Raw genomic sequence first — 55,856 nt, forward strand, 5'->3', positions numbered from 1 at the left:
ACTTATCTGATTGGCTGCAGCGGCAAGAAAATCCGAGGTAGTCACTATCACTTTGACCAGATTCCAATCTGGAATGGGGCGGTAATAACCATCCAGTCGCACAAAGCGGCAAGCATCGACGTAATTACCGCTGACCGCCACCACCAGAGCGCTGTTATAACGCTTGCGGCTGGTGTTAAGCGGGGCATAGTAGTTGGTAAACCCCGTCCCCGTTCCGTCGAAGTGATTCATGCAGCAACTGCCACACAATGCCGGCTGATTATTGCCACTGACGGTGCCACTTGGCTTGCTCTGCAGGGCGCCAATGTTCCAATAAAGCTGACCCGTTCCCGTCTTGTAAACTTGCCCCGGCAGATAGGCGCTAGCAGTAGAGCCATAGGTACAAGCACAGCTGACCGAGGTAATATCCTGCTGGATCTGCTGGGTGTTCCCCTGCCCGACAGGCTGGTAGGTCATGGTTTCAAATTGAACCTCCTTGCCTACCGCACTGTTCTTGGCACTGACGGTAGGGGATGGCTTACTGGTCTCCTGCTTGCTGCCATTGCCAAGATCTATCGAGATGACATCGGGGGCCACTCCGGGGGTATAGCTGATCTTGGGGCCTGCCCGAGTGGTATCCAGACCGCCAGTGATTTGACTGAGGGTCAGAGACTGAGACGGGGAGGCGTAGCCCACCAATGTGATATTGGGGGTCGCCCCTTCGCTGTTCGTCCAGCTGACCACAGCCCTGATCTCTTTGCGTCCAGGGTAATTCAATAGATAACCCGCCGGAGCGGTCGCTTGCCACGCGGAGGTGGCGCTATTCCAGTACTCATTGGCCACAGTCCATGCCAGCACATAATTGTCTCCTGACAGGCTTTTGGTTGCGGTCCCGCTCGCGATGGCGCTATAAGCGGTGAGGGGGGCAGTGGCCGTTACCAGGCTATTGAAGTTGCGAAACTCGTCCAGCTTTGATTCGGCAAGTCGCATGGCGATCTCATAACGCCGCCCATCCTGAGATGCCGTCAAAGCCGACTTGGACAAGGAGATCAACCCCACAACCCCCACCCCAACACCACCAGGGTGACCAGGATCTTCCAGCAGGCCAAATCCTTTTTGCCTTTTCATCCGCATATCCTCTACCAGTCGCGCCAGCTACCGGGTATCTGTTTAAGGGTCTGAAAGGCGGCCCCCGTTTTTATGTTGCTCAAGGCGGCCTCATCATACTTGGCATCATAGGTGCCGTTGGCCTTGCCCAGTTTGAAGTTGGCGGCAAGGGCACCATTGACGATGGCCCCACCATTTAATTTGATGTCTGTGGTTGCCGTGGCAGGATGGGAGGAGTAGGCAAAGATCAGGCCATAGAGCTGGTTATTACCGTTGATACTCAAGCTGCCATCCTTGACTATCAGCACCACAGGCGCGGACTGAGTACCAATATTGGATCCAGGGCTGCAATCGCCCTTGACGATGATGAGTCCAGTGGAGGTTGGCCCCAGGCTGCTGCAATTGTTGACTATCTGACTGGCCCTTGACTCTATATTGGCCCAACCTGCGGCATCATCATTTTCATTGAACAAATACCACACCAGATCGGTTGGGAAAGTCGGATCGCTGTCCTTGATATCAGATTGCTTATCCCCTTTCTGGCTGATATTGGCACTGCAACCGCCAGCATAGTCCCCTTGATGGCAGGTCTGACCCGAGCCATTGTTGAGATCGACATAATCATCGGTCCAGATAGAGAGCGGGACACCAGGCCCACCACCATTGGGGTTGGCAACCACAGTAAAGTTGCCCCCGACCGCCATCCCACCCGCCACAGTGAGTGGCGCCGCCGGTGTACCGGCCAGCACATTGGTCTGCACGTATTGCGCTTCGACGACAGCTTGCGCCTGACTATTGGCAAGCGTTGCCTGGGCACGTAAACGTATCGGGGTCACTAATGTGCTGCTACCTGATGCCACGGAAAAAGGCGTCATGTCCTGTGCGACCAGGGTATAACTCCCCGCAGCACCTGACGGTGAAACCGTCATGCTGCCGCGCCAGGCAGGGACACTGCTGATCCGGCCAAACCCATAGGAAATTCCCTGTTCAGCCAATGTCATTACCTGACGATAAAGGGCCTCATTCAATGTCACCCGACGGTCGGCGACCAGCAGCTTGCCAACCAGCAGGGAAACAGCCAGCAAGATGAGCAGGAGGATGAGGGTCACTGTGAAGGTGGTAAAACCGGACTGAGTTCTCATATCAGTAACCATCATTGCGCAGCTTGATATCACGCTGCAGGTTCAAGGTCAGCGCCGTATTATCCTTGTAGCGGCCCGATATATTGAGCTGGATGGCTCTTGCACCGCTTGCCTGGCTACTGGATAGCAAGTTATACGTCAGCGAGGTGATTTCAATGGTGTCATCAGTCGAGACCAAGCTGCCGCCATTACAGGCAGCCGTGGCCCCGGTCGCCAATTTGATCCCCTTGCTCGCAGTGCTGTAGCTATAAATCAGGGTTTCGAAGCTGCTGGAGGCACTGTTGTTAAGCACGCCATTGCCATTGTCGTCATAACGGACCCTGATGCAGCGGTAAATCTTGGAGCCTGTCACCGTTTCGTCCAATAAGTCAGTTGCCGCATTAAAATAGAAAGGAGAAGGGAGAGCACCGGACACCAATCGTGTCGCCGTCGCGGCACTGGCATCGAATCCGGCCCGTTGAATATCACGTGCCATCATGTCGGTGATGGCCTGCACCTCCTGATTGAGGCGACTCACCTTCATGGCGGTACTGTTTGCCCTGAGCACAGTCGCAAAGAGAGCCGTCACAGCCGCAACCAGAATCAGGCCAGCAACCATGGCCACCATCAGCTCAACCAAACTAAACCCTGCAGACCTTCTCAACATGCCGTCACCCCGCTGACGCTGCTGACGGCACAGGTCCGCACTCTGCCAACATTATTGGTTTTCACCTGCATGGCGTACGACCCCAGCGTAATGGCTATATTACCAGCCGTCAGTGTGCCTCGCCGGGGAGAGATATTGAGGGGTCTGATATTGGTAGCGGACTCACTGTAGCTGCCAACCAGGCTGATACCGGGAAACTCGCCAGCATCGACCCCTTTGCGCCCCTCAATGGAAGAACACGCATCGGCGCAGCTGGTACAGGAACCATCGATATGAATGCGATAGCACCAGTTGCTGGTGCCGCTGTTGAAGATGAGAAGATTCAATGTCTGGTTGCGCTTGATAGCTTCTGACTTAAGCAGCATGACATCGGTATAGATGGCCTGGGTAACAGCCCTGACGAGCTGCTCCTGACGCAGTGATTGATAACTGGGGATGGCAACCACCAATAGCAACGCAACCACCAGAGTGGCCACCATCAACTCAATCAGGGTAAAACCCCGGGATCCCTTCCCTTGCATCACCATTTTTGTCCAGACTCCCTGTCTGTGTGCCTTCATCCATGTGGAGGAAACAGCCCATACTATTCTATAGTATCAACCCGCCTCCCAAACCATGCCGACTATGAGAAAACACGCCAGAGGAATGACATTGATTGAGCTTATGGTGGCGGTAGCCATAGTGGCCATCATCGCCGCCGTGGCCTATCCCAGCTTCACGGACGGCTTGCGCAAGTCCCGCCGCGCAGAAGGGTTCAAGGGCCTGCTGACCATGCAGCTCAAGCAGGAGGAATACAGGGTCAGTAACAACAGCTACAGTGCCACCCTCAGTGCCGTCGGCAATCCTGCAAGCGACTATTACAATTTCAGCATCTCGGGAGCCTCCGCAACCGGGTATACCCTGATTGCTACCGCCAAGGGCGCCCAGAGTGGAGATAATAGCGGGGCGACCAGCTGCAACACCTTGACCCTCACCAAGGCTGATGCCAAAACACCCGCAGCCTGCTGGAAATAGCCCTGCTGCACCATGAAAAAAGCCCATCACCAGGATGGGCTTTTTGTCAGATGATGCGCAGTTCAGGCGGCACTTCGAACACCACGTTCTCTTCGCGCCCCGGGTGTTCCGCAACGATCTTGCCCCCCAGCTCACGCAGGCGGGCTATGACGTTTTTCACCAACACCTCAGGAGCCGAGGCGCCAGCAGTGACGCCTATGGCCTTGACCCCCTCCAGCCAGCCAGGATCTATCATGGAAGCATCATCGATGAGGTAGGCACGGGCCCCCACTTTCTCGGCCAGCTCACGGAGGCGATTGGAGTTGGAGGAGTTGCGCGAACCGACCACCAGCATGGCTTCCACCAGCCCGGCCATCTCCCGCACCGCATCCTGGCGGTTCTGGGTGGCGTAGCAGATGTCGTCCTTGCGCGGCCCCTGGATCTTGGGGAACTGCTTGCGCAGGGCATCGATGACATCCGAGGTCTCATCCACACTCAAGGTGGTCTGGGTGACAAAGCAGAGATCATCCGGGTTCTTCACCTTGAGATTGGCCACGTCCTGTGGCGTCTCCACCAGATACATGCCCCCTGCCGGGTTTTCGTACTGCCCCATGGTGCCGATCACCTCGGGGTGGCCGGCGTGGCCGATGAGCACGGCCTCCGATCCCTTGCGGCTGGCACGGTGGACTTCCATATGCACCTTGGTCACCAGCGGGCAGGTGGCATCGAACACCTTGAGAGCACGGGACCTGGCCATCTCGCGCACCGTCTTGGCCACGCCATGGGCCGAGAAGATGACGATGCTGTCATCCGGCACCTCATCCAACTCCTCGACAAAGACAGCACCCGCGTCCTTGAGCTTGTTCACTACATAGCGGTTGTGTACCACCTCGTGGCGCACGTAGATGGGAGCACCGAATTTTTCCAACGCGCTCTCGACTATGCTGATTGCACGATCGACACCCGCGCAGAAACCACGGGGGTTAGCTAGCAGAATATCCACGATCAGAGCACCTCTTTCACATCATCAACGGCTAGGATTTCCACCTCGAAAGTGACGGTATGTCCCGCCAGTGGATGGTTGAAATCAACCGTCACCGACGCGCCTTCCGCCGCCCGCACTATGCCGGGCAGCTCGCCGCCATTGGGCTGGTCGAAGACGATGATGGCGCCAACCTTGGGCTCCACATCCGCGCCGAACTTGGCCCTGTCCAGATGATAGATGTTGTCCGGGTTGGACAGACCAAATGCCTGCTCCGGCGCCAAGGTGAAGCTCTTGGCCTCCCCTTGCCGCAGGCCCAGCAAGCACTGCTCAAAGGTATCGGTCAGACTGCCATCCCCCATCGTCAGACGGGCCGGTTTGCCGTGCAACTGAGTGCTGTCGGCGACGGAGCCATCTTCCATCTTGATGGTGAAGTGGAACAGCACAGTACTGTCATGGCTGATGAGCTTGCTCATAACGACTCCTTGCCTTGCTTGTTCGCCACCTTTTCGCCTCGAAAACCTTCCAGCACTATCATGGTCGCACCGATGAAGATGAAGCTGTCAGCCAAGTTGAACGCTGGCCAGTGGGAACGCTGCCAGTAGAAATCGAGGAAATCGACCACATGACCCAGTACCAGCCGATCAAAGACGTTGCCAAGGGCCCCGCCGATGATCAGGGAATAGGCGATACCGCTCCAGCGCATGGTCACCGACTGCTTTCGCAGCCAGTGTGTCAGCAGCCCACAGATGGCAAACGCCAAGACCGCGAAGAACCAGCGCTGCCAGCCCCCCTGATCGGCCAGGAAGCTAAATGCCGCCCCTTTGTTGTAGACATGCACCAGATTGAAGAAGGGGGCGATCTCCACCCCCGGGTAACCAAACGGCAGCATCTTGACCACGGCCAACTTAGTCGCCTGGTCAAGCATGAAGGCCACAACCGCCAGCCACAGCCAGCGCAGGCCACTCTTTTCATGAGTCATCTTCATCAGGCAAATTGACGAGCTTCGCCGTCACCCTCAACGTTGCTAACGCAGCGGCCACAGATCTCTTCGTGACCGGCTATGGTGCCCACGTCTTCCACATGGTGCCAGCAGCGATCGCACTTGGCGGCCGCAGACTGGGCCACATTCAGCCACAAATCGTCACGCTCGGTCGCAACGCTGCCTTCCGGCATGCGGTCTGCCAGGACCACGTTGGCCTTGGAGGTGAGCAGCACGAAACGCAGCTCGTCGCTCAGGGCATTGAGACGTTCGGCCAGAGCAGGCTTGGCGAACAGGGTCAGCTCGGCCTGCAAAGAACCACCGATACGCTTCTCACCACGGGCCGCTTCCAGGGCCTTGTTCACCTCACCGCGCACGGTCAGGATTTCGGCCCAGAACTCATCCCCCATCTGCTCACCGGCAGCCAGGCCATAGAGGCCGTCATACCACTCTTCGGTGAACACGAACTCAGTACGCTCACCCGGCAGCAGAGCCCAGATCTCATCGGCGGTGAAGCTCATGATGGGTGCCATCCAGCGAACCATGGCCTCGGCGATGTGGTAGAGGGCACTCTGGCAGGAGCGACGCGCCAGACCATCGGCCTTGGCGGTGTACTGGCGATCCTTGATCACATCCAGATAGAAGGAGCCCATCTCGATGGAGCAGAACTGCATCAACTTCTGAGTCACGCCATGGAAGTTGTAGGACTCATAAGCTTCGATGATCTCGGCTTGGACAGCCTGAGCTCGGCCCACGGCCCAGCGATCCACCACGACCATGTCGGTAGGCGCTACCATGTCGGTTGCCGGATTGAAACCGCTGAGGTTGGCCAGCAGGAAGCGGGCGGTATTGCGGATACGGCGATAGGCATCGGCGCTACGCTTGAGGATCTCGTCGGAGACCGTCATCTCGCCGGTGTAGTCGGTGCTGGCTACCCATAAACGCAGTATGTCGGCACCCAGCTTGTTCATCACATCCTGAGGACTGACCACGTTACCGATGGACTTGGACATCTTGCGACCCTGACCATCGACGGTGAAGCCGTGGGTCAGAACCTGGTTGTAGGGCGCCTTGTTATTCATGGCCACCCCTATCATCAGGGAAGACATAAACCAGCCACGGTGCTGATCCGAACCTTCCAGATAGAGATCGGCGGAGTGGCCGTTGAACTCGGGGCGTGCAGCGACCACAGAGGAGTGGGTCGAGCCCGAATCAAACCAGACGTCCAGGGTGTCAGGCACCTTGTCGTAGTTGTCGGCATCGCTGCCCAGCAGATCGGCCTTGTCCAGATCCCACCAGGCCTGGATACCTTCTTGCTCAACCCGTTTGGCAACTTCGTGCATCAGGCGCACGGATTCCGGGTGCAACTGCTGGGTCTCTTTGTGTACGAACAGGGAGATGGGCACACCCCAGGTACGCTGACGGGAGATACACCAGTCCGGGCGGTTCTCGACCATGGCCTGGATGCGGTTCTTGCCCCACGCCGGTACCCAGCCGCTTTGGCCCTGCTGAGCGATGCCATCTTGCTCGATGCGCTCGATCTCAGCCAGAGCCTGCTTGCGCAGCCCTTGCTGTTCCATGCTGATGAACCACTGGGGGGTGGCACGGAAGATGATCGGGGTCTTGTGACGCCAGCAATGCGGGTAGGAGTGGTTGAACACCTTGTGATGGAGCAAGGCGCCATGACTCTTGAGCACTTCTACCACTGCGGTATTGGCTTTGAAGACATGCTGACCGGCGAACAACGGGGTATCCGGCAGGTAAACACCATTGCTGCCAACGGGGTTAGCCACTTCCAGACCATACTTCTGGCCGACCACGAAGTCTTCCTGACCGTGACCAGGCGCAGTGTGCACCGCGCCGGTACCGGCATCGAGGGTAACGTGCTCACCCAGTACCACAGGGACATCGAAGCTGTAGAAGGGGTGCTTGAAGCGCAGCAGCTCAAGGGCCGCGCCCTTGGCATAACCCAGATTGTGGAAGTGATCGATACCGGCTCGGTCCATCACGTCCTTGACCAGGTCGGCGGCCAGGATCAGGCGCTCCGGGTGCTCACCTTCAACCTGGACCAGGGCATAGTCCAGATCCGCATGCAGCGCGACGGCGCGGTTGGCCGGCAGGGTCCAAGGGGTGGTAGTCCAGATAACGACGGAGAGCGCGCCACGGCCATAATGGCCCTCGGCGCAGTCAAACTTGGCTGCCACGTCAGCCTCGTCGACGGCCTTGAAGCGCACATCGATGGAGGGGGAATCCTTGTCATAGTACTCCACCTCGGCTTCGGCCAGGGCGGAGCCGCAATCGGTACACCAGTGCACCGGCTTGGAGCCTTTGTGCAGGTGGCCGTTGTCGACGATCTTGGCCAGGGAGCGGATGATGTTGGCTTCGGTGCCAAAGTCCATGGTCAGGTAGGGCTTCTCCCAATCCCCCAACACGCCCAGACGGACGAAATCGGTCTTCTGGGCCTCAATCTGAGTCTTGGCATACTTGCGGCACTCGGCACGGAACTCGGCAGCAGAAACCTTGACGCCAGGCTTGCCAACCTTGCCTTCCACTTTCAGCTCGATGGGCAGGCCATGGCAGTCCCAACCCGGCACATAGGGGGAGTCGAAACCGGACAGCCCCTTGGACTTGATGATGATGTCTTTTAGGATCTTGTTGACCGAGTGACCGATGTGAATGCTGCCGTTCGCATAGGGAGGGCCGTCATGCAGGATGAATGAAGGCTTGCCCGCTTTGGCGCGGCGAATTGCCCCGTAGAGATCCTGATCGTACCAACGCTTGAGCATACCGGGTTCGCGCTTGGCCAGATCGCCACGCATCGGGAACTCGGTTTCCGGAAGATTCAGGGTGTGTTTATAGTCGCTCATCAGTCCTGGGTTCCCTTCTTTTCTAAAAGAGTGCTGGGTAAATTGAATAACGGCAGCCCAAACCAGGCTCGGGCTGCCTGGGCATCTCGTTCGATCTGCTCTTTCAAGGCGGAGAAAGAGGCAAATTTTTGCTCTTCGCGCAGTTTGTGGCGAAGCAGCACCTTGACCTGTTGACCGTAGAGATCGCCAGAAAAATCAAATAAATGTACTTCCAATCTGGCCTGCGAGCCGCTCAACGTCGGCCTCACACCCACATTGGCAACGCCGGGGAATAGATTGTCGGAACATACCACTTCCACCGCAAACACGCCACCGACCGGGCTGACCCGGCGTTTGAGGGCAAGGTTGGCCGTCGGAAAACCTATGGTGCGTCCCAGCTTGTCACCATGGGCTACCCGCCCAGTGATGGCATAGGGGCGGCCGAGCATGAGTTCCACTTCGGCCATGCGCCCCGCGCCGAGAGCCTCGCGAACTAGCGTGCTGCTGACCCGCTGGCGGGCAAGTTGGAAACTCTGGGTGCTGACCACCTCGAAGCCGTGACGGCGCCCGGCTTGTTGCAGCAGTTGAAAATCCCCCTCCCGGCCTTGGCCGAAACGAAAATCATCTCCCACCACCAGGTAGCGAACCCCAAGCTTCTCGACCAGCAGCTGCTTGATAAAGATGTCGGCGGACTGGGCGGCAAACTCGCGGCTAAAACGCACGCAAAGCAGGCGGTCTATGTGCAGCGCTGCCAGCGCCTCTACCTTCTCTCGCAGGCGGGAGAGGCGAGCGGGCGCGTCATCCCCTGCAAACAACTCCAGGGGCTGGGGCTCAAACAGCATGACGCAGGCTGGCAGCCCAAGAGCGGCAGCCTTCTCCTGCAGGCGCGTCAGCACCGCCTGGTGGCCCTGATGGACCCCATCAAAGTTGCCAATGGTCAACACACAGCCCTGGTGACGGGGCTTGAGATTGTGAATACCGCGGATAAGCTCCATCAGTGCCTTGTGTTCTGCTGCTGTCGAAATCGCCGGATTATATATCAGGCAGCGGTCTGGATCAGCCCTCGCGGCTGGATTTCAGGTGTCGTGGTCGGATTCCGAGCATCAGCAGGCAGATCCCGTAGACGCCGCCTCCCATCAGCAGCAACAGCGTCAGCTCCCAACTGGCCTTGGCCATGCTCCAAGCCCCCCATTGGGCAAGATCCGGTGACAGGTAGCCAAGTAGGCCCCCCATCATCAAGGTCGAAGCCAATAACTTGAGGCAGAAGACCCCGGTTTGACGGGATGGACGATAGACACTCTGCTGATAGAGGCCTTTAAACAGCAGGGCTGCGTTCAGAGTGCCGGCACAGGCGGTCGCCAGCGCCAACCCCACATAACCGAGGGGGTAGATGAAGATGAGGTTGCACACCATATTGGTCACCATGGCCATGATGCCGATCCGCACCGGCGTCCTGGTGTCCTGACGTGCATAGTAGCCGGGGGCCAGCACCTTGATCAGCATCAGGGAGAGCAGGCCAGTGGTCGACGCCAGCAGACTGGCGCTGGACATGGCAACCTCGTGCAGACCGAACTCACCGCGCATGAAGAGCACCCGCAGTATGGGTTCACGCAAGATGGCAATCCCTATCATGGCCGGCAGGCCGAGCAGCATCACCATGCGCACCCCCCAATCCATGGTGCGGGAAAAATCGGCGGGATCTGAATCCACATGCTTCTTGGCCAGAGCAGGCAGGATGACGGTGCTGATGGCCACTGCAAACAGGCCTAAGGGGAATTCCAGCAGGCGATCCGAGTAGTAGAGATAGCTGATGGCCCCGGTCGCGAGGAAGGAGGCCAGCATGGTGTTGACCAGCAAGTTGATCTGGCTGACCGATACCCCGAACAGTGCCGGGATCATCAGGGTGCGGATCTTGACCACCCCAGGATGGTGCCAGCCCCACTTGGGCCATACCAACATATTGATTTGGCGCAGGAAAGGATACTGGAATAGAAACTGCACCAGGCCGCCCAAAAAGACCCCGATCGCCAGGGAGAGCTCCGGCCTGTCCATCAGCGGCGCTATCCACCAGGCCGACGCTATCATGGTGATGTTGAGAAAGACGGGTGTGAAAGAGGAGACGGCGAAGCGGCCGAAGGTATTGAGGATGGCCCCCGCCATGGCGGTGAAGGTGATAAACCAGAGATAAGGAAAAGTTATTTTGAGCATCAAACTGGCCAGCTCGAACTTCTCGGCCGCCGGACCATCATGCAACCAATCCCAGAACCAGCCCCAGCCAAACAGGGCAGTCAACACGCCAGAGCCCAGCACCCCAAACAGAGTCACTATGGTCACTATGCCACCAAGGGTACCTGCCACCGCCGCCAGCAACTCGCGCACCTCCCGCTCATCGCCATTTTTCTTGTACTCGGTCATGACCGGGACGAAGGCTTGGTTGAAGGCACCTTCGGCAAAGAGCCGCCGCAGGAAGTTGGGAATGCGATTGGCAAAGAAGAAGACATCGGCAGCCGCTCCTGCGCCGAGCAGATTGGCGATAACCACATCGCGAACCAAGCCCATCACGCGGGATACCAGTGTCATTGAGGACACTATCATACCGGATTTGATCAATTTCTTACTCAAGACGAGGCCTCTGGAACTGTCAGAATGAAAAGAATGCTGCTAGAATCGGCCGACAGTTTAACCGCCTCCCAACTGACACACCACCGGGGGGCGGTGTTTATTTGCACAAATCATTTGACAATATGTGGTTGAGAAGGCATATTTCCGGGCCTTTTCAATACACTCGCTAAGACAGTTTTAGGAGTTTTACCTTGGCTAATATCAAATCTGCTAAGAAGCGCGCGATTCAGTCAGAGAAACGTCGTCAACACAACGCTAGCCGTCGTTCTATGACCCGTACCTATCTGAAGAAAGTAATTGCTGCAATCGCTTCTGGCGACAAAGCTGCTGCCGTTGCTGCTTTCGCTACCGCTCAGCCGATCATGGATCGCATGGCTACCAAAGGCCTGATCCACAAGAACAAAGCTGCTCGTCACAAGAGCCGCCTGTCTGCCCAGATCAAAGCTATGGCTTAATCAGCTTCGGCTGAATAAAGCAAAAAAAACCGGCCTCAGTGCCGGTTTTTTATTTATCTGTCGTGCAGTAAAGTTTGTGCAACAAACCTATCATCTCGCGCACCTCATGGCTGCGTAGCGAATAATAGACCGTCTGGGCCTCTTTTCGCGTCTCTACTAGCTCATCTCGCCGTAGTACCGCCAGATGTTGTGACAATGCTGACTGGCTCAAGCCAAGGACTTCGTTCAATTCGCCGACCGACAACTCCTTGTCCAGCAGCTGACAGAGAATGAACAGCCTTCTCTCGTTGGCCAGCGCCTTGAGCAAGGCCACCGCCCTCCCCGCATTCGCTTCCATCGCTTCCAGATCCATGCCGTACTCCTCTTGACGCAAGTCGGGATAATACCTTGACTGGCCTCAATTTAAAACGACAGGCTGGCCGGCTGTATGGTGGAAAAATTCTCCTGTCCGGCAAACAGGAAAGAGAAATCACTCTCGCATACCCGCTTGACCGCTGGGTGCTGGATCATACGTTCCGCGAAGATGACGTAATACTCCTCCATCAGATCCTGGGTCTCACCGAGCAGCATGACGCCCTCCCCCTCCAGTATCTCTTCCCGGTAGATAGTGGGTGCCATGAAGATGCCCTGATTGAAGAAGCCGAAGGCCTTCATCAGCGCGGCATCATCAAATTCCCCCAAAATACTGGGGGAGATACCTTGTTGCTCAAACCACTGGGTCAGCTGACGTCCCATGGCCGTGCGGCGACCCGGGATGAGCAACTTGCGCTCCTCCAGACAAGCGGGAAAAGGCTTTTCCGGCAGCGGTGCCTTGCAAAAGAAGCTGACCCCGCAGCCACCGAGTCGCTTGGAAAGCAGGCCAGCATGCTGGCTGGAGTCCACCGGGCAGTCAGAGAGGATCATGTCGAGCTTGTGCTCGCTCAATTGTTCGAGCAGCAGCTCGTGGGTCGATTCGAAGCAGCGCAGATGGATGGAGCCATCATTGGGTATGACGGAGAGCAGCACACGGCTAGCCAGGCGCTTGGAGAGTGCATCGGCGATACCGACGTCGAACAGTATCTGGCTCTCCTTGCGGTAATTGACGATATCCAGCATCTCGTAGGAGAGGCTGAACATCTTGTCAGCGTAACGAAACACTAACTGCCCCAACTCGGTGGCCTCAAGAGAGCGCCCCTTGCGCTTGAGCAACTTGCCCCCCAGCCGATGCTCCAGCAACTTGATCTGGCCAGTAACCGTCTGGGGCGTCAGGAAAAGAGCCTCCGCCGCCTGAGTGACTGAGCCCTTCTTCTGAGTCATCCAAAAATAATAGAGGTGATTGTAGTTAAGGTGTGACATAGCGGCGCAATCCCGTAATACTCAGCTGTTTGATAGGGTATAGGAGGCAATAAAAGCGAATAATCCTAAACTATGCCGCCATTTTGCCGCCATATTTCCAACGGGTTTAATCGGGCGGCATCTTCCAAATGGTCGGGTGCAAAGTGGGCATAGCGCATCGTGTCACGGATGTTTGCATGGCCCAATATCTTTTGTAGAACCAGAATATTGCCGCCATTCATCATAAAGTGGCTGGCGAACGAATGGCGCAAGACGTGGGTCAGCTGACCATCAGGCAATTCAATACCGGTTGTTTTCAGTGCCCTTCCGAAATCCAGATAGCATGGCTGAAACAGCTGGCCGCTCTTGCTACCCGTCATCAGCTCATCATAAAGCGCTTTACTGATCGGCACCGTCCGGTTTTTGTTGCCCTTGGTGTTGGTATAGGTAATTCGGTACGGGGTGACCTGCGATGTAGTCAGTGATTCAGCCTCACGCCAGCGCGCGCCTGTCGCCAGACAGATTTTGATAATGAGCGCCAGATCAGAGTTAGGGTATCGCTGCGCCGCCAAGAGTAGATCGGCGATCTGCCACTGCTGCAGAAAGGTCATCTCGGGATCGGGGGTTTTTACTGCGGCGGCTGTCTGCAATGGATGCGGGTGAAGCCATTCACCCAAACGGATCAGCTCACCGAATACCGCCTTGATGAATGCTAATTCCTGATTAACCGTTCGAGCAGTGATGGCCTTTTTTGCTCCTACATTCCAACCATTGTCGATTTCACCGGCCATTCGCTTGGCGCGGTAATGCGCCCACATTTTAGGGGTGACATCAATTGCCTTCGGATTTTCCATGCCGTTGCAGATGATCTGCAGCTTGGCCAGCCGGACATGCTGACGCTTAAGGGTCTGGCCATGAAGCTTGAACCAGAGATCGATCATGTCTTGCAAGGTGCGATGCTCTTTAGCCTCTTGCCCTAGCCAGGGCTTGGCCCGATGCTCATCAAGGGTGAAGCGCTCCCAGGCCAATGCTTCCCCTTTTGTGGCGAAGCGCTTTCGTTTGCGAGGACCATCACGGCCTTGGGGGTAGACTTCAGCCAGCCAGAGTTTGGGCTTGCCATCATCGAGTTTGCGAACAGTCATTGATTTATATCAGCTCAAATCTTCAGGAAGGTGTGAGTAGATGGATTAGTTGGCAATTTAGCGTCCAAAATCGTCAGAATTGGAAACTGGTGTATAGAGCTGCCAACGCTGCCACTTCAGTGCGAGCAAACAGTTCAATGTGGGAGATAGTCATGAGTCTGCCTAATCCTGAGTTGAGAATGGTCTCACCTGATCGATGAAGTACAAATGGCAAGAAGAATTACGCCAATTGCCTCATCGAGTCGCCCCCCCCTACAAGGGAAGGGCACGATTGAACATGTGCGCGCCGAGGGCCTCTACTGGTGCAGTTGCCAGAGTAGGCCACTAATGGCGAAATCAATATTCTAACAGCCATCCTAGCAGACCCGCTTCGACCAGTCGGCATGTGAAACCTTTCGCTGTTTCATGCAAACGACAACCGCTTTGACAACTATTTTTATAAAGAAATATATCTCCCTCCAATGTTTGTATAAAACTGTTCCGAGGTTAAACCAAACCCATCTTTTAACAAAATTTTTATGGAGTCAAAATCTACGTAGTCAATATCAAATTTTCTACTTCTCTGATAAGAGCTTTGTACAACAATATTTTTATCTTTATAAAGACATATAGCAAGTTCAGGGTCTGGCGCAGATGAGGATGACTTATCGACCAACTCAATATCTAAAGAGCCATTATTCTCAACGACAAAGGGAACAAACTTCTTTTTATCAAAATCATTCCATGCTAGATCTTCAGCGCCCATACTAAACTTCAACATGAAGTTATCTATATTGTTATTCTTTACAGTCCGGATAGCATTGATTATTTCATCAACAGGAGGAGCGCTGTGATCAACCCCCCAGTTACCAACTACAAAATCTACAAAGGAGAACCTAAAACAATTTCCATAACGTCTTTCGCCACCCATTAAGCACTCTAAGTAAGGTTTGGCATGCTTCACCAAATGCCAATCACTTTTATTTTGAAGGTAAAGTATTCTACTTGAGCTATTTGAAGGGGCAGTTCCAAGCTTATGTTTTATAGAGAATTTTTCTAAAATCGCTTTCGCTTCATCAGTGTTATTGGATTTATCTATGTCGGTATCAAATGCAAGTCTAACGTATTTATCAACATGCATCTTATGATATTTTGTTATGTCAGTTTGTGGATTCCATACTATTGCAACCGATTGTATTGTCGAATTTATAGCCAGTAGAGCTGCGGCAAAACCACCTCCGCTACCACCGACAAAGATCGGCTTCAATTTGTGTTTAGAAATAATACTTTCTACTATCTTAAGTATCCTATCCTGAAGATCTATTTGACTTATATTTCCTGCATACCAACCAAGGTTGAGTGACTTATCAATTGATAGTGTCGGGTCTGAAATCGCTACAATTGGTAAATTACATTTTTTTGCTAATTCTAAACCAGAGAAGAATGGAGCGTCCTTACTTTCTCTATTACTAACAGCTCCAGACATTACGATAATACAAAACTCGCCTTCAACCGGAATGCCCGAGGCGCCAACGAGTCCATTTACATAAACATCAATTTCTTGACTGTCACTCTTATATACATGAATGCCACTCTGCAAATATTCTTCTTTAATGTCATCGTGATTAAAAACATTACAATTCCATTTGTTATAGTTTTTACTTAAATTGCTGTTCACAGCATCTATAACTTCCATATATAAACTCTCTATTGTAATTAAAATATAATATTTTTAGCGCTCTGTGATTAACTATGAGTTGCTTGCTTAGACTGCTCTACCGCATGAACATAGACCACGATAACCACTATCTAATTCGGTGACAGTGAATAACGGATCCATTAGCTAGCTATCCTTCCTAGTGAGGAAGAAAAACGGGAATAGATGCACCTTGTTATCTTTTCCTGAAAGTTCTGTGCTCAACCATCACGCCTATGATCTCGATATGCTGCCGGTCGGAGTGCATAGGCGGGTAATCTTCATTAAGCGGTACCAATTCAAACACCTCTTTCCCGTTCTCATCGATACCGCGAGGCCGGTACTTTTTGAAGGTGGCCTCGTCGCTGCCGTTTTTGGCTACCACGAAATCCCCCGGACGCGGCTGTTCGTCAGGGTCAACGATCACCAAATCGCCTTCATTGAATTGCGGTGACATCGAGTTGCCACGCAACCAGAGACCAAAACCACGGGGGCCGATGTCCACACTGGCCGTCACATACTCCACGTTGCCATCAAAGCCCGTAGCCTGTTCGCATATCTCCCGCCAGTTGCCTGCCTGCACATAGCTGAGGATCGGCACTCGATCACCCTGCGGGATGACCGCTGGCTCTACGTTGCGGTAACCAGGAAACGGAGACTCAACCACGCTAGTGACGCCTTCCTCTTTGCCTGTCAGTAGCCAATCGACAGACACGCCAAGCGCAGCCGCTAAGTCGTTGAGATAGCGGCCCTTTGGCTGGTTCAGACCTGACTCCCACTTGCCTACCGAAACACCGGTTATGCCTATGGCTTTGCCTAACGCAGCTTTGGATAGGCCAAGGGCTGACCTTCTACTGAAAATTCGTTCTGAGATGTGCATTAACCTAGCTTAACTTTCGAGATCAAACCCTAAGGTTCATTATTTCAAACCTTAAGCTTGCTTATGGTAAAACCCTAAGTTACGATTGGCCGAATCAAAACTTAAGGTTGCAATGAGGGTTTATGAAAAAAATAGATGCCATCAACCACTTCGGGTCAGCGGCTGAGCTGGCGAAGAGGCTGAACATTTCAGAAGCAGCAATTTCCCAATGGGGCGAAACCATACCCCAAGGTCGCGCCTACCAGATTGAAGTGCTGACCGTCGGCAAGTTGAAGGCCGACCCCATCACGCCAACCCCTGATAACAACGCACAGTAAGGGCCTCGCCATGACGCCAACCATCCCCGTTTATACCTTTCCGGTTTGCTCCAAAGAGAAGTTCGCCGAGCTGAGCGGTTTTTCTGAGGACTACGTCCAGTCGATGATCGAGGCGGGCCGGTTGCCTTACCTGCCTAAAGACGGCCAGCGGCAAAAGGTGGTCATCAATCTCGAAGCGCTGCGGATGCAGTGCCAGACGGCCGCATTGGTTTCTCGTTGAGTTGCCTTACAGCCAGCTAACCATAGCGAACTTTGGAGGGAAATCAGAGTGTCAAATAAGCCCAGGTTTTCACACAACCACTTTGCCAGTGCATGCGACTGTTTCAAAGAGAGGCATAACGTCAGCCAGTTGGAACGCGCGCTCGGCATGAAAAGCGGCGTGCTGCACAACAAGCTCAACGAGGCATGCGAAAGCCACAAGCTGACGGCCATCGATCTCATCGCGCTGTATCACGCCACCGAAGGGGACGAAACCCTGATCGACGGCATGCTGATGGAATGTGGCCTGACCGCCATGGCCATTCCAAAAGCTGAACGCGCGCCATCACTGCCCCATCAAGCGATCGACCTCAATGCCAAGGTCGCCAGCATCGGCCAGCGAGCGCTGGAGCTGACCAGCCGGGGCCGGATCACCCGCTCGGAACGCAACACCCTGGTGAGCGTGGCCACGTCAGCGATGGGGTCTATCGCCATCTTAATCCATGACATCGAGGCCCGTTTTCAGGCCGTGCCGACCGTCGCCTGCGCATCAGACATCCTGATGCAAACCATGACCATGTAAGGGGGAAGCCATGCAAAAACACATCGACTCAGAGCAACGCAATTTGGCTGGCCTGACGCCAGTCGAACAGGCCGCGATGAACACCGCAGGATTAATGCTGGTGCGCGAACTGTTCGGCAAGACCCGCAGCAGCCTGGATACCGACTGGCTGGACATCAGCTCCGCCAAAAAAGCCGCGATTTGCACCATCGCCCGCCAATCGCGTGGCCAGATGATGACCGCAACCCTGTCTGCCCTGCCCCATGCACAACGTGAGGCGATCCGGTTGGCCGTGCTGGAACTGGATTATCAAGGTGAATTTCGCTGCGGCTGTGACAGCAAGGTATGGCACCCGGCTCCGGTGACCCGCGCTATCGGCGATATCGAGAGAGAGAAGAAGGAACGAGCCGCCAAGCTGCGCATGAAACGCGCCGTGTTGGCTGCCAGCGAGATGGTCAAGCAAGGCCCTCGCGCCATTGGGCAATAAAAAAGCCCGCTTAACGGAGCAGCAACTCCAGCGGGCCTTTCATTCGTCAACTAGGAAAATCGACATGCCAACTTTAGCGATCCCCTGCGCTCTGCGCAACCTTCGTATTCAACAACGCAAGCTGGCGGGCCGTTGTGGCTCCCGTCTTACCCAGCACCCTGACGGAATTGCGCTCGCTGAGCGGTCCACTGCACTGGCGTGGGCCTCCCTGTTCAGTTGCATCCATCCCTGCACAGCTCAACAAGGAGCCTGACCATGTCCGAACAAATGACCGCTATCAACCTGCTTAACCACCATGCCGCCAAGCGCCTGCGTCAGTTGCGGGAGCAGTTGGGCATGAGCCGCCCCAAGTTCGCCGACCTGCTGGGCATTCCGCCCACCACACTCAAGAACTATGAGTTGGGATACAGGGAGGTCGGAGGCGGCCTGTTCCTACTCATTGCGAACCATGCAGACCTGAAACAGCACCTCCACTGGTTGCTGACCGGTGCCCATACCAACCCACAGCAGGAGGCATAACCATGGCCGCCATTATCACTCGCCACACCGAACCCACCATCAAGGCCGCCAGTGCCTATCTGGTTAGCCGCGGTTACATCAACTGCGGCACCACCTGGTTGAAAGGCCAACGCGGATACGCCCGCATGGAGCGCCTTATCTCAGGCTCAATCCGCATTGTTGAGGGGGTGGCATGAGCATCGATGCCATTCATATCGCCAAGCGGGCAGAGCGGGCCGTGCTGCCGCTGCTGACCGAGCTGCTGGCCAGCAACGAGCAGGTCAACCGCATTGCCCTGGGGGAGCTCTACTCGGGAGATCAATACATCCAGGTGCAGCTGGTCGTGACCAGCAAGCAGGAAGACCTGATGGATGACGACTCAGTGATGGGGGACGAGGAATGAGCGACCTGTTTGAACTTGAGCCGCCTATCGATGAATTGGCTCAAACCGAGTCTGGCCCAGCTCACCTGCGGGCACCTGAACCTGTTAGCCAGCTGGCTAAGCACTTTGCTTTTTCTGTGGATGCGGTAAAGCGCGCCGGCGAATTCAGCCAGGAGGAAACGCTGTTGATGGGAGGGATCCGTACTCTGTATTGGCTGGCACTGGGTCAAGGCGACACCGCGCTGGCCAGAGATATTGGCGATTGGTGGTTTGAGAACGCGCAAAAGTACGGGTTGAGGGAGGTAATCGCATGAACGCAATTATCCAAGATGACGACGGCGTAAATGCTGTGTTCAAGGCTGATATTGCGGCGAAGAACTTCATTATCACTGTGCATAGAGAAGCACTTCGTCAGATTCAGCGTCAACTGCTCATGTTGCGCAGAGCGAATCTGCCTAATACCAACGTGTATGCCATTAGGTCCCTGCTCGCTGCCTGCCGCCGTGAAAGGTTAACTATCGCTACTTGTTTGGACATGATCGCGTTTCAAGAAGACCTGCTGGATGAGAAAGCTGGTCGAGATGCTGCCATCGAAAATGGAACTTACCTTGAGTGGTTGGGATGGGAACCCTGCGACCAACTCCATGGACTTGGGGAGACCATCAAATGAGCCTCCGCCTGATATCAGAAATGGAAAGGAATTTGGGTTGGTGGTGGGAAGACCTGCGCGGCGCTAGTGCGCGCCTGCGCGGGTATCAGCGCCAGCTCATCGAGTGCCGCCAGATCTCGCCACGACCCAGGGCCACCATAGCGCTGACCCTTCGCCAGTGCGCAGCCGCCCGCCGGATATGTGCTCACACCACCATAGTGATCAAGGCTCGCAGAACCGACCTGACCACACTAAACCAGTTTTTGAGCCGCGATCACCAATGACCAACAAACAAAAAACAGGGCCAGCCGCCAAGGCTGGCCACTTTGGTTTTGCCATCACCCGCCTGCCGTCGGCTGCTCACGGACAGCTCCCGCTGTCAAAGAAGGCCTTGCGGTCGCGCATTGAATCGCTCTCCAACTCCATGCCAGGTATCAACCTGGCCGATTCGTTTATCGGTTCGGTCGGTGAATATGATCTGGTGTGGGCGGTGCAACTGCTCGATGGTTTTTCCATGCCGCTGACCCTGACCCTGTTCAAGCAGTACATGCGCCGCCGCAAGGGTGGCACCGCCAAGAAAGCCCGCACTGCCAACATCTGGCTGAGTGAGCGGGTCAGGTGGATTCGTGCCCTTGTACAGGCGATCCCGGTCGATGCCCAACACATGCGCGATGACGAAGGCCGCAAGCGGGTGGCTCACCAGTTCGCCAATATGACAGCCGCCATCTGGAAAAACATCGAGCAGAACAGCGCCGCCGGTGAACTGGATCTGATGGCGACATGGGAAGCCATCAAGCAACCCGCCGACCAGTGGGAATTCATCGGCAAGATACCGAAATTCAAAACCAAAGAGGCGCGGGATAGCTGGATCCTCAGCGTGATGGTGCGCTTGCTCAGTGCCAAGTGGTGGGAGAGGCGCGTCAACCGCTGCTGGGATCGGCTGCAAGAGCACATCGCCATCCTGCTGGGCAATGTACGAAAAGGCGTCTCTGCCTACGTCTCGAACGCCACCATGAAGGTGGTGCGCGAGCGCAAGCGGGCAATGATGCGCTGGCTGGCCGAGTCGGAGGTGATGAACGCCGAGCACGACCTGGTGATCTCGATGAAGGACTGCTGGGAAGCGAGCATCTCCAACCCGATCAACCGCCGCAACGAGATGATGACCCGCATGCGCGGCTTTGAGGATTACGCCGAAGACCAAGGCCACGTCGGGGTGTTCTTCACCTGGACCGCACCGAGCAAATTTCACGCCTGGAAGACCGGCCGCAACGGCAAGACCATTGATAACGAAAAGTATGAAGGTGCGACCCCGCGCGAAACCTGCGCCTATCTGGCCAAGCTGTGGAGCCTGACCCGCGCCGCACTCAAGCGCCACGGCACCCCGGTGTATGGCTTTCGGGTGTGCGAGCCGCACCACGACGCCACCCCGCACTGGCACATGCTGCTGTTTATGCGCCCGAGCGATCGCAACAAGGTGATCAGCACCCTGCAGCGCTATGCCCTGACCGACGACAAAACCGAACTGGTGCGCAACCCCATCGCCGCCCCCTCATTCACCGATATCACGCCCCGTTTCGACTGGAAGCTGATCGACCCCACCAAGGGCGATGCCACCGGTTATCTGGCCAAGTACATCGCCAAGAACATCGATGGCGCCTATGTCGGTGACGACGAAGAAGCGAACACCCCTGCCGATCAAGGCGCGCTGCATGCCTGCGCGTGGGCAAGTTGGTGGGGCATTCGATCCTTTCAGCAACTCGGCGGTGCACCGGTCGGGGTGTGGCGCGAGCTGCGCCGCATCAGCAACGCCAAGAAGCATGGCGATCTGGTGGGGCCACCCAAGCCGGTACTACAAGACCCGCGCTTTGAGGCCGCCCGCTATGCCGCCGATAACGCCATCTTTCGTTGCTACCTGGAAGCCATGGGCGGGGCGCTGGCCACCCGTGCCGAGCACCCCATCAAGCTGGCCCACCTCATCGAGGAGCAGGCCAACTGCTACGGCGAAGACATCAAGCGGCTGATGGGGCTGCACTCCGCGAACATTGGCATCAAGACCCGCCTGCAAGGGTGGGAAGTAGTACCCACCGGCACCCATGCGGCCACCAGGGCCACTAGGGCAGCAGAGGCCGCAGAGGTTGCTAAAGCCGCAGAGGTTGCCGGTGTGGGTTTGGGTGTTGGTGTTCAGTCGGGCGAATGCCCGGCACCTTGGAGCTCTGACAATAACTGTACGCAGCCGGATCCTGAGGCGTTCGCGGATCAGTTGATGGCAGAGCAATGGGGTTTATCACCCTTCTCTATCGGGCGTTTGCGCTCAGGCGCCAGCGTTCGCGCAGACGGTTTCACCCTCTGGCTTGAGAACGGTCAGGTGCAATCGAGCCGAGCGGTACCAAGCGAGCCGGACTGGGCGCCAGATGGCCAGCGCCCAACCGAACAGGCCGAAGCAGATGAATGCGCGATCCCAGCCGATGACCAGGACTGGCCGATGCTGGTTGGGCTCTGTGGCGAGGTGTACCAGGTGCAGGGCCACGCTGGAACCCGCGACTGGATCGAGATGCTGCCGCAGCCCTATCAGTCAGAGATGTGGCGGGTACTGGAGGGGCTGGATGTGCCGGCGTGGATGCAAGAAGAGAACGACTACAGCGAGGAGTGGGCATGAACATGAACAGCAAGCAGACCGTCAGCCGAGAAGAGTACCGCCGTCTGGATAATACGGTGACCTGCATTCTCCAGCAGCGCTGGCCAGCCAAGGAAATCAGCCAGTGGGTGGGGATGCTCAAGGGCAAACAGCAGTCCGTGGCCTGCGCCATTCTGCACCGCCGGCACCCTCGTCCAACATCGCTGGCCCTGCCGGCCATCGCCGCCGAGGTACCGAACCCATTTCAGACCAGAGCCAACCGCCCCACCGTGCCGGTGCTGACCGCAGATGGCCGATCTGTTGGCCGCCGCCATATCGTGGACGGGCTTACTCCCGTGGCCATCGACCAGAGCGGCACGATCAGGTGTGCCGTCACCGGCCGCACCCTCTTTATCGCACCGGGCAGCCCCATCGACCGAGCCAATCCGGGCGCCGCCGAACAGCTCAATCCAACATACCGGCCAGCACTGCATCAGGTAGTGGCGGACCACCGTCAACATGTGGAGGCCGCCGCCAAACATTAAGTACATACCACTCAGGGCCTGCTGGTATAAGTACCAGAAGACCTTCTCCTTCTTTCTCGTTCCGCCACCCTAGCTACACTATGTGATCGGGGTCCCCTAGATCACAATTTGACCTATGCATGAAGGCGAGCCTTGATGGAGCTTTCCATAGCAGTTCCTTGAGTGTATTGTTGCTCTGCGACAAAAAGGGGGCCAAAAGAGAATCTTATTGTAAATGGATTCAGCACCAGTGGCTGGCTGATTAAATCATGATTTAAAATGAATTTTCTCGGGACGGTTATCAGGGCGATTCGGCGTTATATGGTAACGCTCTATTAACGGATTAGTACCCCCTCAATCTAGTCACTATTATGTTTGTAGGAGAGCTTTGTGGCAGTTGTTCTGTTATTAGGTGCAGGTGCCAGTTATGGCAGCATTGGAGTTCAACCTTATCCACCTCCTTTGGGTAAGGGCCTATTCCGTGACTTAGTTGCTAGAGGTGGTGTTGCTTCAAGGTTACCAGATAAACTTAAACAAAAGTTTGAGGCTAACTTTGAGGAGGGAATGGAGGCATATTATGAGTACACGAATGGCAGCATTATGTCGTTTCAACGAGAGCTTGCTGAATATTTGGCTAGTTTTCGACCGACCGCTAAAAATGTGTATATAACCCTTCTTAGAGAACTAGCCAGTCAAAGGGTTATATATAGTAGTTTGAATTATGATCTTCTTTTTGAGTTATCTGCTGCTAGCATTGGCTTGTTCACAAACTATAGCTCGGAGTATAAGCGCGGTGGAGTTCGTTTATTGAAATTCCATGGTTCTAGCAATTTTTGGCCGGATCTACCAACGGGAATGATACGAAATGTGCACATATCTGGAAGCGGCAGGGCTGATATTCAAGCACAAATAAAACCATTAAATCAAATTGATACGCTCAATAAATGCAGACTTGAGGATAGTATTGCTCCTGCCATTGCGATGTTTGCTGTTGGAAAAACAGTTAAAGTAAGCCCTGATTACGTCGAGCACCAATATGATTTGTGGAAAACTCAAGTAATAAAATCATCAAAAATTTTCATTGTAGGTGTTCGAGTTCACGAAATAGATGAACATATTTGGTCTTTACTTGGCCAAGTAAAAGGAAAAATTACTTACTTTGGTTTTGAAGGGGACAAGGGTGAATTTGAACAATGGAAAGAAAACCATAAAAAGAAAAATGCTTATTTCCTAAAAAGCGATTTTGAAAATGCTGTTTCTTTGATTAGGCGCATGATTCACAGATAAACACAATAAAGCATTTAAACAGAACTAAAATAGTTGGTTAGGTTCCGCTTCGCTCCATATTATAATCAACTATTTTAGTCCGCTTAATGCTGCGTTAGGTCTCTACGAAATCACACGTGCAATGTATGACGGTATCGAGTGTATTGGAAAAACAACTGGGGCGCTATTGCGCCCCCAGTCCTTTCAGTACCATCTGCCGCCCCTCCGGCGTCAGCGACCCCATCAAGCTCAGCACCAGCTGGTTTGTCGTCTTAGCTGACGGGCTCAGGGTATGAGCAAACGACAGACAAGCCACCCAGGAATGGCCACATTCGGCGTCAGTACACTGGCAATAGAGATCAGAGACATCATCGCTCAGTCGATTGGTCTTGGTTATGCGGCCACGCTGGCCACACACTTTGCAATAAACCCGCATCACGCCCCCCATTCTCATATAAATCAACGCACTATTTTGCCACATCAGACACTGTTTGTTTATACAGCAGTGCCGACAGTTTCCCGAAAATCGACCCAAAGGGAGCGAGGGAGTCCAGCCCCATTGATGGAATCTCGCAGCAGCTCACACAGCGGCAGCACCTCATTGCGGGCGTAAGTGGCATCGTACTTCTCGGGATCCCCCAGGCCTCCGCCGCCATTGGTCGGGATGATGCCGGCCAACGCAGCCGGAAAGCGGTGGCTGGTCAGTACATCCTGGGCGGTAATCCCCTTGATGGCTGCGAACTCGTCCTTGGTCGCAATGTCCCCCACCGGGATCAGCTTGATTCCATCGGGCTTGCCTTCCGGGATATTGACGAACATGGAGCGGAAGTTACCCACCCCCTTACTGTTGGCGATCATCTCCTTCATCTCTTTTTCAGTGTCATCGTCCATGTTCGGGTCGGTGGCGTAGAAGATGAACCCCATGTGGGCGCCATTGAGGAAGTATTTGCGGCGGAACAGGGTGGCGTCCTGATTGAGCAAGGCCGACTGCAGGCCCCCCAGGTAATCCGGCATGCCATAGACCTGCTGCTCCGGGTCGTACTGGGCAAGCCAGATCACATCCTCCGGCCGGTAAATCAGGTTCGGCTTGCCCAACTGCAGGTAAACAAAGCAGCCATCCTCGCGCCGGCGCAGATAGACGCTCGAGAGAGGGTGCAGCCCTACCACTTGGCCGAAGGCGTTGCGCAGCTTGAGCAGGCCCGCATCCCCGAACTGCAGGTAGTTGTGAGCAAAGGCGGTGACTGTGCTGCGCTGATTGGTAAAGCGGCCCGCCACCATATTGCGCCGCGCCATCAGAATGGCCCCGTGGTGAGCGTTGGCCCGCGCCACTTTTGCCAGCCCCTTGCGGTCGATGGGCGGCTGGTAATACTCGCCATAGGGGTTGTAGAACACCCCGGTGTAATCGGTCATCCATGCCGTGGGGTCGATGGCCTCCGGCATGCTGAACGCTACCGTTCCGGGCTTGGTTGGAGTGGCCACCTCGGCCGGTTGCTGTTGTTTGGTCATGCGAGAGAACTCTCCTGGGAGTCTTTGAATTGGCACATGAAGAGGAAATTGAACGCCTCCTGCGAGTACTCGTCTTTGAGCTCATCAATGTCCATGAGGTTGCAACCGAGTCGAACGGCATCCTCAATGGTGATGACATAGCGCCACTGCCGATCGGGACAAAGCTGGCCGCCATCGCGCAACGATGATTCGCCAGGGAAAGTGATCGAATCTCGGCCTGGGTACAGGTTCTTCCAGTGATCCCCGCTCCAGAAGTTACGCGCCATACCGCGGCGCTCAGAGAGCGTTGAACAGTAGGTCTTGCGCCAGCGCTTGTGCATAGCCATAGCGCCGGCCAAGTGCAGCGCTTTTCCGAAATCAGGAATCCAGAAATACTCATCGACGTATACGTGGCCAGCTTTTCCAGCAAAGGTCAGGTCATCAAGAGAAAGAAAATGGATCTCCGCGCCGTTCGACAGGACGATGGGGCTGCCGGTAAGGGTAACGCCGAGGAACCTCTTTGCTATCAAGCAGACATAGGTCCGGTAGACATCGGCCATCTCTGGGGTTTCTGCCAAGAAAATCTGATTGTCGCCAGTCAATACGGCATCTTCAAAAGCCTCTCCGGCGAAGTAATAAGACATGCCGACCTGATGAGCCTTCAAAACGTTGCGGATGGGCGCGAGTGACGGGTCTAGCTTGGCCTCACGGCAGCGCAGCTGGTAGCCAAACAGGGTGCTGATCCATTCGTGAAAGTGTTCCTCGGTCAACTGACTGATATCGTTCTTCATGCTGCCTTCTTAACTTCGCTGGTTGTCCAGGTGGATTTACGTTTGCGGTTGGTATCGAGCGGCTCATTGGCCACGGCGTGGGCGATGGCAAAAAATACGTCCGCGTGTCCGGTCACGTTGTCTCGGGCAGCCCTGAACGTCATCTGGCCGCCGCCGGTGGTGCTGCGCTTGATGGCAAGGAACGCCAGTGGAATATCCCGATCCGAGCTGTCCCACTCGATGCGGTTGGCCTCCACTACGTCGATCATCTTGAGTACCAGCCGCGACTTGCTCTCGATGCTGTAGTTGATGGGGTGGCACACCCCTTTGAATACCGGCTTAAGCAGGTCATAGACCCCTGAGCCAATGCCGGACACATCGACCCCCAGATACGTGACCCGAAACTTCTTGGCGATCCGCTCGATCTCCTGCGCCTGATACTGGAAGTTGAGCCCGCGCCAGTAGTGCTTTTCCAGCACCCGGAACCGCTCGCCGGCGACAGTGGGTGGGGCAACCACCACCAGGGTGGCGTTGTCGCGGGTGCGGCTCGGGTCGTAGCCCATCCATACCTCTCGCCGACCGAATGGGTCAGGCCGCCCAGGCTTGTAGTCCTCCCACCTGGTCGGGTCCACCCCTGCCCGCTCCATATCCTGGAACTTGAACACCGACAGGGCATCATCGATAAACCGGCACATGTAGAGGCGATCGAACACCTCCTCCGGGTACTCGTCCTTGAGCTCCTCGATGTCGATGAGGTTGCAGCCCAGGCGTAGGGCATCCTCGATGGTGATGACGTAGCGCCACTGGCGATCGGGGCAGACCCGACCGCCATCGCGCATCTCATCTTCACCTGGGAAGTCGATGGCCACACGGCTCGGGCGCTGACCCTTCCAGCGATCCCCAGTCCAGAACCGGTACGCTTCGTGAACCTTGCTCGATGGGGTCGAGAAGTAGGTTTTGCGCCAGCGGCTCTGGGTCGCCATGGCGCTGGCCACGTCCGACAGCTTCTCGAAGTTGGGGATCCAGAAGTACTCATCGATATAGACGTTGCCGGAACGGGACTGGGCGCTGTTGGAGTTGGTAGAGCAGAAGTGCAGCTCGGCCCCGTTCGACAGCACAATGGGGTTGCCGGTCAGAGTGATGCCAAGGAAGGTCTGGGCAATCTTGCAGATATAAGAGCGGAACACCTCCGCCTGGGCGCGGGTGGCGGACAGGAATATTTGGTTGCCACCTGTCAGCACCGCATCTTCCAGCGCCTCGCCGGCGAAGTAGTAGGTCATGCCGACCTGACGCGACTTCAAGATGTTGCGGGTACGCGGCAAGGCCGGGTCGTTCTTCGCCTCACGGCAGCGCAGCTGGTAGCCAAACAAGGTACCCAGCCACTCGGCAAAGTCATCAGCTGTCAGGTGGCCGACCTCGTTCTTGGCCTTCTTGCCGCCCTTGCCCTTGCTGCTATCCTGGCCACCCCGGCCACGGCGCGGCCGTTCGGCGGCCTGTTCATCACCACTTTCGCGGCGGGTGGTGAGCGCCTGCTGGCGCTCGGCCCACTTGAGGGCTTTCTCTTTCAGGCTGACATGGTGGCCGACCAGCCTGTCGATCTCGTCCATCTCGGCGCTGGTTTTCTTCTCACGACACAACAAGGAGTGCAGGCGGCGAGCAATGGCATCCTCCACCGCTTCATCGGTAAGCAGATCCCGCCAGCCGAGCTTTTCGGCCCAGTAGTAGACGATGCGGCAGGAGTTCAGCCCCAGTTCGTCCTTGATTTCCTGGGGGGTCCATCGCTTAAGGTAGAGTCCCCGCGCAGCATTGCGGATCTCTTCGGGATACGCCACGGCGCCTCCATCGATATGAATGATGGCGCCATCATAGCCAGCCCACTATCCCCACTTATCCCACTGATGTTCTGAGCAATTCGGATATCCCGCTGGATCCGAATCCTCCAGAACACAACCGGATGAATACCCCTTCCCGACCCGATAGCCTGAGCCCGTATCAATTGGGAGCAGGCATGAACACATCAACCTTGAGAACTGGCTGGGTCTGTATCGCCACCGAAGGGACAACCGTCGATGGTCGTGAGATTACCGCCGCTTGGCTGACTGACATGGCCGAGACCTACGATCCGGAATACTACACCGCACTGATTTGGCCTGATCACGACCGCTGGTCGAACTTCGGCTATGTACAGGAACTGAAGACAGAAGTCGTTGATGGCAAGCTCAAGCTGTTTGCCATCCTGAGCCCGACCCGTGATCTGGTTTATTACAACCAGGTTGGCCAATACCAGTTCTGTTCCATCGAGCCGCAAGAGCAATTTGCCGATCTGGGCCGCACCTACCTGCGCGGCCTCGGCGTCACCGATGAACCAGCCAGCACCGGCACAACCCACCTGAAGTTCAAAGACAAGAGTGGCAAGTCTCGCCTGATTGGCACCAGTGAGCCGCTGGATCTCTCCACCTTCAAACTGCCAAAGAACGAAAAAGCCGACGGTCTGATCACCAAGTTTTTCAGCTTCTTGGCCAGCCATGGTGAACAGGAAACCAAACCAACCCCCAGCCATCAAGAGGATGAGGAAATGACCAAAGAACAGTTCGACCAGTTGCTGGGATCCGTCAACGGCCTTGGCTCCAAGATCGAAGGCTTTAGCGCAAAGCTGGAAGCAAAGCCGGAGGTAACGCCCGATCCGGTTATTGAACCGAAAGAAGAAGACGACAAGTTCAGCAAGCTGAACGAGACCATCACTGGTCTGGCCGCCACCGTCAGCGAGCTGAAAGGCCAGATCGACAAGTTCTCCGTTGAGCTGCCGGATCAGCGCCCGAGCCCATTGGGCGGTGACGACAACAAATATCAAGTTTGCTAAGGAGCGACTGTGAGCCAAACCCTTACCGTTCATGCCGAAAAAAGCCTGAACCAATTCTGCAGCGAACTGGCAAAGGCCTATCAGGTTGAACAGCCTGCACTGGCCAAGATGTTCAGTGTCGTTGGCCCCATGGAAACCACGCTGCGCAAAGCCATCCTGGCATCTGTCGAGTTCCTTGGCCTGATCACCTGTCTGGATGTAGACCAGATCACCGGCCAAGTGGTGCAGGTCGGCGTCGGCCAGCTCTATACCGGTCGTAAAAAAGGCGGCCGCTTCAAGGGCGAAGTGGGCGTTGATGGCAACAAGTACGAGCTGAAAGAGACCGACTCCTGCGCCTCTCTCTCTTGGGCCACCCTCTGCACCTGGGCAAATGCCGGTAGCGAAGGCGAGTTCATCAAGCTGGTTGGCGAGTTCGTCAACACGGCATTCGCCCTCGATATGATGCGAGTCGGCTGGAACGGCGTAGAAGCCGCTGAAACCACCGATCCGACCGAGAACCCACTGGGTGAAGACGTCAACAAGGGTTGGCATCAGATTGCCCGTGAGTGGAAAAACGGCAGCCAGATCATCAAGGCTGCTCCCGGCAAGAAAATCTACTTCGACCCGGACGGCAAGGGCGATTACAAAACCCTGGATGAGATGGCCTCCGACCTCATCAACAGCACCATCGATCCCCTGTTCCGCCAGGACCCGCGCTTGGTTGTGCTGGTCGGTACCGACCTAGTCTCCGCTTCCCAAGCCAAGCTCTACAGCGAAGCCACCAAGCCGAGCGAGCAGATCGCCGCTCAGCAGCTGGAGAAGACCATCGCCGGTCGCAAGTCCTATATCCCGCCCTTCTTCCCGGGCAAGCGGATGGTGGTCACCACCCTGGACAACCTGCACTGCTACACCCAGCGCGGTACCCGCAAGCGCAAGGCCGACGATAACCAGGACAGCAAGAGCTTCGATAACCAGTACTGGCGCATGGAAGGCTACGCCCTGGGCGAACACAAGGCCTATGGCGGCTTTGAAGAGGCCGACATCGTCATCGGTGCCAAGCCAGAAGAAGTCGGCGGTTAATTCATGAGCTCACCCGGTCAACGTCACAAGCAGCGCGTTCAAGCCATGCAAGGGGCCGAGCAGGCCGCCTGCTCTGGCATGGCCACCGGTGCAGTGGCAGACAGCCTGCACCTGCAACTGGTTGCCCTGGAACAGGACATCGTCCGGCTGCGCAAACTGGCGCGCATCGGTGACCGGGTGAACATGAAACGCGATGAGCTGATGCCCAAGTACCGCCCCTATGTGGAGCGCTATCTGGCCGCCGTCAGTGAGTCCGGCCTGCCCTACCAGAACGAGCTGTTTCAGCGCCTCATCATCTGGGCCTTTGACGTTGGCGATTTCGACGCAGGCATTGCCTGGGCGGAGCTCGCCATTGCCCAGGGGCAGCGCACCCCGAACAACATCAAGCGCGACTGGGCCCACTTTGTGGCCGACACCGTGCTGGAGTGGGCCGAGAAGCAAGCGGCCGAAGGGCATGCCGTCGAGCCATGGTTCTACCGGGTGTTCGACAAGGTGCGCAATGACTGGCGCCTCAACGAGCGGTTGACCGCCAAGTGGTTCAAGGCCGCCGGTTGCCTGCTGCTACGTGACCACGACGGCCAGCCCCGCCCGAGCGCAGTGGGTGACAGCGCCACCCTGGAGCAAGCCGATCACTGGCTGGCCCAGGCCGACAAGCTGCACGGCAAGGTGGGCGTCGGCACCTTGCGCCAAAAGATTGCCATGCGCCTGCGGGCGCTCAATCCGGAGCAATAAGACTCTCCGCGCCACCGCACCCCGGCGGGGAGGATAGGCCAGCCGCAAGGCTCGCGCCGAATCCTGTGATCCGTGGCTACAGGGGTGCACCTTTTCTCGCCGCGCCATCGGCGACCCGAGCAACCGGGGCAGTGGTGTTCACATTGGCAAGCATCAACAGGGGTCCAGACATGTTTGCAGGCAAGGACATCGACTACAGCACCGCCACTATCCGCAATGACGGGTTCTGGCCGGATGTGGCCGTCGCCGATTTTGAGCGCCGCCGCGCCACGCCTGCCGATCTGGATACCCAGACCACCGGCGCAGCCCTGCTGGCCGCCGTCTCTGAAATCAACCTGCAGCTGGCGAGCTATCAGGCCACGCTGCTGGGCAAGGGCTACACCACCGCCGCCGAGGTACCCGGGCCCAGCCTGGAAGGCGGCACCAATGCCCTGACCGAGCAGTACCTGGCCGCCGTCTTTGCCCGTGCCAAGTCCGCGCTGCTACCCGAGTTCGCCAGCGTCACCGAGCGGGCGACCGCCAACAACCAGGTAGAGCGATCGCCAGACCAAGGCGCCCAACTGCTGGCAGAGAGTCAGCAGTTGGTACGCAGTATCAAGGGCAAGCGCCGTGCCGGGGTCTCGCTGATATGAGTAACGACATGAACGAGCAACAGGCCCAGGGCTACTTCCTGCAGGCGCTCCACGCCGAGCTGTTGCGGGTGTTGCCGGCCAAGTCTCACAAGACGCTCGATAGCTGGATGGAGAACGGCACCATCCGGCTGGAGCCCAAGAACATGGGCCCCACCGGAGTGGATGTGGCATGGCTCACCTATCAGGCGGTGTTCACCATCGAGCAGCTGCCGTTTCGCGAACTGGATCCGGCCATCGTGCTCGCATCAGTTGCGGCCTGGGTGCAGGAGCATGACGAATTCCGCGAGCGGTTCGATCTGGGCGATCCCGAGTACGCCGTCACCCCGAACGATGAGAAGACGGCTGACCTTGAGATCCAGCTCCCCTTTACCGAGCCGCTGCGCCTGGTTGAACACGAGCGGGGCCCCATCAACTGGGATGGCAAGCGCTGGAACGTGGCCCCCTATGACATCTGGGTGGCCGACCATATCGACCTGAACGTGGGTGATACCGGCCATCACCAGGTCGGTGACCCGTCATGATCAGCATCACGCTGGATACCCGTCGTGGCAAAGACCAGCTCAACCTGCTGGCCCTGCCGCCCAAGAAGTGCAAGCGCCTAGTATGGCGAGCGGCCAATGAGATGAAGAAGCTGGCCGCCCGTAACGTGCGCCAGCAACAAGACCCCAACGGCCAGCCGTGGGCGCCGCGCAAGCGGGGCAAACGCAAGATGTTGCGTGGCCTGCCCAAGCTGTTGCTGATCCGCGAGCCCCGCCAGGACGTGGCAGAGCTGGGCTTCACCAAGGGCACCATGAGCGCCCACGCCGGGGTGATCGCCAATACCCACCAGAAGGGGCACACCTACAAGGTGACGGCAATCAGCCGGCGCCGTATTGCCCCCAGCGATGGCGGCAAGAACAAGCAGGCCAGCAAGGCACAAGCCCGCAAGCTGCGCGAGCTGGGGTTCAAGCGCCCGGGCAAACGCAAGCGGGCATACCGCTCGGCCTCGCTAGGCTGGATAACGGGCAACCTCAACTACGCCCAGGCGGGGTTGCTTATCAAAAAGCTCAAGGATGAACCGGTCAAAGAGAGCTGGGAGATCCAGCTGCCAGCCCGCCGTTCCTGGGCGCCAACACCAAGCAACGCGAACAGGCCTTTGCCCGAGCGCTGCAAAGCATCAACTACGGCTGGGACGTCAACAAGCAAGGCATGAAGGGGAAATAACGCCATGTGGCCTTATGTACAGATCAACAACTTGAACCAGATGCAGGGGCCAGTGACGGAAGTCGAGCGTCACCTGCTGTTCATCGGCAGTGCGCCGACCAACACCAACAAGCTGCTCTCGCTCAATACCCAGTCTGACTTTGACAAGCTGCTGGGCGAGGCTGACAGCGAACTGAAAACCAACCTGCTGGCCGCCCGCGACAACGCCGGCCAGAACTGGACGGCCGCCGCCTTCGTGCTGCCGACCGACATGGATTGGAAGGATGCCGTTCGCACCGCCCAGAAAAACCAGTCATTCGAAGCAGTCGTGGTGCTGGGGCAAGAGTGGGACGCGACCAAAATCAACGCCGCCCACGCCCTCAACCAGGAGCTGATCGCCAAGTGGGGGCGCTGGCAAGCCATGCTGCTGGCGGTACCTGGCATCGTCTCCACCGCCGAGGGCGGTCAGGACTGGAGCGAATACGAGGCAGAACTGGCCGCCCTGCAGGATGGCATCGCGGCTGAATCGGTCTCCCTGATCCCGCAGCTGTGGCCCAACCTCATCGGGGCTTACGCCGGTCGCCTGTGCAACCGGGCAGTGAGCATCGCTGATAGCCCTTGCCGGGTGAAAACCGGTGCCGTGGTCGGCCTTGGCGCTACCCCCAAGGACAAGGACGGCACCGAACTGCCGCTGGCCACCCTGCAGACCCTGGAACAAAGCCGCTACTCGGTGCCGATGTGGTACCCGGACTATGACGGTGTCTATTGGGCCGATGGCCGCACCCTGGACGCCGAGGGCGGCGACTACCAGGTGATCGAAAACCTGCGAGTGGCCTACAAGGTCGCCCGCCGGATGCGCCTGCGCGCCATCGCCCGCATCGGTGACCGCTCGTTCAACTCCACCCCGGGCAGCACCGCCGCCGCCGTCATGTTCTTCGGCAAGGACCTGCGTCAGATGGCCAGCGCCACCACCATCAACGGCCAGCCGTTCCCGGGCGACATCGCCTCCCCCAAGGATGGCGACATCACCATCAAGTGGACCGCCAAGAACCTGGTCTCCATCTATGTGGTGGTGCGCACCGTGGACTGCCCCAAGGGGATCACCGTCAACATCATGCTCGATTTGAGCCTCAACAACGGGGAGGGCTAACCCATGACCCGCCGTATTTCAGGCCAGTCCTTCGACACCACCCTGATGGGCACCATGGTGCACATCGAGAAGGCCAGCCTCTCCATCACCGACAACAGCGCCGTGGCGCAAACCCGTGGCATCCCTGATGGCTATGTCGATGGGGATGTGGCCGCAGAGCTGGAGTTCGAGATAGATGCCAAGAACTTCACCCTGCTGGGCGATGCGGCCAAGCGGGCCGGTAGCTGGCGCGGTATGAAGCCGGACGATGTGCTGTTCTACGCAGACACCGGCGACGAGACCATGAAGGTGGAAGCCTTCGGCGTGAAGCTGCTGCTCTCCGACCTGCTCGATGTCGATCCCAAGGGCGGCAGCAAGGGGGTGCACAAGGTCAAGGGGTTCGTCACCTCCCCCGACTTCGTGCACATCAACGGCGTGCCGTACCTGTCGGATGACGACACCCGTCACCTCAAGGGCTAACGGATGGATCTGATCGACCGCGCCACCCAACACGCCGAGCGGATGCTGGCGGCCCAGTTGGATAACCAGCTTGGCCGCAGCCACTACCAGGGCGAGAGCTTGCACCTTTGCGAAGCGTGCGACGACCCGATCCCGGAGGAGCGCCGCCAGCGAGTACCAGGGGTACGCAAGTGTGTGCCCTGCCAGAGCCGCGCAGAGCGTCGCGGCCAATAAGCATCGAGAACGGGATATGAACCCTATGCCAAACAAAGACCCCACCCTCTGGGCTGCCCTGCTGGCCTGGCTGATGGACAACTGGCCTGCTGTCTATGGGGCACTGCTGGCACTTGCCATCGCCTTCCTGCGCATCACCTATGCCGGTGGGCGGGGTCGCCGCCGGCTGATCGAATCCCTGTTGTGTGGCCTCATCACTTTGGCGGCCGCCACCGGGACCCACTTGCTCGGGATCCCCCAGGAGGCCACCCCGTTACTGGGTGGCATGGTGGGACTGCTTGGGATCGACATCATCCGCGACCGTGCAGCCCTGATGCTGCGCAAGAAGGAGGACAACAATGCCGCGCAGTAACTGCCACCCGCAAGTGGCCGCCTTTCTCGACATGCTCGCCTTTTCCGAGGGCACCAAGGGCCGGGGCGATGACGGGTACGACAAGCTGGTCAATCCGGCGGGATTCTTCACCGACTACCGCACCCACCCCAACGTCAAGGTGCAGGTGAACCCACGCCTGGTCAGCACGGCTGCCGGCCGCTATCAGCACCTGTCGAAACACTGGCCCCACTACCGTGACCAGCTCGGCCTGCCGGACTTTGGCCCTGAGTCACAAGATGCCTGGGCAATCCAGTTGATCCGCGAGCGCAAAGCGCTGGCCGATGTGATCGATGGTCGTATCCCCCAGGCGATCGCCAAGTGCGCCAACATCTGGGCCAGCCTGCCCGGCGCCGGCTACGGCCAGCGCGAACACGAGCTGGCTGACCTGCTGGCCAAGTTCACCGAGTTCGGCGGGGTGCTGGCATGAGCACGCTCATCCGGTTCCTGCCGACCATCATCGGCTTTGTGCTTGGCACCATTCTGTTTACCCAAGGTGAACGGCTCACGCAGCGCACCAAGGAGCTGGCCAACGCCAACGACACCATCAACATCCTGCAAGCGACCGCCTTCCAGGAACTGCTGATGCAGGCAAAGGGTCTGCGCTTACTGCTCAACGACCAGAACGCGGCATTGACCGAGCTCGACAACCAGAACAGGAAAACCGCCGATGAACTGCAACACGCCTTGGCCACGCCACCGGCAGGCCGCCCGGATTGCGCTCGTGAGCCTCTGCCTGTTGGCGCTCTGCGCCTGCTCCAGCCAGCCCGCCACAGTGGTGCACACCCAGGTAGTGAAGCGGCTACCACCGCCGGGGCTGGTGCCTCACTGCCCAGAACCTGAATTCGCGGGGAGCACCTACGGCGACGCCGTGCGGTTTATCCCCACCCTGCAGACGGCCATGCGCCGCTGCCAAACCCAGATCAACACCCTGAACCATTGGATTGAACAAGAGGAAACCACCCCATGACCACACCGATCATCACACTGGACGTCGCCGGCAAAGAGATGAAATTCGCCCCCACCATGGTGGCCTACAACGGCTTTATCAACGACATGATGCCCAACGACAAGGTGGCACCGGCTCACAACTACCTGAAAAAGATCGTCTGCCAGGAAAGCAAAGAGGCGCTCGATGAGCTGCTCAAGCGCCCCAGCGCCGCCCTGCAGCTGGCGGGCGCCATCAACAAGGAGTTCGCGCCCGAGCTGGAGATCACCGTAAAAAACTGACGGCGCGCGCCGAGGCCATCGAACGCAACCAACTGGAGCAAGTACTGGCACTGAGGCGCCGCTACTTGCCCCATGAGGATGACGACCTCGACAGCCTGGCTCGCGCCATCTGGTTAGAAAAACACAACCAAGAGTCCAACGCCGCCGCCGTGGCCGAGGGCATTGCCAAAGCACTGAACGGATAACGACTGATGGCCTGGATGGAAAAATTGATGATGCAAGTGGCCTTGGTGGATCAGGTCACCAAGCCCCTGCAGGGCATCAACAGCCAGATCGACAAGGTCAGCAAGGCCGGTCGTCAGGGCTGGAGCAACATGGCCATGGGTGCAACCACCTTGGCCGCCGGCGGCATGGCCATCCAGTCAGCCCTTGGCCCTGCCATCGAGATGGACAGGGCGCTCGGAGAAGTCGCCTCCCTCGATGTGAAAAAGGATGTGCTCGGTGCACTGGGACGCGAGGCGCTCGCGCTCTCGGTCAAGTATGGCGAGTCAGCCACAGAGATTGTCCGCTCCTCCTACGATATCCAGTCTGCGATCGCCGGGCTGGAGGGGAACGAGCTGCCCGCCTTTACCCGCGCCTCGACCACCTTGGCCAAGGCCACCAAGGCCGACACCGCCACCATCACCAACTACATGGGCACCATGTACGGCATCTTCGAGCAGCAGGCCAAGATGATGGGCAAGGCCAACTGGGTGGAAGATTTGGCAGGCAAAACCGCCACTGCCGTGCAGATGTTCAAGACCACCGGCCAGGGCATGGCTGATGCTTTCGGGGCGATTGGTGCCAACGCCACTGCCGCCGGCATCTCGATGGATGAGCAGTTCGCTGTACTCGGCCAACTGCAAGCCACCATGAGCGGGGGCGAGGCCGGTACCAAGTTCAAGTCGTTCCTGGCTGGTGTCGGTGGCGCTCAGAAGGCGCTCGGCATGCAGTTCACCGACTCGGCAGGCAACATGCTGCCGGTGCTGACCGTGCTCGACAAACTCAAGTTGCGCTATGGCGAGACCCTGAGCGTGGCCGAGGGGGACGAGCTCAAGAAGGCGTTCGGCTCGGATGAAGCTGTGGCCATGATCAAGCTGCTGATGACCAACACCAAGGCCCTCTCCACCAACATCAACGCGCTGGCCAACACCCACGGCATGGGCAAGGCCGAACAGATGGCTGCCTCCATGACAGACCAGTGGCAGCGAGTGGAACAAGGCTGGTTCGCCATCCGTGCCGCCGCATTTGGCGTGGTGCTGCCCGCCATCAATGCCGTGGTCGGCGCCTTTGCTGATGGCGCCAATGATGTGCTGCGCTGGACTCACCTCTTCCCGAACCTGACCAAGGTGGTGAGCTACGCCATGCTCGCCATCGTGGGCCTGAGTATGGTCACTGGCGCCTGGATGCTGATAGCCGGGATCGCCAAGTTGGCCACCCTGGGGCTCGGCATCGCCTGGACCGTCATCATGGCCCCGCTCAACCTGCTCAAGGCGGGGATGGCATCGTTCCGGGCCATCATGCTGGCCGTCAATATTGCCATGTATGCCAACCCTATCGGCCTGATCATCGCCGGGATAGTGCTGCTGATCGGCGCTGTTGCGGCTGTCATCTACTACTGGGATGACCTGAAAAAAACCTTCTCCGATTGGGGCGTGTTCCAGTTGCTCGGCAAGTCTATCGACTGGCTGATAGACAAGCTCAACATGATCCCGGGCGTCAATATCGAGGGAGGCTCCATGCCTGACCTCAACCTGCCGAACCCCGAGAACATCAATGCCCCGCTCGCCCGTTATCGCCAGGGAGGCCAAAGCAGCATCCCATCCGGTGGCATTGGCCAACAGCTGATCCAGGCCAATGCGGCCGCGACGACAGCCAACCAGAAGCCGACCAAGGCCATTCACATCGGCGAAGTGCACATGACCAGCCAGAACCCGATGACGCCGGAGCAGATGGCCGAGAACGCTTGGTTGGAGACGCCGTGATGAGCGATCCCAAATACATCGACATCCTGGTCATAGACGGTGCATGGCAGCTCGATGCCGGCGGCCAGCCGCGCATGACGCAAGACCGCCACAGCATCGGCCAGGACATCAAGCACCGCATCATGGAGTCCGGGCTGGCCCGCAAGCTCATCGGCGAGCGCAGCCCTACCCTGCGCGCCGACGTGATGACCGAGATAGAGCTGCTGGTCGAGAACGACGAGCGCCTGATCCCGGGCACCATCGTTATCAGCGAAGAGGCACCAGACCGGATCCTGGTCACCGCCCGCACCTATGAATTTGGCGATCTGGAGGTAACCCTGTGAACCTGCGCCCAACCGTGGATTTTGTGGCCCTGCTGGCGAAAAGCGGGGTACCGACAACCGAGCAGGCCATGGAGGTCGAGCTCAAGAAGGAGGTGGAGGCCGCCGGCTCCCTCATCACCAACGACAGCGATGTGAGCCCGTTCTGGCGTCTGGTGCGCGGCGTGGTCATCACCCCGGCGCTGTGGCTGATCCGCACCCTGCTGGCGGGCCATGTGCTGCCAGCCAGCTTTGCCGCAACCGCCAATGATGCCTATCTCGACCTCAAGGCGTGGGATGTGGATCTCACCCGCAAGGCCGCCCAGAAGACTCGGGGCCTGGTCAGCTTCATCAAGGTCAACCCGAGCGAGGCCGTCACCATCCCGGCAGATGTCTGGATCACCACCGAGCGCATCAACGGCACCATCTACCGCCTGAAACCGCTCCAAGAGATGGTGAGCCCCGCCGGTGAAGCCGTGGCCAAAGTAGTCTGTGAGGCTGAGTTCGCCGGCGGCGCCTGGAATCTGGCCCCCGGCTATTACAACCTGCTGAGCAAACCGGTGACCGGCATCCTGTCAGCTCGCAACGCTGACCGGGATTGGATCACCACCCAGGGTGCCGATGCCGAGAGCAATGACGCCCTTGGCCTGCGCATTCAGAACCAGTTCTCGGCGGTGGGGCGCTATCACATCGACGCCATCTATCGCTCCATGCTCGCCAGCGTGGCGGGGATCCGCGCCGACCATATCTTCTTCGAGCACGACGCACCGCGGGGCCCGGGTACCGCCAATGCCTTCATCCTGCTGGAAGTGGGTACCACCCCCGCCAGCTTGATCGAAAAGCTCAATGACTACGTGAACAACCAGGGCAACCACGGCCACGGCGATGACCTGCAGGTGATGGCCATGCCGGAAACCGAGCACTCGCTGCACCTGGAGCTGTGGCCGGCCGAGAACATGACAGCCGAACAGCGGCTGACACTCAAACGTGAAGTAGAGCTGATGGTGAAAGCGGCCTTTCGCCAGTCAGCGGACTATCCCTCCGTGACCCGGGCATGGCCGCAGTCTCGCTTTTCACTGAGCCAGCTTGGCCGCGAGCTTCATCAGGCATTCGCCGAGATAAAGAGCCTGCACTTCACCGAGCTGGATATCGTCTCTGGCCTCGCCATCCCGCGCCTGAGTGCGCTGGAGGTGTTCCTCCATGACTAAGACCACCGAACTCAACCACCAGGACAAGGCCCCGCAACTGCCAGACAGCACGGCCCCCTGGTGGGAAGACGGCAAGACCATCGCCGAGGGAGTGCAAGAGCCAGCATTCCTGGCCAAAGGCATCATGGCCTTCTGGCGCCGCCTGTGCGGCTGGCTGCTGCAACCGCTGACCCAGCAAGACCCGATGACCTGCTCGGAGGCCATGCTGGCGCTGATCGCTTGGGAGCGGGACATCACCCGCTTCAAGGGGGAGCCGCTTGACCTGTTCCGCAAGCGGGTGAAGTACGCCTTCATCAATGCCCAGGACTCGGGCGAAGTGGCCGGTTTCAAGCGCATCTTTGAGCGCCTTGGTATCGGCTGGTGTGAACTTCATGAACGCCAAGACGCGACCCCTTGGGACGTCATCACCATCGAGGTGGCCGACAGCGCCTTGGCCGCCAATCAGCAACTGATGGAGACCCTGATCCAGCACTACGGCCGCACCTGCCGCCGTTACCGCTTCCAGGTGCTCTACCCAGCCGTGGGCTACCTGCATGCTGGCCGCATTGACATGGGTCACCAGGTATTTGCCGCAACCCTCAATAAACCCGCCTGCAAGGGATACTTGCGCGCCGGTCAAATCCATTTCATTCAACACGTTTACGGGGCAAGCCTGCCCAGCAAGGAGTCCTGATGAGCCAGGTCATTACCAACGCATTCGAACAATATTGGCAGTCCAGCCTGGCCGCAGAACAACCGGTCGTACTGGATGAATTCATCCTGGCTGATATCCCGAATCTGGATATCACCTCCCCCATTGACCCGGACACCGGCCTGCCGCCGGAAAGTCAGATCGTGCATCGCCAGAACGTGGACCAGCGCGGCCGCATCAACAACAACGCGGTGGCCTACACCATTGTGATGGATACCACGGTCGGCGACTTCTCGTTCAATGCCATGTACCTGCGCAACAAGCAGAACGGCGTGATCGGGATGATTGTCTACAAGGGGCGCGAGACCAAGCTCAAGACCGACCAGACCACCGGCCAGACCGGTAACTCCCTGGTCAAGTCCATGCTGATGGGTTACGACCAGGCAGCCGAGGCGACCCTCACCAACGTGGATGCCGGCACTTGGCAGATTGACTATGCCGCCCGCCTGCGCGGGCAGGATGAAGATCTGCGCCAGCTGGCCAGCCAGCTCTATGGCCATCACACCTTCATCGGCGATGGTTTCAAGGTCGTGCAACAGGATGGCGGCCATCAGGTTACCCAAGGCGTGGCCATCGTCGGTGGCCTGCGCATCGAGCTGAAACAGCCACAGGTCATTTACCCGGGTTCCAAGCCGATAGGCGTCTGGGTAGATGTGCACCGGTCAGGTTCGCTGCTCTCTGAGCATCAGAACCACTTCACCATCATCACCAGCGTGGCGGATCTGACCGACCATGTGGACGAAAGCGGCTATCCGCACTACGTGGCCAAGCTGGGTACAGTGCAGGCTGACAGCACTGTTATTGATGGCCGTGGGCAGGGTGGTAGCGGCGGTTCAGGCGCCATCCCTGACACCTTCGCCCTCTGGAAACGCTCGATGGCCGAGGCAGGCTATGACCTGATCGGCCAGTTCGGCACCAAGTTGACCATAGAGATAACCAAACAGGTGGTGCTGAGCAAAGATGGCACCAAGGTTTATTCATGGACTGGTCAACTGCCAAAGGCAATTGATGTCAATGAGCTTCCCAATGAAGATAGTCAATGGGTTCTGGTAAGTGGCAATTCATTAAGGGGGCAACTGAGCGGTGCAGCTGGTGCAAGCCAAATTGGAGTAGGTAATACAACTGTTGAAAGGATTTTAAGTAGTGAGTTTTTCATAGACTACTTCGCCCCAGTCCTTGACTATGGCCCCATATTCAACGCAACCATGCAAAACAGCATATATGGTGGAAAGATAAAGCTCAGGAGTGAGCGCTACCCTGTTCTAACAACAATTAATAGACGCGCAGGGTGGGGTATAGAGGGTGTAGGGCCGTATGCGACAGAGCTTTATTGGGATGGGGGTGATAACGCTCTAATTCAATATGACAAAATATTGCTTAAGTCTCGTAACGGTGAAGTCATAGGCAATGAATCAGGCCAATACCATACTTCACTGCAGAAGCTTTCGTTGATAGGTAACGGAAAGGGAATAGGCCTTTGGCGCGGCGAGGGATGGTGGGACCGAGCATCAGAAGTAATAATCGAAGGCTTTGATATAGGTCAAAAAGATGGAATAGGGTATTCGAATCAAAGCGGATGTTTCTGGTGTGTCAACGATCAAGTTTGGTACAGGAATAACCGAGTCAATTTACACGTAACAGACGGATCTAACCTTAACTTATGGACAATGTGTAGATTCTCTGGAGCTACTGATTGGGATATTGAGTTTGTAGAACCATCTAATGCGCAAGTACTTGGCCAGCAAGGTAACAGGTTTTCAGATTGCGAGTGGGCCTCAAACAATGCGATTTATCTTGGAGCAAAGATATTCGACATGAATTTCCATAACCCATATTTTGAACAAGCTGGTTATGCTGTATATGACGGAACTAGCCATGTAAAGGGGTCGATAACCTTTACCGGTACACCGAAGTTTTTTGGAAAGAAGTCCATAAAGAACAAAATCTTTGTCGGACACAATGGTGGTAGCTGCCAAAACTGGGCTTTCTATAATTTAAAAACTAACTTAGGGAAGGGAGTGGGAGCCCCAGACATTAATTATCTAATTGACATGGGCGATGGCGCAAATTACTTCAGTGTCATTGGTCCAACGGTACAAACCGGTGTTGATGGTTGGGAATTAACTCAGGAGTCTAATTACTCAAGACTTAAGATGCAGCTTTTTGATGTCAATGGTAAGTCAGTTCTATTTGCTAAATCCATTTCATCAGAACTTCTTGTTGCAAACAAGAACCACACGGTTGTTGATTATAAAAACCTAAGGGATGTTGGAGTTGACATGTTTGAGGCTGGAGTTAGCCTTGGCGAGTTAAACTCATCATGGCAGACTGTCATGACAATCCCTGACTTTGTAATTCAATATGCATTCGCAGTCCTCCACTGCGAATTGACAATATCAGGGAGGAATCCTAGCTTTAACAGGGTTCATTCAGCTCACATCGGATTCGAGCTTGATAGTGAAAATGGAGCAATATTAAATAATGTAGAGCTTTACAACAGGCAAACTGGAACAGAAAACGTATATGTAGAATACAGATTGTTTGTTGATGGCGAAACAGCGATGGTTCAAATTAGAAATAACTCGGCATCACTGTATAACTCTTATGATCAAGTATATTGCGCTGTAGAGGCCAAGGTTGCTGGTAAATTCCCTGCTATGTGTGCATAGGAGCCTCTGTGACTGTTAAGACTATTTCAACAGGGCCACATAGTTATGTGGCCGTAAATAGACAAGGTAGCGAACCTGAACTGGCAGCATCAAAAGCCATAAAGATACTGGCGGCCAAACTTCAAGATAAAGCAGACAATAATCATCCGACCGAAAAATTATATTCAGTAGTATGGCTGGTAACTGCCGCCAGCGAACAGGAGCTGCCAGCCAAGCTGGCAGAGGTATGTACAGTGCTACCGCTGCCAGAGTGGTGCACCACCCTGCGCCGTCTCACCGCCGAGAACGACCTGATGGAACAGCCGGTGGCGGCCATGGTGCCGCGCTGGAAGGCGGGCGACCCGCTTATCTGGGATCCGCTGCGCCGCCATCTGCTGGCCTCTGCCGCTCGTTCTGCCTTGCAGCAGAGCGAGGGTAACTCGCCATCACCGGACACCACCCGCGCCAAGCTGGCCGCGCTGACCGGCAAACGCACCGCCCGTATCGCAGAACTGGACTCCGAGCTGACCACCAAGCCGAGTTTGGCTGGCAAGATGTGGAGCTGGCACGGGTATGGCGATCCGGCGAGCCTTGCCGCCCAGTTGCTGGAGAGCGATCACCCTGACCACAGCGTCGCCGTAGGCGCCCTGCTGCTCTCCCCCTCCCCCCTCACCTTCTGGCAGGAGTTAACCCAATGAGTAGAACGGCCATGCTCACCCTGGACGGTGAGCCCATTGTAATGAAGTCGATGCGGATCTCCGCATCGATGCAGTTTCAGGACAAAGACAACAGCGGCCAGACCAGCAGCACCAGTAGCTCGGAGCAGGGGGAGAAGGCCAAGGAACTGGATGTGTCTGGGCTGGTACCGTTCAAAGATGAGAAGACCCTGAGCCGCCTGTTTGAGCTGGCTGATGCCAAAGGTGACGGCGGCAAGCGCCATATCTACCGGGTCGGCTCGCTGCTCGCCAAGTCGGTGAAAGTGCGCCAGGCCAAGTTTGCCGGCCGCATCACCGCCAGCGAGCAAGAAGGCCTGCTGGCGTGGCAGGTGCAGTTCACCCTGCGCGAACATAACTCGGTACCGGAGAAGCGCGAGCAGCGCCTCCCCAAGGCTGCTGCCACCGTGGGGCAAGGCACCGCCAAGTGCTACCCCGGCGAAAACAGACAGCAGCGCGGCAGCGTCTGAGCAGGAGCAGCTCAGTTCCTGGGAGAAGGTGATGAAGGGGCTGGATGACAAGCTGGGAGACGTAATGGCGTGAAACTATCGACCAATCTGACCTTAGGGGGTAAACCGGCCCACCTGGTTGACCATGATATCGTGCTCGACCTCTCTGCCGGTGGCCGTGCCTCCCTGACTATCGACGGGACAGCGACCAAGGGGCAGACCCTGACCCTGGATACCGGCTACAACGGTGAACTGCGCCGCTGGTTCACCGGTTATGTCTATGACGTACAACCCGCCGCCAACGGTGCCAGCAAGCTGCTATGTCGTGAGCTGGCCGGGATCCTGGGCAGTAAGTTCCCTGTCAGTATCCAGCATGCCACCCTGCGCAGCCTGCTGGCCTGGCTGACAGACCAGACCCAGCTCACCTTCTTGCTGCCGGACGGGGCAGACTACACCGACACCCCGATCCCCAACTTCACCAGCGCCGGCACCGGCTATCAGCTGCTCGATAATGCGGGCCGCGCCTTCGCGGTACCGGACTTCATCTGGCATCAACAACCAGATGGCGCCATCTTCGTGGGCAGTCATGTCCATAGCCGCTGGGCAGATAAGGCGGTGGAACTGGACTCGGCCTTCTCGGCCCGCCAAGCGGGCAACACCATGACCCTAGCCCCGATCCCGGCCATGCGCCCGGGGGCCATCGTCAATGGCAAGCGGGTGGAGCGGGTACGGCTCAAGGGTGACGAAATGACCCTGACCACGGCCACACCAGGTAAACCGGTGAAGTCGCCAGAGCGGCGCAAGATGGAGGGGGAGTTCCCCGAGCTGGCCGACAAGATGCACCTGCCCAAGTTCGGCAGGGTTGAGGCCATCAGCGACCAGGCCACCGCCGGTCAGCTCAATGACCCGTTTCGTCCTCGCTATGCGGTAGATGTGCGGCTGTTCAATGAGGATGGCGAGCCAGATGAAGGGACACCGCTCTATCGAGCTGTACCGCTGCCGGTCATGTTCGGCGGACCTGAGCAGGGGCTGATGCAGTTCCCCATCGAGGGAACCATGGTCGAGCTGGGGTTTGCCTTTGGTCGGGCAGACCGGCCGTTCATTCGCACCATCCTGGGCACTGGCTGGCCTCTGCCGGATATCGCCCCGGGCGAGCAGCTGCAGCAGCAACGGGCCGAGGTGTTCAGCCGTACCGATACCGTGGGCAACCAGTCACGCCATACTGACCGCCGCCAGCACGACAAGGCCATGCAGATGATCCGCGAGGCGGACGAGTACCTGGGCGAGTTCGGTCAGCACCGGATGAGCGTCTTGGCCAGTAGCGTGGAAGAGGTCGGGGGCATGAAGTGTATCGAGGCGCTCGGGGATATCGAACTGCTGACCGCCGAAGACATGATCCTGGGCAGCGCCGGTAACATGAGCCAGACAGCCTGCGGTAACCTGGATGAAGATATCGCCCTGGTTCGTCGGGCACTTGCCGGCGAGCTGCAGCACTTCGAGTCACCCAAGTCGTGGATGGGTAGCGATGGGGTGAACATCTTCCGTCTGCTCAACCAGCTGATGAACGTGGTGGAGCAACTGGCCGCCACCGCCGCCAGCCATAACCACGGTGGCCCACCGCCAACCAATGCCGAGACATTCATCGGCCAGAGCGAGCAGGCCGGCCAACTGGCAAGCACCCTATCCCCCATCATTGAGTAACCCACCAAGCGAAGAAGGCCCCACACCGTGGGGCCTTCTTCTATCTGCCTGACAGCGCCTGAGCATGGCCAGGGAATGGCGCCGCATGAAGAGGCACCATCGGGCAGGGCTGCATCATACGTGAAGCCTGAGCACGCACACAGCCTCCGAGCACAAGGCAGCGACGCCCACCGCCGCGTCTGCGTCACGGAAACCGCGCTCTTCCGCTCCCGCCTGCGCGCCGCACCAATAAAAATTTTTGCAAAAGTGGATTACCGCAAAACCATAGGCCCAGGCCGCGCCAGATAAAGGATCTCGGACGAGGTGAGGATCTGAAAGGATCGAAAGAAATTGCAGGGTTTTACAGTTCGGCGGGGCTCTGGATAACGAAGGTGAAAACGTAACTCGTTGAATGTATTGGGATGGTCGTACTTTCCGTGAGGATTTGAATGATTGGGGAGGATCTGCAAAGTTGCTTCGAGCTGCCTGGAAGACTTTTAGTTTCAGTTGGTTAGGTGTGATAAGGGCTGATCTGATAACTGAAATTTTGAAAGGGCGCTGTGGCCTTGCTGCGCCGACTGACCTACCTCACGGAACATAGGTTTTCTATGAAATGTGTCCGGTCACGCTTGGTTGGGCAAATACAGAAGGAAACCGATCATCAGAATCACAGCCACCTTCAAGGGGTAGAAGGTAAGCACATTTCCCAGACGCAGGAAGAATGCGTCGACTGGTATTGAGCGAGGAACAAAAAGGCAGCAGAGCCAAAACCCTGCCGCCACTTTGCCGCCACAAACCAAAATATCACGCACAGCGCATTGAATTTAAACAACAAAAACTCAATAGAACACTAGAGGTGATTGTAGTTAAGGTGTGACATCCGATGGGGTTTCCGCGGTACGCGGACTCCGGTAGCAGCTGAGTTCAACCGCCAGAATGTCATACATGTCACTGACCGAGTCAACCTTGTTTGCCGCGAACTGGTTAATCAAGGTCTGTTTCAACTTGGCGGCATCGGGTCGACGCTGGCCACAGTAGCGTTTGTTGTCATGCTTGAGTCGCTCACCGACCCGGCTGCGCAGCGCCCGCTCCTGGAAGGTTTCCCCAAAACGGGCACGAGCTTGCTGATCTCCCATGCCCAGGGCGCCATCCACTACGCCATCGAGATAAGCGGAGCAGTCAGGCGAAACGGCATCCTGCTTGCATTGTTCCAACCCGCTGGCCCAGGCCGTGGCAGGCCCGAGCAGCATCAATACCATCAATGTTTTCTTCATAACCCCTCCGTACTCTGGTCGGCGATCCCCTTGGGCAGGGACAAGCGCAAGGCAACATAGCCCACCACGGCAGCCAGGGTGGAACCAACCAGTATGCCCAGGCGCGAGTAGCTGCCATAGTCCATGCCGCCGTGCTCGAATGCCAGGGAGGCAATGAACATCGACATGGTAAACCCGATGCCGCACAGGATGCTGACCGCAAAGATCTGGCGGAAGTTAACCCCGGGTGGCAACTGGGCGAGGCCCAGACGCACCGACAGCCAGCTGATGGTGAATACCCCCAGTGGCTTGCCTACGAACAGACCCAGCATGATGCCCATGGGTACAGGGCTGAGCAGGGTATCCAGCCCAATGCCATCGAGGGAGACACCCGCATTGGCAAAGGCGAACAGGGGCAATATCAGGTAGGCACTCCAGGGATGGAGCTGGTGTTCCAGATGTTTGAGCGGCGAGAGGTGACGCTCTCCCTTGAGAGGGATCAGGAAACCGACGATCACCCCGGCGAGCGTGGCATGGACGCCGGATTTGAGCACGGCCACCCAGAGCACCAACCCGACCAACATGTAGAGGGAGATGCGATCCACTCCGCGGCGGTTCATCCATACCAGCGTCAGGGTTGCCACCAGTCCCACGGCCAATGCCGCCAACGACAGCTGCTGAGTGTAGAAGAGAGCGATGATGATGATGACGCCCAGATCGTCCATGATGGCCAGCGCCAGCAGGAAGACCTTGAGACTGGTGGGTACCCGCTTGCCTAGCAGAGCCATAACGCCGAGGGCGAAGGCAATGTCGGTGGCCGCCGGTATGGCCCAGCCAGCCCGGGTCACCTCATCCGAATAGTTGAAGAAGGAGTAGAGCAAGGCAGGCACCAGCATGCCCCCCACGGCAGCAATGGCCGGGAAGGTCGCCTGTTCCCTGGAAGAGAGCGCCCCTTCCATCATCTCCCGCTTCACCTCCAGCCCGACCAGCAGGAAGAAAATGGCCATGAAGCCATCGTTGATCCAGAGCAGCAGGGGTTTGTTGATGTCCAGCGCCGAGATGCGCACCTGGACCCGGGTATTGAGGAAGGCCTGATAGGCATCGGCCAGACTGGAGTTGGCAAGCAAGATAGCAACCAGCGCCGCCAGGATCAGAATAATCCCCGAAGCGGACTCCAGTTTCAGAAAGCGTTTAAATACATCACTCATGGTCAAGCTATCCCCCCAAAATTCTATTGGATCCAGTCTAGACAGGGATTAGAACAATGAAAAATCGTTTCTTACAGCCTGAAGCAACGGAAAAACCGAAAGCAAAACACCAATAAGCGACTATAAGCATGCACAAGCCAGTGAAAAACTCAGGCAGCCACTGACTTACATACTGAATGAATATCTACGTTATTGCATAAATTAAGGGATGAAAAAGGCGCCCGCAGGCGCCTTAATATTAGATGGCGACGGGCGCCTTGATGCCAGGATGTGGATCGTATCCCTGGATCTCGAAATCCTCGAACTGGTAGTCGAACAGGGAGTCCGGTTTACGCTTGATAACCAGTTGCGGCAGCAAGCGCGGTTCCCGGGAGAGTTGCAGCGCCGTCTGCTCCATGTGGTTGGAGTAGAGGTGTACATCACCGCCGGTCCAGACGAAGTCACCTACCTCCAGATCGCACTGCTGGGCCATCATATGGGTCAGCAGGGCATAGCTGGCGATGTTGAAGGGCAACCCCAGGAATACGTCGCAACTGCGCTGGTAGAGCTGGCAGGAGAGCTTGCCGTCCGCCACATAGAACTGGAAGAAGGCATGACAGGGGGCCAGTGCCATTTTATCCAGCTCACCCACGTTCCAGGCCGAGACGATGATACGGCGAGAGTCCGGATTCTGCTTGATGTCATCAATGGCCTTCTGGATCTGATCGACAACGGTACCATCAGCCGCCGGCCAGGAGCGCCATTGGGCGCCATAGACAGGGCCAAGATCGCCGTTCTCATCGGCCCACTCATCCCAGATGCTGACGCCATGTTCCTTGAGATAGGCGGTATTGGTATCGCCATTGAGGAACCAGAGCAGCTCGTGAATGATGGATCTCAGGTGGCACTTCTTAGTGGTGACCAGCGGGAATCCCTCGGCCAGATTGAAGCGCATCTGATGCCCAAACAGAGAAACCGTGCCAGTACCGGTGCGATCGGATTTGACCGTGCCCTCATCCAGGATCTTCTGCATCAAGTCGAGGTAAGCTCTCATTTTGCCTCCTTGGCGGCATTACCGAACAGGCGAGGCTGCTTGTAGGCGGCCCAGACCATGATGGCACCGGCCAATATCATCGGAGTGGAGAGGATCTGCCCCATGCTGATCTCCTGGAAATAAAGACCAAGTTGCGCATCGGGTTGGCGCACGAACTCCACCAGGAAGCGGAACAACCCGTAGCAGAACAGGAAAAGCCCCGAAATGGCGCCCCGGGGCGGCTGCTTACGCCAGAACAGATTGAGGATGATGAAGAGCACCACCCCTTCCAGGGCAAACTGATAGAGCTGGGATGGGTGGCGCGGCTCGGGGCCTGCCTCCGGGAATATGATGGCCCAGGGCACATCGGTGACGCGACCCCAAAGCTCGCCGTTCAAGAAGTTGCCGATACGGCCAACCCCCAGTCCGAACGGGATCAGCGGCGCGACGAAATCTGCAACCGTGAAGAAGTGACGCTGGGTCTTGTGGGCAAACCAGATCATGGCGGTAATGACGCCAATCAGGCCGCCGTGGAACGACATGCCACCAGTCCAGATCTTGAACAGATAGAGAGGGTCGGCCAGGAAGAGATCGAAGTTGTAGAAGAGTACGTAACCGACTCGCCCCCCCAGGATCACCCCGAGGAAGCCGTAGAAGAGCAGATCCGAGACCTCATTGCGGGTCCAGCCACTGTTGGGGGTATCGGCGCGGCGGCCAGCCAGCCACATGGCAAAGGCGAAGCCGACCAAGTACATGAGGCCATACCAGCGTACCGACAACGGCCCCAGGCTGAATGCGACGGGATCAATCTGTGAGAAAACCCAATATCCATCGTGCTGCATAAGCGTCTCTGTCAAACGAAAAGCCGCATTTTGCGATCAATCTCGCAGGGGGACAAGGTTTGATGTTAATCAGTTAGGGCTTGTGACCTGCTCGCAGCAGGCCACCCAGGCCCTGTTCTTCCAGATAGCGGGCAAACAGGCCACGCAACACATGGGGATTGTCGTGTTTGAGCCCCTCGGCCAGCAAGCTGGTCAGTTCGCTCAACGTCGACTGGCGCAACACATACTTGATGCGGGCTATGTTGTGGGTATTCATGCTGAACCGGCGATAACCCATGGCCAGCAACAGCAGGACACCGACAGGATCGCCAGCCAACTCGCCGCAGACCGACACCGGTTTTTTGTATTGGTGGGACGCATCAACCAGCAGTTGCAAGGCTCGGATCACCGCCGGATGGAAGGCATCATAGATGTTGGCCACCCGGGCATTGTTGCGATCTACCGCCAGTAGGTACTGGGTCAGATCGTTGCTGCCCACAGACCAGAAGTCGATGAGAGGCGCCATCTCCGGCAAGATGTAGAGGGCGGAAGGCACCTCTATCATGGCGCCAAGGCTGGGGTAATTGATGGCGGCCCCGCGGGTCGCGGCCTCTTCAGAGACTTCCCGCCAGGCCTGATCGAGCAGGCGACGAGAGGCTTTTATCTCTCCCACGCTGCTGATCATCGGCAGCATGATGGTGAGGTTGTCCAAGCCTTCGCTTGCTCGCAGCATCGCCTTGAGCTGGACCAGGAACAGTTCGGGGTGATCCAGGGTGAGCCGGATCCCCCGCCAGCCAAGGAAGGGGTTCTCCTCGACGATAGGGAAGTAAGGCAATGGTTTATCGCCCCCCACATCCAGGGTGCGCATGCAGACGGGACGGTCCCGATAGGTTTCGAGAATACCGCGATAACGCGCAGTCTGCTCCATCTCCGAGGGGAAACTGTCTTGCAGCATGAAGGGGATTTCGGTGCGATAGAGCCCAACCCCGTCGGCCAGTTGATTGAGGGATATCTCGGTGTCGGCACTGAGCCCGGCGTTGAGCAGCAAGGAGACCTTGACGCCATCCGCCGTCTCGGACGGCAGGTTATCGACGGTGCGAACCAGCGTGTCGAGGGCCCGCTCCTCATCAAGCAACTGGCGGTATTCGGTCAGCAGCAGCGCACTGGGTTCGATGAAGAGATCGCCGCTGTAACCATCCAGGATGAGCGGACGGCCGCCGATGTCACCAAGCGGCAGCTCGACCCCCATGATGGCAGTGATGCCCATGGCCCGCGCCAATATGGCGGCGTGGGAGTTGGTTCCCCCCTTGAGCGACACAACACCGCTCAAAAACTCTCGCGGGATCTCGGCCAATATGGTGGCGGTCACCTCATCCGCCACCAGAATGACGGGTTCACCTATGGTGAAATGTTCGGGCTCATTCTGCACCAGACGGCTGATCAGCCGCTGGGCTATGTCCTTCACATCGGTGGAGCGCTCCCGCAGATAGGGATCCTTCATGCCCCGGAACTGATCGATCAGGCGATCGCTGACCAGCTTGACCGCGGAGACCGCAGTCCAGTGTTCCTTGCTGACCTTATGACGGATTGGCTTGATATAGCTGGGATCATCGAGCAGATGCAGATAGATGTCGAAGATGGCGACCGAATCCTGGCTGTAGCTCTCGCGAAAACGCAGCGCCAGACTCTCCAGATCGTGCCGTACCTCTGCGACCGCCTCCTCGAGACGGACCAACTGAGCCTGGTGATCCTCGTCCTTGCGCGGGTTGATGGTATTGAGCGCCTTGCGCGGGCGCCAGACCCAGGCTTTGGCAATGGCAATACCACTGGCGCCAGCAATGCCGCGCAGTGGCTTGCTCCAGTCGGTTTTCTGCAACCAGCCCTTGGTCTGGGCATGGGCGATCCGGGCCGCCAGCTGGGCGGCCAGCGTCACAAGGAAAGACTCCTCGCTCTCGTCAAAGAGCCGGCTCTCTTTCTGTTGCACCACCAGGATACCCACCACTTGACGCTGATGCATGATGGGGGCGCCGAGGAAAGAGCGAAACGCCTCCTCTGCCACATCGGGTAGAAACTTGAAACTGGGGTGGGAGGGGGCATCGGCCAGGTTGATCAGCTCTTCGCGCTGACCGACCAAACCGACTATACCCTGCTCGAACGGCAGCGTGGTCTTGCCGACGGCCGCTTGTGCGAGGCCGTCAGTGGCCGCCAGCCGGTAGCAGCGGGCCTCGGGTTCGGAGACGTAAACGGAACAGCAGGATACCTGCATGGCGAGCCGGGTCTGGCCCACCAATGCTTCCAGTGACTGCTCGAGGGTGTTGGCCTGAGCCATGCTCTCGACGATACGTCTCAATTCCGTCAGCAAATACTCTGCTCCTTAGCGAGAACGGTGGCGCCGTCCTTCCTTCTTGTTACTGACCTGCTGCGCCACTGGCATCGCCAGCGGGGCAAACTCCTTCATCACCCGACGATACACTTCCCGCTTGAAGGAGACGACCTGGCGAACCGGATACCAGAAGCTGACCCAGCGCCAGTCATCAAATTCAGGATGACCATAACAGCCAAATTGAATGTGCGACTCACTACCTGAATTCAACTGCAGCAGAAACCATTTCTGTTTTTGGCCAACACAGACCGGTGAACTGTCCCAGCGGACAAGACGTTTGGGTAAGCGATATTTGAGCCAGTTACGGCTGATAGCCAGTATGGTCACATCCTCGGGCTTGAGGCCAATCTCCTCATACAATTCCCGAAACATGGCCTGCTCTGGTGTCTCACCCTCATCTACTCCCCCCTGGGGAAACTGCCAGGAGTGCTGTCCATAGCGCTTAGCCCACAGAACTTGTCCTTCGCGGTTACAGATCACGATGCCGACATTGGGACGAAACCCGTCACCATCTATCACGTGATCACCTTATAAAGGCTGAATCTATAAGGGGATTGTTCCACATTCACCCCTTGGCAGCAAACGGCGGTTACATCCCGCGAATCATGAATAACTTTCTATTTCAACCCAAGTTATAAACAAACTCAGGGATCCTCATTCAGGAGTTGCTCACGCTAACTGTGCATAACACTGTGAGCAAACGGGTATACCCACACATACTAACAAACGAGATCCCTGACGAACAGTGATATCCCTCTTGGATGAGATAAGAATAATTCCTTTTAATACATATAAATAACTATAAACAACTGGATCAAGATCCATGGCTTTGCAACCACAGGATCCCGGATCCAGATTGTGAACAAGTCTGGGTGCTCAAAGATCCATCAAGATGGATTTATCCACAAGGCCTGACCTCTTTCTCGCCAGGATCCCGGCCAAAAAAGCGGTTGGATCACATTTTTTTCTCTTAAAGTGGGGAGCGCTCCCCATGGAGATCAGTTATCCAAGTTTTCTGTGGATAACTATGTGTAACAAGCAGGGCAAACCCTTGGACAAGTTCATGACATGAAGATCCTGATAACAACAAAGCCAGATTTCATCATCAAAATCATTTAAAATCATGATGATAAGTAAGCGACTTCCATTATGCCCCTCTTTCTTATTCCGTTCGGCACACTGCTGATAAAATCAGCAGATCCCGTTCGGATCACGGATCCCCCCTCTTAACCACAGGAGAACCCATGCCTTCACCCACCCCCCCCCAGTCAGAACAGGAGTTGCTGGCCCGTGCCCATGCCATCGCCGGTTTCACCCTGGCCCAGCTGGCGGCTAAGGCTGGCATCAAGGTGCCGCGGGACCTGCGCCGGGACAAGGGCTGGGTTGGTCAGCTCATCGAGTGGCAGTTGGGTGCCAGTGCCGGCAGCAGACCGGAACAGGATTTCCCTGAGCTGGGCATAGAACTCAAGACAATACCGGTGGATCCAAAAGGTAAGCCGCTGGAGACCACATTCGTCTGCGTGGCGCCCCTCATCGGTATCAGTGGTCAGCACTGGGAGTCATCGAATGTGCGCAACAAGCTCTCCCGGGTGCTCTGGATCCCGGTCGAAGGCAGCCGCGATATCCCGATAGGAGAGCGACGGGTCGGCATGCCACTGTTGTGGATCCCCAGCGCCGAGGAGAATGCCCTGCTGCGCCAGGACTGGGAGGAGTTGATGGACATGATAGTGCTGGGTGAGGTGGAACAGATCAGTGCCCGTCATGGTCAAGTCATGCAACTCCGTCCCAAAGCCGCCAACAGCAAGGCGCTGACTCGCGCCATCGGCAGGGCAGGCCAGCCGATCATGACCCTGCCCAGGGGCTTCTATCTCAAGATCCCCTTCACCCATGCCCTGCTAATGCGCCACTTCGCCTTGCCCAAATGAGACTTTATCTGTCACCTTGTCATGAATTGGTATAAAAATAACCAATCTGGTTTCTTCGTAGCCAATGACAAGGAGGCGTCATGCCTATCAATAAGCAGTTCCTCAAGTCCCGTCCGGAAGTCAAAGTCACCTTCGCAGTGGAGAAAGTTGCCGCCGAAGGAGCCGAGCAGGTATTGCTGCTGGGAGAGTTCAACCAGTGGCAGCCGATCGAGCTCAAGCGTATGAAAAGCGGCGAGTTCAAGGCAACCCTCAATCTCCCCACAGATGGCCCCAGCCACTTCGAGTACTGCTATCAACTGGTCCACTCCGATGGAGAGAGTCGTTACGATAACGACTGGGCGGCAGATGCGTACGTGCCAGGCCCGTTCGGGCGGGACAACTCAGTGGTGCGAGTCGACACCTAGCCTTCCAGGTCCAATGCCAGCAACAAAAAAGGCTCGCCATTGGCGAGCCTTTTCACTACCTGTCGAGCTATTTGCCGACATATCGACACCAATTCGAATCGAATTAGTTGAGCTTCTCTTTGATACGAGCAGCTTTGCCGGACAGGTTGCGCAGGTAGTACAGTTTGGCGCGGCGAACATCACCACGACGCTTCAGTTCTACACTGTGGATCAGCGGAGAGTGAGTCTGGAATACACGCTCAACACCTTCGCCGTTGGAGATCTTGCGAACGGTGAAAGCAGAGTGCAGACCGCGGTTACGCTTGGCAATGACGATGCCTTCGAAAGCCTGCAGACGCTCTTTACCACCTTCTTTAACGCGCACTTGAACACGTACGGTATCGCCCTGGGCAAAAGCCGGGATGTCGCTACGCAGTTGCTCTTGTTCAAGCTGCTGAATAATCTTGCTCATTGTCTTTCCTTACCTAGGATAAACTGAAAACTCTACTTAACGCTGTCACGCACTTCGCGGACATACTCGGCAAGAAGTGATTCTTGCTCGTCAGTCAGAGCTAGGTTGTTAATAAGTTCCGGCCTACGTTGCCAGGTTCGTCCGAGCGATTGCTTGAGCCGCCAGCGCCTGATCACTTCGTGATTGCCGCTTGTCAGCGCCTCTGGCACCGCCAATCCATCCAACACCTCTGGCCGAGTGTAGTGGGGATGATCCAGCAAGCCATCCGTAAAGGAGTCTTGCTCGGCACTGGCCTGATCCCCCAATACCCCTGGGACCAGACGCGAAACCGCATCGATCAGGG

The 55,856-nt window shown here is 57.0% G+C and carries 67 protein-coding genes and 1 pseudogene (1 of these 68 running past the window's edge); 41 read left to right on the forward strand and 27 right to left on the reverse strand.

All coding sequences use genetic code 11. The annotated features are described in order from the left end of the window. From G113_RS01860 to G113_RS01875, 4 genes and pseudogenes are all read right to left on the reverse strand, one after another. Positions 1–1,107 (reverse strand): annotated as a pseudogene (locus G113_RS01860) (type IV pilin); the annotation flags it as partial. An 11-nt stretch (positions 1,108–1,118) separates the two neighbouring features. After that, positions 1,119–2,228, reverse strand: a complete 1,110-nt coding sequence (locus G113_RS01865) for a PilX N-terminal domain-containing pilus assembly protein (RefSeq protein ID WP_005892268.1) — start codon at positions 2,226–2,228, stop codon at positions 1,119–1,121. A gap of 1 nt (position 2,229) precedes the next feature. Next, positions 2,230–2,874 (reverse strand): PilW family protein, encoded by a 645-nt coding sequence (locus G113_RS01870; protein ID WP_040318824.1) that lies wholly within the window; start codon positions 2,872–2,874, stop codon positions 2,230–2,232. Then, on the reverse strand, positions 2,868–3,395 hold the full coding sequence (locus G113_RS01875; protein WP_040318831.1) for a GspH/FimT family pseudopilin: 528 nt from the start codon (positions 3,393–3,395) through the stop codon (positions 2,868–2,870). Before G113_RS01875 ends, G113_RS01870 begins: the two co-directional genes overlap by 7 nt. A gap of 103 nt (positions 3,396–3,498) precedes the next feature. Between G113_RS01875 and G113_RS01880 the strand changes: the two genes are divergently transcribed. Then, positions 3,499–3,888: a type IV pilin protein gene (locus G113_RS01880; protein WP_040318825.1), complete on the forward strand. Its 390-nt coding sequence runs from the start codon at positions 3,499–3,501 to the stop codon at positions 3,886–3,888. A gap of 46 nt (positions 3,889–3,934) precedes the next feature. On the opposite strand, the gene ispH is transcribed toward G113_RS01880, so the two are convergent. The 6 genes from ispH to murJ form a co-directional block, all read right to left on the reverse strand. Continuing rightward, the gene (gene ispH / locus G113_RS01885; protein ID WP_005892282.1) at positions 3,935–4,870 is read right to left on the reverse strand and encodes a 4-hydroxy-3-methylbut-2-enyl diphosphate reductase; all 936 of its coding nucleotides are present in this window, start codon (positions 4,868–4,870) and stop codon (positions 3,935–3,937) included. A gap of 2 nt (positions 4,871–4,872) precedes the next feature. Beyond that, positions 4,873–5,325 carry an FKBP-type peptidyl-prolyl cis-trans isomerase gene (fkpB, locus tag G113_RS01890; protein ID WP_005892285.1) on the reverse strand — a complete coding sequence of 151 codons (453 nt, stop codon included), beginning with the start codon at positions 5,323–5,325 and terminating at the stop codon, positions 4,873–4,875. Further along, positions 5,322–5,837 (reverse strand): signal peptidase II, encoded by a 516-nt coding sequence (lspA, locus tag G113_RS01895; protein ID WP_005892287.1) that lies wholly within the window; start codon positions 5,835–5,837, stop codon positions 5,322–5,324. Before lspA ends, fkpB begins: the two co-directional genes overlap by 4 nt. Then, complete coding sequence (ileS, locus tag G113_RS01900) at positions 5,837–8,698, reverse strand: isoleucine--tRNA ligase (protein ID WP_005892289.1); 2,862 nt, start codon at positions 8,696–8,698, stop codon at positions 5,837–5,839. The genes lspA and ileS overlap by 1 nt, the downstream gene beginning before the upstream one ends. Next, positions 8,698–9,672, reverse strand: coding sequence for a bifunctional riboflavin kinase/FAD synthetase (ribF, locus tag G113_RS01905; RefSeq protein ID WP_005892291.1), 975 nt, complete (start codon positions 9,670–9,672; stop codon positions 8,698–8,700). Before ribF ends, ileS begins: the two co-directional genes overlap by 1 nt. 61 nt (positions 9,673–9,733) lie before the next feature. Continuing rightward, complete coding sequence (murJ, locus tag G113_RS01910; RefSeq protein WP_005892293.1) at positions 9,734–11,299, reverse strand: murein biosynthesis integral membrane protein MurJ; 1,566 nt, start codon at positions 11,297–11,299, stop codon at positions 9,734–9,736. Between the two features lie 191 nt (positions 11,300–11,490). Between murJ and rpsT the strand changes: the two genes are divergently transcribed. Next, complete coding sequence (gene rpsT, locus G113_RS01915) at positions 11,491–11,754, forward strand: 30S ribosomal protein S20 (protein ID WP_005892298.1); 264 nt, start codon at positions 11,491–11,493, stop codon at positions 11,752–11,754. 49 nt (positions 11,755–11,803) lie between these two features. Here rpsT and G113_RS01920 read toward each other — a convergent pair whose 3' ends face one another. The 5 genes from G113_RS01920 to G113_RS01940 all read right to left on the reverse strand — a co-directional run bounded on the left by G113_RS01920 (position 11,804) and on the right by G113_RS01940 (position 16,765). After that, positions 11,804–12,106 carry an ArsR/SmtB family transcription factor gene (locus G113_RS01920; protein WP_005892300.1) on the reverse strand — a complete coding sequence of 101 codons (303 nt, stop codon included), beginning with the start codon at positions 12,104–12,106 and terminating at the stop codon, positions 11,804–11,806. 50 nt (positions 12,107–12,156) lie between these two features. Beyond that, positions 12,157–13,089: a transcriptional activator NhaR gene (nhaR, locus tag G113_RS01925; protein WP_005892303.1), complete on the reverse strand. Its 933-nt coding sequence runs from the start codon at positions 13,087–13,089 to the stop codon at positions 12,157–12,159. 65 nt (positions 13,090–13,154) lie between these two features. Beyond that, positions 13,155–14,210 (reverse strand): phage integrase, encoded by a 1,056-nt coding sequence (locus tag G113_RS01930; RefSeq protein WP_005892305.1) that lies wholly within the window; start codon positions 14,208–14,210, stop codon positions 13,155–13,157. Between the two features lie 436 nt (positions 14,211–14,646). Continuing rightward, the gene (locus tag G113_RS20875) at positions 14,647–15,885 is read right to left on the reverse strand and encodes a hypothetical protein (RefSeq protein ID WP_152435922.1); all 1,239 of its coding nucleotides are present in this window, start codon (positions 15,883–15,885) and stop codon (positions 14,647–14,649) included. 196 nt (positions 15,886–16,081) lie between these two features. Continuing rightward, positions 16,082–16,765, reverse strand: coding sequence for a S24 family peptidase (locus tag G113_RS01940; RefSeq protein WP_005892309.1), 684 nt, complete (start codon positions 16,763–16,765; stop codon positions 16,082–16,084). Between the two features lie 122 nt (positions 16,766–16,887). Between G113_RS01940 and G113_RS01945 the strand changes: the two genes are divergently transcribed. From G113_RS01945 to G113_RS02000, 13 genes are all read left to right on the forward strand, one after another. Further along, positions 16,888–17,082 (forward strand): Cro/CI family transcriptional regulator, encoded by a 195-nt coding sequence (locus G113_RS01945; protein ID WP_005892313.1) that lies wholly within the window; start codon positions 16,888–16,890, stop codon positions 17,080–17,082. Between the two features lie 10 nt (positions 17,083–17,092). After that, on the forward strand, positions 17,093–17,302 hold the full coding sequence (locus G113_RS01950) for a hypothetical protein (protein ID WP_005892315.1): 210 nt from the start codon (positions 17,093–17,095) through the stop codon (positions 17,300–17,302). A 48-nt stretch (positions 17,303–17,350) separates the two neighbouring features. Next, on the forward strand, positions 17,351–17,863 hold the full coding sequence (locus tag G113_RS01955) for a phage regulatory CII family protein (RefSeq protein ID WP_040318826.1): 513 nt from the start codon (positions 17,351–17,353) through the stop codon (positions 17,861–17,863). 10 nt (positions 17,864–17,873) lie between these two features. Further along, the gene (locus tag G113_RS01960) at positions 17,874–18,329 is read left to right on the forward strand and encodes a hypothetical protein (protein WP_005892319.1); all 456 of its coding nucleotides are present in this window, start codon (positions 17,874–17,876) and stop codon (positions 18,327–18,329) included. Positions 18,330–18,584: 255 nt separating this feature from the next. Next, positions 18,585–18,848, forward strand: a complete 264-nt coding sequence (locus G113_RS01965; protein WP_005892321.1) for a helix-turn-helix domain-containing protein — start codon at positions 18,585–18,587, stop codon at positions 18,846–18,848. Positions 18,849–18,850: 2 nt separating this feature from the next. Next, positions 18,851–19,024: a hypothetical protein gene (locus tag G113_RS21430; protein WP_169510545.1), complete on the forward strand. Its 174-nt coding sequence runs from the start codon at positions 18,851–18,853 to the stop codon at positions 19,022–19,024. Beyond that, positions 19,021–19,230: a hypothetical protein gene (locus G113_RS01970; protein ID WP_005892323.1), complete on the forward strand. Its 210-nt coding sequence runs from the start codon at positions 19,021–19,023 to the stop codon at positions 19,228–19,230. Before G113_RS21430 ends, G113_RS01970 begins: the two co-directional genes overlap by 4 nt. Beyond that, complete coding sequence (locus tag G113_RS01975; RefSeq protein ID WP_005892325.1) at positions 19,227–19,523, forward strand: hypothetical protein; 297 nt, start codon at positions 19,227–19,229, stop codon at positions 19,521–19,523. Before G113_RS01970 ends, G113_RS01975 begins: the two co-directional genes overlap by 4 nt. Next, positions 19,520–19,879 (forward strand): hypothetical protein, encoded by a 360-nt coding sequence (locus G113_RS01980; protein WP_005892327.1) that lies wholly within the window; start codon positions 19,520–19,522, stop codon positions 19,877–19,879. Before G113_RS01975 ends, G113_RS01980 begins: the two co-directional genes overlap by 4 nt. Positions 19,880–19,899: 20 nt before the next feature. Beyond that, on the forward strand, positions 19,900–20,142 hold the full coding sequence (locus G113_RS01985; RefSeq protein WP_236611697.1) for a hypothetical protein: 243 nt from the start codon (positions 19,900–19,902) through the stop codon (positions 20,140–20,142). Between the two features lie 140 nt (positions 20,143–20,282). After that, positions 20,283–22,514: a replication endonuclease gene (locus G113_RS01990; protein WP_083940341.1), complete on the forward strand. Its 2,232-nt coding sequence runs from the start codon at positions 20,283–20,285 to the stop codon at positions 22,512–22,514. Between the two features lie 2 nt (positions 22,515–22,516). After that, positions 22,517–23,017: a hypothetical protein gene (locus tag G113_RS01995; RefSeq protein WP_152435923.1), complete on the forward strand. Its 501-nt coding sequence runs from the start codon at positions 22,517–22,519 to the stop codon at positions 23,015–23,017. A 369-nt stretch (positions 23,018–23,386) separates the two neighbouring features. Beyond that, positions 23,387–24,283, forward strand: a complete 897-nt coding sequence (locus G113_RS02000) for a hypothetical protein (RefSeq protein ID WP_040318827.1) — start codon at positions 23,387–23,389, stop codon at positions 24,281–24,283. A gap of 163 nt (positions 24,284–24,446) precedes the next feature. Here G113_RS02000 and G113_RS20360 read toward each other — a convergent pair whose 3' ends face one another. From G113_RS20360 to G113_RS02015, 4 genes are read right to left on the reverse strand one after another with little or no spacing between them, the layout of a single operon-like run. Further along, positions 24,447–24,698, reverse strand: coding sequence for an ogr/Delta-like zinc finger family protein (locus G113_RS20360; RefSeq protein WP_083195360.1), 252 nt, complete (start codon positions 24,696–24,698; stop codon positions 24,447–24,449). 59 nt (positions 24,699–24,757) lie between these two features. Continuing rightward, on the reverse strand, positions 24,758–25,768 hold the full coding sequence (locus G113_RS02005; protein ID WP_005892341.1) for a phage portal protein: 1,011 nt from the start codon (positions 25,766–25,768) through the stop codon (positions 24,758–24,760). Next, a complete protein-coding gene (locus tag G113_RS02010; RefSeq protein WP_005892343.1) occupies positions 25,765–26,538 on the reverse strand; it encodes a terminase large subunit domain-containing protein in 774 nt (257 codons plus the stop codon). Before G113_RS02010 ends, G113_RS02005 begins: the two co-directional genes overlap by 4 nt. Beyond that, positions 26,535–28,349 (reverse strand): terminase large subunit domain-containing protein, encoded by a 1,815-nt coding sequence (locus tag G113_RS02015; protein ID WP_005892345.1) that lies wholly within the window; start codon positions 28,347–28,349, stop codon positions 26,535–26,537. The genes G113_RS02010 and G113_RS02015 overlap by 4 nt, the downstream gene beginning before the upstream one ends. A gap of 176 nt (positions 28,350–28,525) precedes the next feature. On the opposite strand from G113_RS02015, the gene G113_RS02020 reads away from it, so the two are divergent. From G113_RS02020 to G113_RS21300, 24 genes are all read left to right on the forward strand, one after another. Then, positions 28,526–29,377 carry a GPO family capsid scaffolding protein gene (locus G113_RS02020; RefSeq protein WP_005892347.1) on the forward strand — a complete coding sequence of 284 codons (852 nt, stop codon included), beginning with the start codon at positions 28,526–28,528 and terminating at the stop codon, positions 29,375–29,377. Positions 29,378–29,386: 9 nt separating this feature from the next. After that, positions 29,387–30,436, forward strand: coding sequence for a phage major capsid protein, P2 family (locus G113_RS02025; protein WP_005892349.1), 1,050 nt, complete (start codon positions 29,387–29,389; stop codon positions 30,434–30,436). A gap of 3 nt (positions 30,437–30,439) precedes the next feature. Further along, positions 30,440–31,168 (forward strand): phage terminase small subunit, encoded by a 729-nt coding sequence (locus tag G113_RS02030; protein ID WP_005892351.1) that lies wholly within the window; start codon positions 30,440–30,442, stop codon positions 31,166–31,168. A gap of 170 nt (positions 31,169–31,338) precedes the next feature. Beyond that, positions 31,339–31,800, forward strand: coding sequence for a head completion/stabilization protein (locus tag G113_RS02035; protein WP_005892353.1), 462 nt, complete (start codon positions 31,339–31,341; stop codon positions 31,798–31,800). A gap of 8 nt (positions 31,801–31,808) precedes the next feature. After that, a complete protein-coding gene (locus tag G113_RS02040) occupies positions 31,809–32,321 on the forward strand; it encodes a phage tail protein (RefSeq protein WP_005892355.1) in 513 nt (170 codons plus the stop codon). Beyond that, the gene (locus tag G113_RS02045) at positions 32,318–32,992 is read left to right on the forward strand and encodes a phage virion morphogenesis protein (protein ID WP_005892357.1); all 675 of its coding nucleotides are present in this window, start codon (positions 32,318–32,320) and stop codon (positions 32,990–32,992) included. Before G113_RS02040 ends, G113_RS02045 begins: the two co-directional genes overlap by 4 nt. 15 nt (positions 32,993–33,007) lie before the next feature. Next, positions 33,008–34,132: a DUF2586 domain-containing protein gene (locus G113_RS02050; protein WP_005892359.1), complete on the forward strand. Its 1,125-nt coding sequence runs from the start codon at positions 33,008–33,010 to the stop codon at positions 34,130–34,132. 3 nt (positions 34,133–34,135) lie between these two features. Then, positions 34,136–34,591, forward strand: a complete 456-nt coding sequence (locus tag G113_RS02055; RefSeq protein ID WP_005892362.1) for a phage protein — start codon at positions 34,136–34,138, stop codon at positions 34,589–34,591. A gap of 3 nt (positions 34,592–34,594) precedes the next feature. Then, positions 34,595–34,804, forward strand: a complete 210-nt coding sequence (locus G113_RS02060) for a TraR/DksA family transcriptional regulator (protein WP_005892365.1) — start codon at positions 34,595–34,597, stop codon at positions 34,802–34,804. Positions 34,805–34,829: 25 nt separating this feature from the next. Beyond that, a complete protein-coding gene (locus G113_RS02065) occupies positions 34,830–35,156 on the forward strand; it encodes a phage holin, lambda family (protein ID WP_005892368.1) in 327 nt (108 codons plus the stop codon). Beyond that, entirely contained in the window at positions 35,143–35,604 is a 462-nt protein-coding gene (locus tag G113_RS02070; protein ID WP_005892371.1) for a glycoside hydrolase family 24 protein, read from the forward strand. The genes G113_RS02065 and G113_RS02070 overlap by 14 nt, the downstream gene beginning before the upstream one ends. Further along, positions 35,601–36,017, forward strand: coding sequence for a hypothetical protein (locus G113_RS02075; protein ID WP_005892374.1), 417 nt, complete (start codon positions 35,601–35,603; stop codon positions 36,015–36,017). Before G113_RS02070 ends, G113_RS02075 begins: the two co-directional genes overlap by 4 nt. Further along, positions 35,899–36,144, forward strand: coding sequence for an Rz1-like lysis system protein LysC (lysC, locus tag G113_RS21655; protein WP_236611698.1), 246 nt, complete (start codon positions 35,899–35,901; stop codon positions 36,142–36,144). The genes G113_RS02075 and lysC overlap by 119 nt, the downstream gene beginning before the upstream one ends. After that, positions 36,141–36,404, forward strand: a complete 264-nt coding sequence (locus G113_RS02085; protein WP_005892381.1) for a putative phage tail assembly chaperone — start codon at positions 36,141–36,143, stop codon at positions 36,402–36,404. The genes lysC and G113_RS02085 overlap by 4 nt, the downstream gene beginning before the upstream one ends. Positions 36,405–36,454: 50 nt before the next feature. Next, positions 36,455–36,589: a DUF6890 family protein gene (locus G113_RS22105; protein WP_407919093.1), complete on the forward strand. Its 135-nt coding sequence runs from the start codon at positions 36,455–36,457 to the stop codon at positions 36,587–36,589. 6 nt (positions 36,590–36,595) lie between these two features. Then, entirely contained in the window at positions 36,596–38,368 is a 1,773-nt protein-coding gene (locus tag G113_RS02090) for a phage tail tape measure protein (protein WP_005892384.1), read from the forward strand. After that, positions 38,368–38,691, forward strand: coding sequence for a DUF2590 family protein (locus tag G113_RS02095; RefSeq protein WP_005892386.1), 324 nt, complete (start codon positions 38,368–38,370; stop codon positions 38,689–38,691). Before G113_RS02090 ends, G113_RS02095 begins: the two co-directional genes overlap by 1 nt. Beyond that, positions 38,688–39,875, forward strand: a complete 1,188-nt coding sequence (locus G113_RS02100) for a baseplate J/gp47 family protein (RefSeq protein ID WP_005892388.1) — start codon at positions 38,688–38,690, stop codon at positions 39,873–39,875. Before G113_RS02095 ends, G113_RS02100 begins: the two co-directional genes overlap by 4 nt. After that, positions 39,868–40,548, forward strand: a complete 681-nt coding sequence (locus G113_RS02105; protein ID WP_005892390.1) for a phage tail protein — start codon at positions 39,868–39,870, stop codon at positions 40,546–40,548. Before G113_RS02100 ends, G113_RS02105 begins: the two co-directional genes overlap by 8 nt. Next, positions 40,548–43,235, forward strand: coding sequence for a phage tail-collar fiber domain-containing protein (locus tag G113_RS02110; RefSeq protein WP_005892392.1), 2,688 nt, complete (start codon positions 40,548–40,550; stop codon positions 43,233–43,235). The genes G113_RS02105 and G113_RS02110 overlap by 1 nt, the downstream gene beginning before the upstream one ends. A gap of 233 nt (positions 43,236–43,468) precedes the next feature. Further along, complete coding sequence (locus G113_RS02115; RefSeq protein WP_005892394.1) at positions 43,469–43,912, forward strand: hypothetical protein; 444 nt, start codon at positions 43,469–43,471, stop codon at positions 43,910–43,912. Further along, positions 43,909–44,397 carry a baseplate complex protein gene (locus G113_RS02120; protein WP_456236275.1) on the forward strand — a complete coding sequence of 163 codons (489 nt, stop codon included), beginning with the start codon at positions 43,909–43,911 and terminating at the stop codon, positions 44,395–44,397. Before G113_RS02115 ends, G113_RS02120 begins: the two co-directional genes overlap by 4 nt. Before the next feature lie 69 nt (positions 44,398–44,466). Next, positions 44,467–46,077, forward strand: a complete 1,611-nt coding sequence (locus G113_RS02125; RefSeq protein WP_005892398.1) for a hypothetical protein — start codon at positions 44,467–44,469, stop codon at positions 46,075–46,077. Between the two features lie 700 nt (positions 46,078–46,777). Next, positions 46,778–46,933: a hypothetical protein gene (locus tag G113_RS21300; RefSeq protein ID WP_161618900.1), complete on the forward strand. Its 156-nt coding sequence runs from the start codon at positions 46,778–46,780 to the stop codon at positions 46,931–46,933. Here the strand turns inward: G113_RS21300 and G113_RS02130 are convergent. The 6 genes from G113_RS02130 to rppH form a co-directional block, all read right to left on the reverse strand. Continuing rightward, a complete protein-coding gene (locus G113_RS02130) occupies positions 46,923–47,330 on the reverse strand; it encodes a hypothetical protein (protein ID WP_005892400.1) in 408 nt (135 codons plus the stop codon). The two genes, G113_RS21300 and G113_RS02130, sit on opposite strands and share 11 nt — an antisense overlap. Continuing rightward, positions 47,327–48,517, reverse strand: coding sequence for a Na+/H+ antiporter NhaA (gene nhaA / locus G113_RS02135; RefSeq protein ID WP_005892402.1), 1,191 nt, complete (start codon positions 48,515–48,517; stop codon positions 47,327–47,329). The genes G113_RS02130 and nhaA overlap by 4 nt, the downstream gene beginning before the upstream one ends. A gap of 238 nt (positions 48,518–48,755) precedes the next feature. After that, positions 48,756–49,550: a thymidylate synthase gene (gene thyA, locus G113_RS02140; protein ID WP_005892405.1), complete on the reverse strand. Its 795-nt coding sequence runs from the start codon at positions 49,548–49,550 to the stop codon at positions 48,756–48,758. Continuing rightward, on the reverse strand, positions 49,547–50,371 hold the full coding sequence (gene lgt, locus G113_RS02145; protein ID WP_005892407.1) for a prolipoprotein diacylglyceryl transferase: 825 nt from the start codon (positions 50,369–50,371) through the stop codon (positions 49,547–49,549). Before lgt ends, thyA begins: the two co-directional genes overlap by 4 nt. Before the next feature lie 73 nt (positions 50,372–50,444). Beyond that, on the reverse strand, positions 50,445–52,712 hold the full coding sequence (ptsP, locus tag G113_RS02150) for a phosphoenolpyruvate--protein phosphotransferase (RefSeq protein WP_005892409.1): 2,268 nt from the start codon (positions 52,710–52,712) through the stop codon (positions 50,445–50,447). A 12-nt stretch (positions 52,713–52,724) separates the two neighbouring features. Beyond that, complete coding sequence (gene rppH / locus G113_RS02155; protein ID WP_005892412.1) at positions 52,725–53,252, reverse strand: RNA pyrophosphohydrolase; 528 nt, start codon at positions 53,250–53,252, stop codon at positions 52,725–52,727. A 725-nt stretch (positions 53,253–53,977) separates the two neighbouring features. Here rppH and mutH point away from each other — a divergent pair. Together mutH and G113_RS02170 are read left to right on the forward strand one after the other, a co-directional pair. After that, positions 53,978–54,658, forward strand: a complete 681-nt coding sequence (mutH, locus tag G113_RS02165) for a DNA mismatch repair endonuclease MutH (protein WP_005892413.1) — start codon at positions 53,978–53,980, stop codon at positions 54,656–54,658. A gap of 80 nt (positions 54,659–54,738) precedes the next feature. After that, positions 54,739–55,062, forward strand: coding sequence for an isoamylase early set domain-containing protein (locus tag G113_RS02170; RefSeq protein ID WP_005892416.1), 324 nt, complete (start codon positions 54,739–54,741; stop codon positions 55,060–55,062). Positions 55,063–55,165: 103 nt separating this feature from the next. Here the strand turns inward: G113_RS02170 and rplS are convergent, their stop codons facing one another. Both rplS and trmD read right to left on the reverse strand, forming a co-directional pair. After that, complete coding sequence (rplS, locus tag G113_RS02175) at positions 55,166–55,513, reverse strand: 50S ribosomal protein L19 (RefSeq protein WP_005892418.1); 348 nt, start codon at positions 55,511–55,513, stop codon at positions 55,166–55,168. Positions 55,514–55,545: 32 nt separating this feature from the next. Beyond that, a protein-coding gene (gene trmD, locus G113_RS02180; RefSeq protein ID WP_005892420.1) for a tRNA (guanosine(37)-N1)-methyltransferase TrmD crosses the window boundary here: on the reverse strand, positions 55,546–55,856 show its end. 439 nt of this gene lie beyond the right edge of the window; the window shows 311 of its 750 coding nt (coding positions 440–750); its start codon lies beyond the right edge, outside the window — the gene reads right to left on this strand; it ends in the stop codon at positions 55,546–55,548.

Origin of the sequence: Aeromonas molluscorum 848, assembly GCF_000388115.1 — a bacterium.
In the GTDB taxonomy this organism is placed as follows: Bacteria; Pseudomonadota; Gammaproteobacteria; order Enterobacterales; family Aeromonadaceae; genus Aeromonas; species Aeromonas molluscorum.

Bases quoted from the DNA above. Each gene is read 5' to 3' on its own strand.
- G113_RS01880 (WP_040318825.1), top strand. From the start codon at position 3,499: ATGAGAAAACACGCCAGAGGAATGACATTGATTGAGCTTATGGTGGCG.
- G113_RS02170 (WP_005892416.1), top strand. From the start codon at position 54,739: ATGCCTATCAATAAGCAGTTCCTCAAGTCCCGTCCGGAAGTCAAAGTC.
- G113_RS01970 (WP_005892323.1), top strand. From the start codon at position 19,021: ATGAGCATCGATGCCATTCATATCGCCAAGCGGGCAGAGCGGGCCGTG.
- G113_RS02035 (WP_005892353.1), top strand. From the start codon at position 31,339: ATGTTTGCAGGCAAGGACATCGACTACAGCACCGCCACTATCCGCAAT.
- G113_RS02060 (WP_005892365.1), top strand. From the start codon at position 34,595: ATGGATCTGATCGACCGCGCCACCCAACACGCCGAGCGGATGCTGGCG.
- G113_RS02110 (WP_005892392.1), top strand. From the start codon at position 40,548: ATGAGCCAGGTCATTACCAACGCATTCGAACAATATTGGCAGTCCAGC.
- G113_RS01960 (WP_005892319.1), top strand. From the start codon at position 17,874: ATGCAAAAACACATCGACTCAGAGCAACGCAATTTGGCTGGCCTGACG.
- G113_RS01995 (WP_152435923.1), top strand. From the start codon at position 22,517: ATGAACAGCAAGCAGACCGTCAGCCGAGAAGAGTACCGCCGTCTGGAT.
- G113_RS02030 (WP_005892351.1), top strand. From the start codon at position 30,440: ATGAGCTCACCCGGTCAACGTCACAAGCAGCGCGTTCAAGCCATGCAA.
- nhaA (WP_005892402.1), bottom strand. From the start codon at position 48,517: ATGAGTGATGTATTTAAACGCTTTCTGAAACTGGAGTCCGCTTCGGGG.
- G113_RS02020 (WP_005892347.1), top strand. From the start codon at position 28,526: ATGAACACATCAACCTTGAGAACTGGCTGGGTCTGTATCGCCACCGAA.
- G113_RS01920 (WP_005892300.1), bottom strand. From the start codon at position 12,106: ATGGATCTGGAAGCGATGGAAGCGAATGCGGGGAGGGCGGTGGCCTTG.
- G113_RS02070 (WP_005892371.1), top strand. From the start codon at position 35,143: ATGCCGCGCAGTAACTGCCACCCGCAAGTGGCCGCCTTTCTCGACATG.
- G113_RS21430 (WP_169510545.1), top strand. From the start codon at position 18,851: ATGGCCGCCATTATCACTCGCCACACCGAACCCACCATCAAGGCCGCC.
- lspA (WP_005892287.1), bottom strand. From the start codon at position 5,837: ATGAAGATGACTCATGAAAAGAGTGGCCTGCGCTGGCTGTGGCTGGCG.
- nhaR (WP_005892303.1), bottom strand. From the start codon at position 13,089: ATGTCACACCTTAACTACAATCACCTCTATTATTTTTGGATGACTCAG.
- mutH (WP_005892413.1), top strand. From the start codon at position 53,978: ATGCCTTCACCCACCCCCCCCCAGTCAGAACAGGAGTTGCTGGCCCGT.
- G113_RS01930 (WP_005892305.1), bottom strand. From the start codon at position 14,210: ATGACTGTTCGCAAACTCGATGATGGCAAGCCCAAACTCTGGCTGGCT.
- G113_RS02065 (WP_005892368.1), top strand. From the start codon at position 34,830: ATGCCAAACAAAGACCCCACCCTCTGGGCTGCCCTGCTGGCCTGGCTG.
- G113_RS01985 (WP_236611697.1), top strand. From the start codon at position 19,900: ATGGAAAGGAATTTGGGTTGGTGGTGGGAAGACCTGCGCGGCGCTAGT.
- G113_RS01870 (WP_040318824.1), bottom strand. From the start codon at position 2,874: ATGTTGAGAAGGTCTGCAGGGTTTAGTTTGGTTGAGCTGATGGTGGCC.
- G113_RS01945 (WP_005892313.1), top strand. From the start codon at position 16,888: ATGAAAAAAATAGATGCCATCAACCACTTCGGGTCAGCGGCTGAGCTG.
- G113_RS02045 (WP_005892357.1), top strand. From the start codon at position 32,318: ATGATCAGCATCACGCTGGATACCCGTCGTGGCAAAGACCAGCTCAAC.
- G113_RS02050 (WP_005892359.1), top strand. From the start codon at position 33,008: ATGTGGCCTTATGTACAGATCAACAACTTGAACCAGATGCAGGGGCCA.
- G113_RS01950 (WP_005892315.1), top strand. From the start codon at position 17,093: ATGACGCCAACCATCCCCGTTTATACCTTTCCGGTTTGCTCCAAAGAG.
- ileS (WP_005892289.1), bottom strand. From the start codon at position 8,698: ATGAGCGACTATAAACACACCCTGAATCTTCCGGAAACCGAGTTCCCG.
- G113_RS02095 (WP_005892386.1), top strand. From the start codon at position 38,368: ATGAGCGATCCCAAATACATCGACATCCTGGTCATAGACGGTGCATGG.
- G113_RS02130 (WP_005892400.1), bottom strand. From the start codon at position 47,330: ATGAAGAAAACATTGATGGTATTGATGCTGCTCGGGCCTGCCACGGCC.
- G113_RS01980 (WP_005892327.1), top strand. From the start codon at position 19,520: ATGAACGCAATTATCCAAGATGACGACGGCGTAAATGCTGTGTTCAAG.
- G113_RS02005 (WP_005892341.1), bottom strand. From the start codon at position 25,768: ATGACCAAACAACAGCAACCGGCCGAGGTGGCCACTCCAACCAAGCCC.
- lgt (WP_005892407.1), bottom strand. From the start codon at position 50,371: ATGCAGCACGATGGATATTGGGTTTTCTCACAGATTGATCCCGTCGCA.
- G113_RS20360 (WP_083195360.1), bottom strand. From the start codon at position 24,698: ATGCGGGTTTATTGCAAAGTGTGTGGCCAGCGTGGCCGCATAACCAAG.
- G113_RS01990 (WP_083940341.1), top strand. From the start codon at position 20,283: ATGCCAGGTATCAACCTGGCCGATTCGTTTATCGGTTCGGTCGGTGAA.
- G113_RS02090 (WP_005892384.1), top strand. From the start codon at position 36,596: ATGGCCTGGATGGAAAAATTGATGATGCAAGTGGCCTTGGTGGATCAG.
- G113_RS02055 (WP_005892362.1), top strand. From the start codon at position 34,136: ATGACCCGCCGTATTTCAGGCCAGTCCTTCGACACCACCCTGATGGGC.
- G113_RS02105 (WP_005892390.1), top strand. From the start codon at position 39,868: ATGACTAAGACCACCGAACTCAACCACCAGGACAAGGCCCCGCAACTG.
- fkpB (WP_005892285.1), bottom strand. From the start codon at position 5,325: ATGAGCAAGCTCATCAGCCATGACAGTACTGTGCTGTTCCACTTCACC.
- G113_RS01975 (WP_005892325.1), top strand. From the start codon at position 19,227: ATGAGCGACCTGTTTGAACTTGAGCCGCCTATCGATGAATTGGCTCAA.
- G113_RS02040 (WP_005892355.1), top strand. From the start codon at position 31,809: ATGAACGAGCAACAGGCCCAGGGCTACTTCCTGCAGGCGCTCCACGCC.
- G113_RS01865 (WP_005892268.1), bottom strand. From the start codon at position 2,228: ATGAGAACTCAGTCCGGTTTTACCACCTTCACAGTGACCCTCATCCTC.
- ribF (WP_005892291.1), bottom strand. From the start codon at position 9,672: ATGGAGCTTATCCGCGGTATTCACAATCTCAAGCCCCGTCACCAGGGC.
- G113_RS20875 (WP_152435922.1), bottom strand. From the start codon at position 15,885: ATGGAAGTTATAGATGCTGTGAACAGCAATTTAAGTAAAAACTATAAC.
- G113_RS21300 (WP_161618900.1), top strand. From the start codon at position 46,778: ATGCGTCGACTGGTATTGAGCGAGGAACAAAAAGGCAGCAGAGCCAAA.
- G113_RS02120 (WP_456236275.1), top strand. From the start codon at position 43,909: ATGAGTAGAACGGCCATGCTCACCCTGGACGGTGAGCCCATTGTAATG.
- rplS (WP_005892418.1), bottom strand. From the start codon at position 55,513: ATGAGCAAGATTATTCAGCAGCTTGAACAAGAGCAACTGCGTAGCGAC.
- G113_RS02075 (WP_005892374.1), top strand. From the start codon at position 35,601: ATGAGCACGCTCATCCGGTTCCTGCCGACCATCATCGGCTTTGTGCTT.
- G113_RS01965 (WP_005892321.1), top strand. From the start codon at position 18,585: ATGTCCGAACAAATGACCGCTATCAACCTGCTTAACCACCATGCCGCC.
- G113_RS01940 (WP_005892309.1), bottom strand. From the start codon at position 16,765: ATGCACATCTCAGAACGAATTTTCAGTAGAAGGTCAGCCCTTGGCCTA.
- G113_RS01875 (WP_040318831.1), bottom strand. From the start codon at position 3,395: ATGCAAGGGAAGGGATCCCGGGGTTTTACCCTGATTGAGTTGATGGTG.
- thyA (WP_005892405.1), bottom strand. From the start codon at position 49,550: ATGAGAGCTTACCTCGACTTGATGCAGAAGATCCTGGATGAGGGCACG.
- G113_RS02085 (WP_005892381.1), top strand. From the start codon at position 36,141: ATGACCACACCGATCATCACACTGGACGTCGCCGGCAAAGAGATGAAA.
- G113_RS02010 (WP_005892343.1), bottom strand. From the start codon at position 26,538: ATGAAGAACGATATCAGTCAGTTGACCGAGGAACACTTTCACGAATGG.